63 protein-coding genes and 1 tRNA gene (1 of these 64 cut by a window edge) are annotated in these 55,402 nt (G+C 63.0%); 3 read left to right on the top strand and 61 right to left on the bottom strand.

What is annotated here, in order from left to right; genetic code table 11:
- On the top strand, window positions 1-532 hold the 3' portion of the coding sequence (gene coaA / locus QMA10_RS12860; RefSeq protein WP_290168926.1) for a type I pantothenate kinase. It extends 386 nt beyond the left edge of the window; only the last 532 of its 918 coding nucleotides appear in the window; its start codon lies beyond the left edge, outside the window; the stop codon is at window positions 530-532.
- 25 nt (window positions 533-557) lie between these two features.
- On the opposite strand, the gene glmM is transcribed toward coaA, so the two are convergent.
- From glmM to rpoB, 50 genes are all read right to left on the bottom strand, one after another.
- Entirely contained in the window at window positions 558-1,922 is a 1,365-nt protein-coding gene (gene glmM, locus QMA10_RS12855; RefSeq protein WP_290168908.1) for a phosphoglucosamine mutase, read from the bottom strand.
- 224 nt (window positions 1,923-2,146) lie between these two features.
- Window positions 2,147-2,644, bottom strand: coding sequence for a 30S ribosomal protein S9 (rpsI, locus tag QMA10_RS12850; protein WP_104052710.1), 498 nt, complete (start codon window positions 2,642-2,644; stop codon window positions 2,147-2,149).
- 40 nt (window positions 2,645-2,684) lie between these two features.
- Window positions 2,685-3,128, bottom strand: coding sequence for a 50S ribosomal protein L13 (rplM, locus tag QMA10_RS12845; protein ID WP_104052711.1), 444 nt, complete (start codon window positions 3,126-3,128; stop codon window positions 2,685-2,687).
- A 242-nt stretch (window positions 3,129-3,370) separates the two neighbouring features.
- Window positions 3,371-4,312, bottom strand: a complete 942-nt coding sequence (locus tag QMA10_RS12840) for a tRNA pseudouridine synthase A (RefSeq protein WP_290168905.1) — start codon at window positions 4,310-4,312, stop codon at window positions 3,371-3,373.
- Window positions 4,313-4,349: 37 nt separating this feature from the next.
- Window positions 4,350-4,892: a 50S ribosomal protein L17 gene (gene rplQ, locus QMA10_RS12835; RefSeq protein ID WP_290168902.1), complete on the bottom strand. Its 543-nt coding sequence runs from the start codon at window positions 4,890-4,892 to the stop codon at window positions 4,350-4,352.
- 66 nt (window positions 4,893-4,958) lie between these two features.
- Window positions 4,959-5,969 (bottom strand): DNA-directed RNA polymerase subunit alpha, encoded by a 1,011-nt coding sequence (locus QMA10_RS12830; RefSeq protein ID WP_104052714.1) that lies wholly within the window; start codon window positions 5,967-5,969, stop codon window positions 4,959-4,961.
- A 189-nt stretch (window positions 5,970-6,158) separates the two neighbouring features.
- A complete protein-coding gene (gene rpsK, locus QMA10_RS12825; protein ID WP_104052715.1) occupies window positions 6,159-6,560 on the bottom strand; it encodes a 30S ribosomal protein S11 in 402 nt (133 codons plus the stop codon).
- Window positions 6,561-6,627: 67 nt separating this feature from the next.
- A complete protein-coding gene (rpsM, locus tag QMA10_RS12820; protein ID WP_104101584.1) occupies window positions 6,628-7,005 on the bottom strand; it encodes a 30S ribosomal protein S13 in 378 nt (125 codons plus the stop codon).
- Between the two features lie 158 nt (window positions 7,006-7,163).
- Window positions 7,164-7,277, bottom strand: a complete 114-nt coding sequence (gene rpmJ / locus QMA10_RS12815) for a 50S ribosomal protein L36 (RefSeq protein ID WP_012397712.1) — start codon at window positions 7,275-7,277, stop codon at window positions 7,164-7,166.
- 84 nt (window positions 7,278-7,361) lie between these two features.
- The gene (infA, locus tag QMA10_RS12810; RefSeq protein ID WP_055239372.1) at window positions 7,362-7,583 is read right to left on the bottom strand and encodes a translation initiation factor IF-1; all 222 of its coding nucleotides are present in this window, start codon (window positions 7,581-7,583) and stop codon (window positions 7,362-7,364) included.
- Window positions 7,584-7,832: 249 nt separating this feature from the next.
- Window positions 7,833-8,663, bottom strand: a complete 831-nt coding sequence (gene map, locus QMA10_RS12805) for a type I methionyl aminopeptidase (protein WP_290168896.1) — start codon at window positions 8,661-8,663, stop codon at window positions 7,833-7,835.
- A 15-nt stretch (window positions 8,664-8,678) separates the two neighbouring features.
- Complete coding sequence (locus QMA10_RS12800; RefSeq protein WP_290168894.1) at window positions 8,679-9,251, bottom strand: adenylate kinase; 573 nt, start codon at window positions 9,249-9,251, stop codon at window positions 8,679-8,681.
- Window positions 9,248-10,558: a preprotein translocase subunit SecY gene (secY, locus tag QMA10_RS12795; protein ID WP_290168892.1), complete on the bottom strand. Its 1,311-nt coding sequence runs from the start codon at window positions 10,556-10,558 to the stop codon at window positions 9,248-9,250. Before secY ends, QMA10_RS12800 begins: the two co-directional genes overlap by 4 nt.
- A 254-nt stretch (window positions 10,559-10,812) precedes the next feature.
- A complete protein-coding gene (gene rplO, locus QMA10_RS12790) occupies window positions 10,813-11,277 on the bottom strand; it encodes a 50S ribosomal protein L15 (RefSeq protein ID WP_290168891.1) in 465 nt (154 codons plus the stop codon).
- A 1-nt stretch (window position 11,278) separates the two neighbouring features.
- Window positions 11,279-11,491 carry a 50S ribosomal protein L30 gene (gene rpmD, locus QMA10_RS12785; protein WP_290168889.1) on the bottom strand — a complete coding sequence of 71 codons (213 nt, stop codon included), beginning with the start codon at window positions 11,489-11,491 and terminating at the stop codon, window positions 11,279-11,281.
- The gene (gene rpsE, locus QMA10_RS12780) at window positions 11,491-12,168 is read right to left on the bottom strand and encodes a 30S ribosomal protein S5 (protein WP_290168887.1); all 678 of its coding nucleotides are present in this window, start codon (window positions 12,166-12,168) and stop codon (window positions 11,491-11,493) included. Before rpsE ends, rpmD begins: the two co-directional genes overlap by 1 nt.
- A gap of 29 nt (window positions 12,169-12,197) precedes the next feature.
- Window positions 12,198-12,581, bottom strand: coding sequence for a 50S ribosomal protein L18 (gene rplR / locus QMA10_RS12775; protein WP_227892312.1), 384 nt, complete (start codon window positions 12,579-12,581; stop codon window positions 12,198-12,200).
- A gap of 2 nt (window positions 12,582-12,583) precedes the next feature.
- Complete coding sequence (rplF, locus tag QMA10_RS12770) at window positions 12,584-13,120, bottom strand: 50S ribosomal protein L6 (protein ID WP_290168885.1); 537 nt, start codon at window positions 13,118-13,120, stop codon at window positions 12,584-12,586.
- 18 nt (window positions 13,121-13,138) lie between these two features.
- Window positions 13,139-13,537: a 30S ribosomal protein S8 gene (rpsH, locus tag QMA10_RS12765; protein ID WP_104052725.1), complete on the bottom strand. Its 399-nt coding sequence runs from the start codon at window positions 13,535-13,537 to the stop codon at window positions 13,139-13,141.
- A 90-nt stretch (window positions 13,538-13,627) separates the two neighbouring features.
- The gene (rplE, locus tag QMA10_RS12760) at window positions 13,628-14,197 is read right to left on the bottom strand and encodes a 50S ribosomal protein L5 (protein ID WP_104101591.1); all 570 of its coding nucleotides are present in this window, start codon (window positions 14,195-14,197) and stop codon (window positions 13,628-13,630) included.
- Window positions 14,197-14,556, bottom strand: a complete 360-nt coding sequence (gene rplX / locus QMA10_RS12755; protein ID WP_104052728.1) for a 50S ribosomal protein L24 — start codon at window positions 14,554-14,556, stop codon at window positions 14,197-14,199. Before rplX ends, rplE begins: the two co-directional genes overlap by 1 nt.
- A gap of 3 nt (window positions 14,557-14,559) precedes the next feature.
- Window positions 14,560-14,928, bottom strand: a complete 369-nt coding sequence (rplN, locus tag QMA10_RS12750; protein ID WP_055239356.1) for a 50S ribosomal protein L14 — start codon at window positions 14,926-14,928, stop codon at window positions 14,560-14,562.
- Window positions 14,929-15,283: 355 nt separating this feature from the next.
- Entirely contained in the window at window positions 15,284-15,589 is a 306-nt protein-coding gene (gene rpsQ, locus QMA10_RS12745; protein ID WP_104052729.1) for a 30S ribosomal protein S17, read from the bottom strand.
- Window positions 15,586-15,918 (bottom strand): 50S ribosomal protein L29, encoded by a 333-nt coding sequence (gene rpmC / locus QMA10_RS12740; protein ID WP_290168880.1) that lies wholly within the window; start codon window positions 15,916-15,918, stop codon window positions 15,586-15,588. Before rpmC ends, rpsQ begins: the two co-directional genes overlap by 4 nt.
- A gap of 2 nt (window positions 15,919-15,920) precedes the next feature.
- Entirely contained in the window at window positions 15,921-16,337 is a 417-nt protein-coding gene (gene rplP / locus QMA10_RS12735; RefSeq protein ID WP_290168879.1) for a 50S ribosomal protein L16, read from the bottom strand.
- Window positions 16,338-17,180 (bottom strand): 30S ribosomal protein S3, encoded by an 843-nt coding sequence (gene rpsC, locus QMA10_RS12730; protein WP_104052732.1) that lies wholly within the window; start codon window positions 17,178-17,180, stop codon window positions 16,338-16,340. It abuts the gene before it with no gap.
- Window positions 17,181-17,546 (bottom strand): 50S ribosomal protein L22, encoded by a 366-nt coding sequence (gene rplV, locus QMA10_RS12725; protein WP_104052733.1) that lies wholly within the window; start codon window positions 17,544-17,546, stop codon window positions 17,181-17,183.
- 38 nt (window positions 17,547-17,584) lie between these two features.
- Window positions 17,585-17,866, bottom strand: coding sequence for a 30S ribosomal protein S19 (gene rpsS / locus QMA10_RS12720; RefSeq protein WP_104052734.1), 282 nt, complete (start codon window positions 17,864-17,866; stop codon window positions 17,585-17,587).
- Between the two features lie 12 nt (window positions 17,867-17,878).
- Window positions 17,879-18,718 (bottom strand): 50S ribosomal protein L2, encoded by an 840-nt coding sequence (gene rplB / locus QMA10_RS12715; protein ID WP_104052735.1) that lies wholly within the window; start codon window positions 18,716-18,718, stop codon window positions 17,879-17,881.
- A gap of 30 nt (window positions 18,719-18,748) precedes the next feature.
- Window positions 18,749-19,054 (bottom strand): 50S ribosomal protein L23, encoded by a 306-nt coding sequence (gene rplW / locus QMA10_RS12710; RefSeq protein WP_104052736.1) that lies wholly within the window; start codon window positions 19,052-19,054, stop codon window positions 18,749-18,751.
- A complete protein-coding gene (gene rplD / locus QMA10_RS12705) occupies window positions 19,051-19,665 on the bottom strand; it encodes a 50S ribosomal protein L4 (RefSeq protein ID WP_290168877.1) in 615 nt (204 codons plus the stop codon). Before rplD ends, rplW begins: the two co-directional genes overlap by 4 nt.
- A gap of 4 nt (window positions 19,666-19,669) precedes the next feature.
- A complete protein-coding gene (gene rplC, locus QMA10_RS12700) occupies window positions 19,670-20,326 on the bottom strand; it encodes a 50S ribosomal protein L3 (protein WP_104052738.1) in 657 nt (218 codons plus the stop codon).
- A gap of 17 nt (window positions 20,327-20,343) precedes the next feature.
- Window positions 20,344-20,652, bottom strand: coding sequence for a 30S ribosomal protein S10 (gene rpsJ / locus QMA10_RS12695; protein WP_003803825.1), 309 nt, complete (start codon window positions 20,650-20,652; stop codon window positions 20,344-20,346).
- Between the two features lie 738 nt (window positions 20,653-21,390).
- Complete coding sequence (tuf, locus tag QMA10_RS12690) at window positions 21,391-22,581, bottom strand: elongation factor Tu (protein ID WP_104052739.1); 1,191 nt, start codon at window positions 22,579-22,581, stop codon at window positions 21,391-21,393.
- A gap of 224 nt (window positions 22,582-22,805) precedes the next feature.
- Window positions 22,806-24,920, bottom strand: a complete 2,115-nt coding sequence (gene fusA, locus QMA10_RS12685; protein WP_290168874.1) for an elongation factor G — start codon at window positions 24,918-24,920, stop codon at window positions 22,806-22,808.
- Between the two features lie 117 nt (window positions 24,921-25,037).
- On the bottom strand, window positions 25,038-25,508 hold the full coding sequence (gene rpsG, locus QMA10_RS12680) for a 30S ribosomal protein S7 (RefSeq protein ID WP_104052741.1): 471 nt from the start codon (window positions 25,506-25,508) through the stop codon (window positions 25,038-25,040).
- Window position 25,509: 1 nt separating this feature from the next.
- Window positions 25,510-25,884, bottom strand: coding sequence for a 30S ribosomal protein S12 (gene rpsL / locus QMA10_RS12675; RefSeq protein ID WP_104052742.1), 375 nt, complete (start codon window positions 25,882-25,884; stop codon window positions 25,510-25,512).
- A 310-nt stretch (window positions 25,885-26,194) separates the two neighbouring features.
- Complete coding sequence (locus QMA10_RS12670; protein ID WP_290168873.1) at window positions 26,195-26,986, bottom strand: IclR family transcriptional regulator C-terminal domain-containing protein; 792 nt, start codon at window positions 26,984-26,986, stop codon at window positions 26,195-26,197.
- Window positions 26,987-27,014: 28 nt separating this feature from the next.
- The gene (locus QMA10_RS12665; protein WP_290168872.1) at window positions 27,015-27,704 is read right to left on the bottom strand and encodes a 3-oxoacid CoA-transferase subunit B; all 690 of its coding nucleotides are present in this window, start codon (window positions 27,702-27,704) and stop codon (window positions 27,015-27,017) included.
- A complete protein-coding gene (locus QMA10_RS12660; protein ID WP_290168870.1) occupies window positions 27,701-28,384 on the bottom strand; it encodes a 3-oxoacid CoA-transferase subunit A in 684 nt (227 codons plus the stop codon). Before QMA10_RS12660 ends, QMA10_RS12665 begins: the two co-directional genes overlap by 4 nt.
- A gap of 8 nt (window positions 28,385-28,392) precedes the next feature.
- Window positions 28,393-29,604 (bottom strand): thiolase family protein, encoded by a 1,212-nt coding sequence (locus QMA10_RS12655; RefSeq protein WP_290168869.1) that lies wholly within the window; start codon window positions 29,602-29,604, stop codon window positions 28,393-28,395.
- On the bottom strand, window positions 29,601-30,011 hold the full coding sequence (gene pcaC / locus QMA10_RS12650) for a 4-carboxymuconolactone decarboxylase (RefSeq protein ID WP_290168868.1): 411 nt from the start codon (window positions 30,009-30,011) through the stop codon (window positions 29,601-29,603). Before pcaC ends, QMA10_RS12655 begins: the two co-directional genes overlap by 4 nt.
- A 6-nt stretch (window positions 30,012-30,017) precedes the next feature.
- Window positions 30,018-30,830 (bottom strand): alpha/beta fold hydrolase, encoded by an 813-nt coding sequence (locus QMA10_RS12645; RefSeq protein ID WP_290168867.1) that lies wholly within the window; start codon window positions 30,828-30,830, stop codon window positions 30,018-30,020.
- Entirely contained in the window at window positions 30,827-32,248 is a 1,422-nt protein-coding gene (locus QMA10_RS12640) for a lyase family protein (RefSeq protein WP_290168865.1), read from the bottom strand. Before QMA10_RS12640 ends, QMA10_RS12645 begins: the two co-directional genes overlap by 4 nt.
- 3 nt (window positions 32,249-32,251) lie before the next feature.
- Window positions 32,252-32,815 (bottom strand): protocatechuate 3,4-dioxygenase subunit alpha, encoded by a 564-nt coding sequence (gene pcaG / locus QMA10_RS12635; RefSeq protein ID WP_290168862.1) that lies wholly within the window; start codon window positions 32,813-32,815, stop codon window positions 32,252-32,254.
- Window positions 32,815-33,639, bottom strand: a complete 825-nt coding sequence (gene pcaH / locus QMA10_RS12630; protein ID WP_290168860.1) for a protocatechuate 3,4-dioxygenase subunit beta — start codon at window positions 33,637-33,639, stop codon at window positions 32,815-32,817. The genes pcaG and pcaH overlap by 1 nt, the downstream gene beginning before the upstream one ends.
- A gap of 114 nt (window positions 33,640-33,753) precedes the next feature.
- A complete protein-coding gene (locus QMA10_RS12625) occupies window positions 33,754-34,953 on the bottom strand; it encodes a 4-hydroxybenzoate 3-monooxygenase (RefSeq protein ID WP_290168858.1) in 1,200 nt (399 codons plus the stop codon).
- 78 nt (window positions 34,954-35,031) lie between these two features.
- On the bottom strand, window positions 35,032-35,802 hold the full coding sequence (locus QMA10_RS12620; RefSeq protein ID WP_290168857.1) for an IclR family transcriptional regulator: 771 nt from the start codon (window positions 35,800-35,802) through the stop codon (window positions 35,032-35,034).
- A gap of 98 nt (window positions 35,803-35,900) precedes the next feature.
- Entirely contained in the window at window positions 35,901-39,791 is a 3,891-nt protein-coding gene (locus QMA10_RS12615; RefSeq protein WP_290168856.1) for a DNA-directed RNA polymerase subunit beta', read from the bottom strand.
- Between the two features lie 97 nt (window positions 39,792-39,888).
- Window positions 39,889-43,389, bottom strand: a complete 3,501-nt coding sequence (gene rpoB, locus QMA10_RS12610) for a DNA-directed RNA polymerase subunit beta (RefSeq protein WP_290168854.1) — start codon at window positions 43,387-43,389, stop codon at window positions 39,889-39,891.
- A 489-nt stretch (window positions 43,390-43,878) separates the two neighbouring features.
- On the opposite strand from rpoB, the gene QMA10_RS12605 reads away from it, so the two are divergent.
- A complete protein-coding gene (locus QMA10_RS12605) occupies window positions 43,879-45,099 on the top strand; it encodes an acetyl-CoA C-acetyltransferase (protein WP_290168852.1) in 1,221 nt (406 codons plus the stop codon).
- Between the two features lie 50 nt (window positions 45,100-45,149).
- Here QMA10_RS12605 and QMA10_RS12600 read toward each other — a convergent pair whose 3' ends face one another.
- From QMA10_RS12600 to QMA10_RS12560, 9 genes are all read right to left on the bottom strand, one after another.
- On the bottom strand, window positions 45,150-46,292 hold the full coding sequence (locus tag QMA10_RS12600) for an SLC13 family permease (protein WP_290168851.1): 1,143 nt from the start codon (window positions 46,290-46,292) through the stop codon (window positions 45,150-45,152).
- 161 nt (window positions 46,293-46,453) lie between these two features.
- Entirely contained in the window at window positions 46,454-46,828 is a 375-nt protein-coding gene (gene rplL, locus QMA10_RS12595) for a 50S ribosomal protein L7/L12 (protein ID WP_152219801.1), read from the bottom strand.
- Between the two features lie 78 nt (window positions 46,829-46,906).
- Window positions 46,907-47,467: a 50S ribosomal protein L10 gene (gene rplJ, locus QMA10_RS12590; protein ID WP_290168846.1), complete on the bottom strand. Its 561-nt coding sequence runs from the start codon at window positions 47,465-47,467 to the stop codon at window positions 46,907-46,909.
- Between the two features lie 288 nt (window positions 47,468-47,755).
- Window positions 47,756-48,859 (bottom strand): GNAT family N-acetyltransferase, encoded by a 1,104-nt coding sequence (locus QMA10_RS12585; RefSeq protein ID WP_290168845.1) that lies wholly within the window; start codon window positions 48,857-48,859, stop codon window positions 47,756-47,758.
- A gap of 108 nt (window positions 48,860-48,967) precedes the next feature.
- Window positions 48,968-49,675, bottom strand: coding sequence for a 50S ribosomal protein L1 (gene rplA, locus QMA10_RS12580; protein WP_290168843.1), 708 nt, complete (start codon window positions 49,673-49,675; stop codon window positions 48,968-48,970).
- Window positions 49,676-49,815: 140 nt separating this feature from the next.
- Window positions 49,816-50,247, bottom strand: a complete 432-nt coding sequence (gene rplK, locus QMA10_RS12575; RefSeq protein ID WP_104052758.1) for a 50S ribosomal protein L11 — start codon at window positions 50,245-50,247, stop codon at window positions 49,816-49,818.
- 129 nt (window positions 50,248-50,376) lie between these two features.
- Complete coding sequence (gene nusG, locus QMA10_RS12570) at window positions 50,377-51,159, bottom strand: transcription termination/antitermination protein NusG (RefSeq protein WP_290168840.1); 783 nt, start codon at window positions 51,157-51,159, stop codon at window positions 50,377-50,379.
- A gap of 101 nt (window positions 51,160-51,260) precedes the next feature.
- Complete coding sequence (gene secE, locus QMA10_RS12565; protein WP_290168838.1) at window positions 51,261-51,542, bottom strand: preprotein translocase subunit SecE; 282 nt, start codon at window positions 51,540-51,542, stop codon at window positions 51,261-51,263.
- 82 nt (window positions 51,543-51,624) lie between these two features.
- Window positions 51,625-51,697: transfer RNA gene (locus QMA10_RS12560), tRNA-Trp, on the bottom strand.
- 319 nt (window positions 51,698-52,016) lie between these two features.
- Here QMA10_RS12560 and QMA10_RS12555 point away from each other — a divergent pair.
- On the top strand, window positions 52,017-53,237 hold the full coding sequence (locus QMA10_RS12555; protein ID WP_290168836.1) for a pyridoxal phosphate-dependent aminotransferase: 1,221 nt from the start codon (window positions 52,017-52,019) through the stop codon (window positions 53,235-53,237).
- Window positions 53,238-53,266: 29 nt separating this feature from the next.
- Here QMA10_RS12555 and QMA10_RS12550 read toward each other — a convergent pair whose 3' ends face one another.
- Both QMA10_RS12550 and QMA10_RS12545 read right to left on the bottom strand, forming a co-directional pair.
- Window positions 53,267-53,920, bottom strand: a complete 654-nt coding sequence (locus QMA10_RS12550; protein WP_290168834.1) for a response regulator transcription factor — start codon at window positions 53,918-53,920, stop codon at window positions 53,267-53,269.
- Window positions 53,917-55,263, bottom strand: coding sequence for a PspC domain-containing protein (locus QMA10_RS12545; RefSeq protein WP_356834917.1), 1,347 nt, complete (start codon window positions 55,261-55,263; stop codon window positions 53,917-53,919). The genes QMA10_RS12550 and QMA10_RS12545 overlap by 4 nt, the downstream gene beginning before the upstream one ends.
- Window positions 55,264-55,402: the final 139 nt, after the last annotated feature.

The following is a 55,402-nucleotide window of genomic DNA, read 5'->3' as shown; positions in this document are numbered from 1 at the left end:
GATGCAGCGCAAAGGCTTCCCGGAGTCCTACGACCGGCGTGCACTGCTGCGGTTCGTCAGCGCCATCAAGAGCGGTGCCGAAGAAGTGCGGGCTCCCCGGTACTCACATCTGACCTACGACATCGTCCCCGGAGAAGAGATTGTTGTCCGGCGCCCGGATGTGCTGATTGTTGAGGGGCTCAATGTCCTGGCGCCGGCCCGTACCCGCGCCGACGGCCGGGCCGGCCTTGCCTTGAGTGACTTTTTTGATTTCTCGATCTACGTCGATGCCCGGACCTCGTACATAGAGGAGTGGTACGTCCAGCGTTTCCAGTCCCTGCGCACCGGAGCTTTTGCGGACCCGGAATCCTATTTCCACCGGTACGCAGGGCTGACGGATGAGCAGGCCCGAGCCACTGCCCTGGACATCTGGAAGCGCATCAACGAGCCCAACCTCATCACCAATGTGCTGCCCACGCGCGGGCGCGCCCAACTGGTTCTCACCAAGGATGCGGACCACTCGGTGAGCCGCATGCTCCTGCGCAAAACCTAGGACCGCGCCCGCGGGTACTGCGGGGTCATGCCCTTGCGAAGGGCTCCAGCGCGAGATTGTTCTCGACAGTCTCGGCAAGCTTGGCCGCAATCGACGCTGCTGTGTCCATGTCCGCCGCTTCGACCATGACGCGGACCAGGGGCTCGGTTCCGGAGGGGCGCAGCAGGACCCGGCCCGTTTCCCCGAGAACTGTCTGGGCATCCGCCACGGCCTGCCGGACAGCCTCATTGCTGTCCACGGCAGCCTTGTCTACGCCCTTGACGTTGATCAGGACCTGCGGAAGCTTGGTCATGATGCCGGCAAGTTCCTTGAGCGTGCGGCCGGTCCGCTTGACCTGAGCGGCAAGCTGCAGGCCGGTCAGGACGCCGTCTCCCGTGGTTGCGTACTCGGAGAAGATAACGTGCCCGGACTGCTCGCCGCCCAGGCTGTAGCCGCCTTCGCGCATGCCTTCCAGCACGTACCGGTCCCCCACTCCCGTTTCCCGCACGCTGATGCCCGCCTCCCGGAGTGCAAGCTTCAGGCCGAGGTTGCTCATGACGGTCGCCACCAGGGCATCGTCCTTGAGCTTGCCGGCTGCTTTCAGGGAAACCGCCATGATGGCCATGATCTGGTCGCCGTCAACCACGGTGCCCTCATGGTCCACGGCGAGGCAGCGGTCGGCGTCGCCGTCGTGGGCCACGCCCAGGTCCGCCCCGTGTTCCAGGACAGCCGCCTGCAGTTTCTCCAAGTGCGTTGAGCCGCAGCCGTCATTGATATTGATTCCGTCCGGATCCGCGCCAATGACCACCACCTCGGCGCCGGCGTCCGCGAAGACCTGGGGAGAGCAGCCGCTGGCGGCGCCGTTGGCGCAGTCCAGAACCACTTTGAGTCCCTCAAGCCGGTTCGGCAGCGTCTGCAGCAGGTGAATGACGTATCGGTCTTCAGCATCCGCAAAGCGGTGGATCCGGCCCACCTCGGCTCCGGTGGGCCGCAGGTTCGGCTTGGACATCTCCAGTTCAATGTCATCTTCAGCGGCGTCGTCGAGCTTTTGCCCGCCGCGTGCCAGGAACTTGATGCCGTTGTCCGGAGCTGCATTGTGCGAGGCGGAAATCATCACACCAAAGTCCGCGTCCAGGTCCGCAACCAGGAACGCCGCCGCCGGGGTGGGGAGCACACCGGCATCGTAGACATCCACGCCGGAGCTGGCCAGCCCCGCTTCCACGGCCGCCGAGATGAAATCTCCGCTGATCCGGGGGTCACGGGCCACAACCGCAACCGGCCTGCGGCCGTCCTCCACACGCCGGTGCCCCAAAACGACGGCGGCCGCCTGTGCCAGGCCCAGGGCCACTTCGGCGGTGATCAGGCCATTGGCCAGGCCACGGACGCCGTCGGTTCCAAACAATCTAGTCATTGCACATAATCCTCAAACAGGGGGCAGGGCATGAGGCCGCCGAACGGGGCGGCCCACTGGGCTATTGTGCCACTCCAACGGCTCGGCCTACTAAGCGGCCCGGGGAAACCGGGCGCAGGAACGTGCTTACCGCGGTGAAAGCCACCCCGGAAAACACCAAAGGCCGCCCGCTGATGCGGACGGCCTTTGACCCAAACGCCGAGGCGTTGGGAGAAGCGCTGAATTTAGCGCTTGGAGTACTGCGGTGCCTTGCGGGCCTTCTTGAGACCGGCCTTCTTGCGCTCGATGACGCGGGCGTCACGAGTCAGGTAGCCGGCCTTCTTCAGGGTCGGGCGGTTGTTCTCGCGGTCGATTTCATTCAGCGAGCGGGCAACACCCAGGCGCAGCGCGCCGGCCTGGCCGGAGGGGCCGCCACCGTGGATGCGGGCGATGACGTCGTAGGCGCCGTCGAGGTCCAGGACCTTGAAGGGCTCGTTGACGTCCTGCTGGTGCAGCTTGTTCGGGAAGTAAGCAGCCAGCTCGCGGCCGTTTACCAGCCACTTGCCGGTGCCCGGAACAACGCGCACGCGGGCAATTGCCTGCTTGCGGCGGCCAACGGCAGAGCCGGAGACGGTCAGGGCCGGGCGTTCCTTGACAGCAGCCTCGGCTGCGTCAGGGGTTTCCGAGGTGTAGCTGGAAAGCTCCTCGGTTGATTCATTCAGCTCTTCAGTGTTCTGAGCCACGATTCTCCTTGAATTAATTCTTTAGTTGGCGGGGCCAGAACTACTGGGCGACCTGGGTGATTTCGAAGGTCTTGGGCTGCTGGGCTCCATGCGGGTGCTCTGCACCGCGGTAGACCTTGAGCTTGCTGATCTGCTGTGCAGCCAGGGAATTCTTGGGCAGCATGCCGCGGATGGCCTTCTCAACTGCACGTACCGGATTCGACTCCAGCAGTTCTGCGTAGTTGACGGAGGACAGACCGCCCGGGTAACCCGAGTGGCGGTAGGCACGCTTCTGTTCGAGCTTGGCGCCGGTCAGGGCAACCTTCTCAGCGTTGATGATGATGACGAAATCGCCCATGTCCATGTGGGGAGCGAAGGTCGGCTTGTGCTTTCCGCGCAGCAGTGTTGCGGTCTGGCTGGCAAGACGGCCTAGGACAACGTCGGTGGCGTCAATGACGTGCCACTGGCGGTTGATGTCGCCGGGCTTCGGGGTGTACGTACGCACGGTGTTTGCCTTCGTTTCTTCTTCTTAGGTGGCGCGGACCATATGGATGCCACATGTTCCGCAGCTTCTCTATGCGTTTACCGGATGGTCAGGTGAGGACTGATGTAACCAGTGGTCCTGATGTACTCGGCTATTTCCCCGGGGCCAGGTGGCTCTGCAACTGAGCCGCTCCCGTGGGCATAGACCTATCGAGGTAGGACACGCACAACGACTATAAACAATAGCCTGCTTCCCGGGTCAGGTCAAAAACCGGGGCTGGCTCGCTTGGCTCGCGTATTGTCCGCCCTCAGCTGCATTTCATCCTCGGGCGGGTACCGGACCTCTTCCAGGATAAGGGGATGCGGCGCAGCAAGCAGCGACTTGGAATCCCGGACCCGTGCCTGGAGCCTCGTCTGCAGCCATTCCGGGGTCCGCTCCCCTGCCCCGACGAGGATGGCACCGCCCACGAGGGACCGCACCATGTTGTGACAGAACGCGTCGGCGCGCAGATGCGCTTCCAAAACGCCGTCGGGCCGCCGAAGGAAGGAAAACTCCTGCAGCTCCCGGATGGTGGTGGCACCGGTGCGCGGTTTGCAGTAGGAAAGGAAATCACGGACGCCCAGAACTCCCTCGGCCGCGGCGTTCATACGGTGCTCGTCGAGGGAGAAATCGTGCCACAGGGTCACTGTCCGGGTCAGCGGGTCGCGGCTGGCTTCCCGGTCTGCGATCCGGTAGCTGTAGCGTCGCCAGAGCGCCGAAAAACGCGCGTCAAAGCCCTCCGGCGCCAAAGAGGCAGAATGGACCGTAATGGCGCCTTCCATCGCATGGATGGCCCGCTTGGGGGCTTTTGCCTTGCGCAGGGGCATGGTGAGGTCCTTGTTCAGGATGCCGCGCAGGCGGCGGATCAGTGCCTCTTCCGGGGTCAATGCGGCGCCGCGGGTCAATCCCTGCCATTCAGGGCCGGTGAGGTCGAAGTGGACCACCTGTCCGCGGGCATGGACACCGGAATCCGTGCGGCCGGCAACCGTTAGCCGGACCGGCCGCCTGACCAATACTTCCAGGGCGGCTTCCAGGCTTCCCTGAACCGTTGGCAGTCCATCCTGGCGGGCCCAGCCGTAAAACGGCGCTCCGTCGTAGGACAGGTTCATCCGGACACGAAAAAGCCCGCCGTCCCGGGAAGGTACGGCGGGCCTCTCGTTACTCATGCCCTCAATATTAAGGGACTGAGTGCTGAAGCGAAAATTACTTCTTCTCTTCGGTTTCCACTGCTTCGTCAGCGGAATCTGCGGAGTCGGCAGACTCAGCGGAATCTGCGGACTCAGCGGAGTCGGCCGATTCGGCTGACTCTGCAGATTCAGCGGACTCAGCCGGAGCGGAAACGGCAGCAGCAGTTTCGGCTTCGGCCACTACGGCCTGCTTGGCCGAGAGGGGTTCGAGAACCAGTTCGATGACAGCCATGGGAGCGTTGTCGCCCTTGCGGTTGCCGATCTTGGTGATGCGGGTGTAGCCGCCGTCGCGCTTCTCGACTGCCGGAGCAATGTCGGTGAAGAGCTCGTGGACAATACCCTTGTCCGAGATCAGGCCCAGGACGCGGCGGCGGGAAGACAGGTCTCCGCGCTTTGCGAACGTGATCAGACGCTCGGCGTAGGGACGCAGGCGCTTGGCCTTCGTCACCGTGGTGGTGATCTGCTTGTGCTCGAACAGCTGGGCTGCCAGGTTCGCCAGCATCAGGCGCTGGTGGGCCGGGCTGCCTCCGAGGCGCTTACCCTTGGTGGGTGTAGGCATTACTTTTTCTCCTCAAACGGTGCCGAACGGAGCTCTTGTGGTCCGGACGGCAATATTTTGCGTGTGTTAGAGCTCGTCGTCCGAGTATTCGGACTCGTCCTCTTCAATAGCTGCGGCACGGGCGGCCAGATCAAATCCGGGAGGGGAATCCTTCAGGGACAGACCCAGCTCGACCAGCTTTGCCTTTACCTCATCAATGGACTTTGCACCGAAGTTGCGAATGTCCATCAGGTCAGCCTCGGAGCGGGCAACGAGTTCACCCACAGTGTGGATGCCTTCACGCTTGAGGCAGTTGTAGGAACGCACCGTGAGCTCAAGGTCTTCGATCGGCAGAGCCATGTCGGCTGCCAGAGCGGCATCCGTGGGGCTCGGACCGATTTCGATACCTTCAGCAGCACTGTTCAGTTCACGGGCCAGGCCGAACAGTTCCACCAGGGTGGTACCCGCAGAGGCGACGGCGTCGCGCGGTGCAATGGCATCCTTGGTCTCAACGTCAACGATCAGGCGATCGAAGTCGGTGCGCTGTTCAACACGGGTGGCTTCCACGCGGAAGGTCACCTTCAGGACCGGCGAGTAGATGGAGTCGACCGGGATACGGCCGATCTCCTGGTCACCGGACTTGTTCTGGCTGGCGGAAACATAGCCGCGTCCGCGTTCGATGGTCAGTTCGAGCTCGAACTTGCCCTTCGAATTCAGGGTGGCGATGTGCAGATCCGGGTTGTGGAACTCCACGCCGGCCGGCGGAGCAATGTCCGCAGCCGTGACGACGCCGGGACCCTGCTTGCGCAGGTAGGCGACAACGGGCTCGTCATGCTCGGAGGAGACCGACAGGTTCTTGACGTTCAGGATGATCTCAGTGACATCTTCCTTCACGCCCGGAACCGTGGTGAACTCGTGCAGCACGCCGTCGATCCGAATGCTGGTTACTGCAGCACCGGGGATCGAGGACAGGAGCGTACGGCGGAGGGAGTTGCCGAGGGTGTAGCCGAAACCAGGTTCCAGCGGTTCGATGATGAACCGTGAACGGTTGTCCGCTACGACTTCTTCAGTGAGGGTGGGGCGCTGTGCAATGAGCACTTGCATTTCCTTTCAGCGAGCGTCCGCTATATGACGCAACACAAATGGTGGAAACGACGACGACGGGTCTTCCGCGGGCGTCTTGGACGGCTGGCAGCCACGTGCCCGGAGCCGGAGGCGTCCGATGGGCGGCCCGCCCCAAAAAGGGTGGACCGCCCGCCGGACAATTACCGGTACCGCAAGTGCTGCTTAGACGCGGCGGCGCTTCGGGGGACGGCAGCCGTTGTGCGCGCTCGGGGTGACATCCGAGATGGAGCCAACCTCCAGGCCGGTGGCCTGGAGCGAACGGATAGCGGTTTCGCGGCCGGATCCCGGACCCTTCACGAAGACGTCGACCTTGCGGACGCCGTGCTCCTGGGCACGCTTGGCAGCGGCTTCAGCAGCCATCTGCGCAGCGAACGGGGTGGACTTGCGAGAGCCCTTGAAGCCAACCTCACCGGCGGAAGCCCATGAGATAACAGCACCGGACGGGTCCGTGATGGACACGATGGTGTTGTTGAACGTGCTCTTGATATGCGCCTGGCCCAGCGCGATATTCTTCTTATCCTTGCGACGCGGTTTGCGGACCGCTCCACGAGTCTTGGGGGGCATTACTTCTCCTACAAAGAGTTTGGTTTAGGTGGCCCGCTGAAGGGGCCGTGGCCTCACACCGCTAGGTTTAGCGGGTGGCCTTCTTCTTACCGGCAACCGTACGCTTCGGGCCCTTGCGGGTACGAGCGTTGGTCTTCGTGCGCTGGCCGTGAACGGGCATGCCACGACGGTGGCGGATACCCTGGTAGCTGCCGATTTCAACCTTGCGGCGAATGTCAGCGGCTACCTCGCGGCGGAGGTCACCCTCAACCTTGAAGTTGCCCTCGATGTAGTCACGCAGCTGAACAAGTTCAGCATCCGTGAGGTCCTTGACGCGAGTGTCCGGGCTGATGCCGGTCTCTGCCAGGGTCTGGTCTGCACGGGTCTTGCCCACGCCGTAGATATAGGTAAGCGCAATCACTACCCGCTTTTCGCGGGGAATGTCAACGCCAGCGAGACGTGCCATATCGGCGGTTCTCCTCTTGTTTCTCCGGAGGTCTGAAGCAGTGCGTCCCTGTTGCCAGGTCCCCGGCCTCCGTGCCGGGGGTATGCGTTACGCGTATCAACGCTGCACTGCCATATTCAAATTACTACTACGCGTGGGCCGTCCCTGGAAGCAGGAAATTAGCCCTGGCGCTGCTTGTGGCGCGGGTTCTCGCAGATCACCATGACTCGACCGTTACGGCGAATCACCTTGCACTTATCGCAGATCTGCTTGACGCTCGGCTGGACCTTCATGGTTATCCTTTGCGTGGTTGCAGGGTTGGGCCGCAGGCGGCAGGTATTCCAACTGTCCGGAATGCCGGCTGTTTGCGGCGGTTTTTACTTGTAGCGGTAGACGATACGGCCCCGGGTGAGGTCGTACGGGCTAAGTTCCACCACAACGCGGTCTCCGGGGAGGATGCGAATGTAGTGTTGACGCATCTTTCCCGAGATGTGTGCGAGCACAATGTGGCCGTTGGCCAGCTCAACGCGGAACATCGCGTTGGGCAGGGCTTCGTTGACCGAGCCCTCAATCTCAATGACGCCGTCTTTCTTGGCCATATCCTCCGCTAACGTCTGTGTCCTGCGCATGCACGCAGGACGGTTTATGTCTTTGGTTCTCTCGGCAGCTTCCTGCCCCTGCCAGGAGCGGAATCCGCACGGCGGACCGTTTTGACACGGCCCACTCTCTCGTAAAAGGGCACGAAGGTAGAGACAACCAACAGATAACTCTACTCGACGAGGGGGATTAAGTTAAATCCCCCCGCCGCTGCCGTGCCCCGGCCCCTCTGCGGGGGCCGGGGCACGCGGTCAGTTTTCGGGAATCGGCACCGGGGTTACGCCCAGCGGAGCCAGCTTGGAGGCTCCCCCGTCAGGTGAGGTCAGGACCCAGATTCCCTTGTCATGCACCGCTACCGAGTGCTCCCACTGCGAGGCACGGGATTTGTCCGTGGTGACCACCGTCCAGTCATCCTCGAGAGTGACGGTCTCGATCTTGCCGCGGACCAGCATGGGCTCGATGGCCAGGCACAGTCCGGGCCTCAGCTTCGGACCGTTATGCGAGGTCCGGTAGTTGAGCACGTCGGGTGCCTGATGCATCTCGGTGCCGATGCCGTGGCCCACGTAGTCCTCCAGGATGCCGAGCGGCTTGCCCGGAACAGAAGAAACGTAATCGTCGATGGCAGCACCGATATCTCCGACGAACCGGCCCTTGGCTGCGGCAGCGATACCGTGCCACATGGCCTGCTCCGTGACGTCGGACAGCCGCTGGTCCTCGGGATCGGCGGTGCCCACAATGACGGTGCGCGCCGAGTCCGAGTGCCATCCGTTGACCACGGCCCCGCCGTCGATGGACAGAATGTCCCCGTCGGCAAGGACGCGCTCCCCCGGAATGCCGTGGACCACTTCCTCGTTCACCGACACGCAGACCGTTGCCGGGTAGCCGTGATAGCCCAGGAAGTTGGAGGTTGCCCCTGCTTCCTTGAGCACCGCGGCAAACGCAGCATCGATGTCGGCCGTGGTGACACCTGCCACCGCGGCCTCGACGGCAGCGTCAAGCGCCCGGATCAGCACGAGGCCTGCCTCGCGCATGATGCGCATCTGCGCATTGGTCTTGTATTGGATTCGAGGCTGGCCGAACATATCTCTTCTAACTCTCTAGCGAATATCTTTGAGGGCTTCCATGACGCGCTCGGTGACATCGTCAATGCCGCCCAGTCCGTCCACGCGGGCCACGATGCCGCGCTTGTCATAGCTGGCGACGACGTCGGCGGTCTGTTCCTTGTACAGGTCCAGGCGGTGCCGGATGACGTCCTCGTTGTCGTCGGCGCGGCCTTCGACTTCGGCCCGCTTGAGCAGTCGCTGGACGAGCTCCTCGTCATCGGCCGTCAGCTGCAGGACGACGTCGAGCTTTTCGCCCTTGCCGGCCAGGATGTCATCCAGTTCTTCCACCTGCGCAGCGGTGCGCGGGTAGCCGTCCAGGAGGAAACCGTCGGTGACGTCGTCTTCCTGCAGCCGTGCCCGGACCATCTCGTTGGTGACGGAGTCGGGAACAAAGTTTCCGGCGTCGATGTACTTCTTGGCCTCGATGCCGAGGGGGGTCTCATTCTTGACGTTGGCACGGAAGATGTCCCCGGTGGAGATTGCAGTGACACCAAGCCGCTCCGAGATCCGGGCCGCCTGGGTGCCTTTGCCGGCTCCGGGAGGTCCGATAATGAGCATTCTTGTCATCGCAATAACCCTTCGTAGTGACGCTGCTGGAGCTGTGCGTCAATTTGTTTGACTGTTTCGAGTCCCACACCAACCATGATGAGGATCGAGGTTCCGCCGAACGGGAAGTTCGCGTTTGCTCCGACCAGCACCAGAGCAATCAGCGGAATCAGGGCAACAAACCCCAAGTAGAGGGCGCCGGGCAGGGTGATGCGTGACAGCACGTACTGCAGGTATTCGGCGGTGGGACGGCCGGCCCGGATGCCGGGAATGAAGCCGCCGTATTTCTTCATGTTTTCCGATACTTCCTCCGGGTTGAAGGTGATCGACACGTAGAAGTAGGTGAAGAACACAATCAGCAGGAAGTAGACGGCCATGTAGAACGGGTGGTCCCCGCTCGTCAGGTAGTTGTTGATCCAGACAACCCATTCCGGCGGTGCACCCGTTGCAGGAGTGTTGAACTGGGCGATCAGCGACGGCAGGTAGAGCATGGAGGACGCGAAGATCACGGGGATCACGCCGGCCATGTTGACCTTGATGGGGATGTAGGTGTTCGTCCCGCCCACGGTGCGGCGGCCAACCATGCGCTTGGCGTACTGCACCGGAATGCGGCGCTGGGACTGCTCAACGAAGATCACGAGGGCAACCACCACAACGCCGATGGCGAGAACGGCAAGGAAGACCGTCCAGCCCTGGGCACTGAGGATGGCACCCAACGAGCTCGGGAAGCCTGCTGCGATCGAGGTGAAGATCAGGAGGGACATGCCGTTGCCGACACCCTTTTCGGTGACCAGTTCGCCCATCCACATGATGAGGCCGGTGCCGGCTGTCAGCGTGATGATGAGCAGCAGGATGGTAATGATGTTGTCATCCGGGATGATCGGCACGGAGCAGGCGTTGTTGAACAGCGCCCCCGTGCGGGCCAGGGAGACAACGGTGGTGGCGTTAAGCAGGCCAAGGGCGATGGTCAGGTAACGCGTGTACTGCGTCAGCTTGGACTGTCCCTGTGCCCCTTCCTCATAGAGGGCCTGGAAGTGGGGAATCACGACGCGCAGCAGCTGAACAATGATGCTGGCGGTGATGTACGGCATGATGCCCAGGGCAAAGATGGAGACCTGCAGCAGGGCGCCGCCGCTAAAGAGGTTAACGAATTCGTAGAGGCCACCTGAGGTGGCACCCAGAGCCAAGCACTGCTGCACATTGCCGTAGTCAACACCCGGGGCCGGGATAAAAGCACCCATGCGGAAGATAGTGATGATTCCCAGCGTAAACAACAGCTTGCGTCGCAGGTCTGGCGTCCGGAAAGCCCGGCCAATAGCGCTAAGCAAGCGTCCTCCTGAATGAGATCTGAAGTAGGTGAAGTCCAAATGGACTGGTAACAAAAACAGAGTCTATCCGCTCCTGCCCCGTAGAACGTTAACGAGGCCCGCGGCGTAGTAGTGCCTTAAACAAAACTAAACTCCCGGCGGGCCGCAGGGCGGCCCGCCAAGAGTTTAGTCGTAGTCCTGCTCGCCGTACAGACGACTGCCGGGGGCCGGTTTCCCGGCCGCCCGCAGTCGTTTGCACGAATCAGACACAGTGCTTAGAGCGCCGTGATCGATCCGCCTGCAGCGGCAATCTTCTCTGCCGCACTGGCGGAGAAGGCATCAGCCGTGACGTTCACCTTGACGGTGATGTCGCCGGAGCCCAGGACCTTGACGGGCTGGTTCTTGCGAACGGCGCCCTTGGCCACCAGATCGGCAACGGTGACGTCGCCGCCTTCGGGGAACAGCTCCGAGATCTTGTCCAGGTTTACAACCTGGAACTCGACCCGGAACGGGTTCTTGAAGCCGCGCAGCTTCGGCAGGCGCATGTGCAGCGGCAGCTGCCCGCCTGCGAAACCGGCCTTGACCTGGTAACGGGCCTTGGTGCCCTTCATACCGCGGCCTGCGGTCTTACCCTTGGAACCTTCACCGCGGCCAACACGGGTCTTGGCCGTCTTGGCACCGGGTGCCGGACGCAGGTGGTGAACCTTGAGCGCGTGCTCGTTGTTGTTTTCTTCGGCCATGTTAATTCGCCTCCTCAACCTTCACGAGGTGCGGAACCGTGTTGATCATGCCAACAGTCACGGCGTCTGCAGTACGAACGGTGGTAGCACCGATGTGCCGCAGGCCCAATGAGCGCAGCGTGTCCTTCTGATTCTGCTTACCACCGATGGTGGACTTGATCTGAGTAATCTTCAGTGATGCCGTGCTGACGGCAACGTTCTTCGGAGTAGTCATCAGGCACCTGCCTTCTGCATGTTGCGGAGCATCGCAGCAGGCACAACCTCGTCCAGCGGCAGGCCGCGGCGGGCTGCCACTGCCTGAGGCTCTTCGAGGCGCTTCAGCGCATCAACCGTGGCGTGCACGATGTTGATGGCGTTGGAGGACCCGAGCGACTTGGACAGTACGTCATGGATACCGGCGCATTCGAGAATGGCGCGGACCGGACCACCGGCGATAACACCGGTACCCGGGGAAGCCGGACGCAGCAGGACAACGCCTGCAGCAGCTTCACCCTGGACCAGGTGCGGGACGGTTCCACCGATGCGCGGGACGCGGAAGAAAGTCTTCTTGGCTTCTTCAACGGCCTTCGCGATAGCGGAGGGAACTTCCTTGGCCTTGCCGTAGCCGACACCAACCATGCCGTTGCCGTCTCCGACAACAACCAGGGCGGTGAAGCTGAAGCGACGACCACCCTTGACAACCTTGGCGACGCGGTTGATGGTCACGACGCGTTCAATGAACTTGTCCTTCTCATCGTTGCGTCCGCCGTCGCGGCCGCCGCGGCCACCGCGTTCGCCGCGGCCTCCACGGTCGGAGCGCTGCTCGCCCTTGCGTCCGCCGCGGCGGTCGTCAGTGGCGGGAGCGGCGGCGTCCTTGGTCTCAGTTGCCTCAGCAGCTGTAGCTTCAGTCACCTGATTTTCCTTTTCCTTGTTAGCCTCGGTCACAGTGACAGCCCACCTTCGCGTGCGCCGTCTGCAACGGCCGCGATACGGCCGTGGTAGCGGTTGCCACCGCGGTCGAAGACAACGGCTTCAACGCCGGCAGCCTTGGCACGCTCGGCAACGAGCTCGCCGACGCGCTTGGACTTGGCAGTCTTGTCGCCTTCCAGTGCGCGCAGGTCAGCTTCCATGGTGGAAGCCGACGCAACGGTTACGCCGCGGGTGTCATCGACAACCTGGACGAATACGTGGCGGGCCGAACGGTTGACCACCAGGCGCGGACGAGCCGCGGTACCGGAGATCCGCTTGCGGATGCGCAGCTGGCGGCGGTTACGCGCAGCCGACTTGCTCTTGGAATTGCGCTTCTTGTTAATGCTGATGGCCATGGTTACTTACCAGCCTTTCCGACCTTGCGGCGGACAATCTCGCCGGCATAACGAATACCCTTGCCCTTGTAGGGATCGGGCTTGCGCAGCTTGCGGATGTTGGCCGAAACCTCGCCGACCTGCTGCTTGTCGATGCCGGACACAGTGACCTTCGTGGGGCCCACGACGGTAAGCGTGATGCCCTCGGGTGCGGTGACCGGAACCGGGTGGCTGTAGCCCAGGGCGAACTCGAGGTCCGAGCCCTTGGCCACTACGCGGTAACCGGTACCAACAATTTCCAGGTCCTTCTTGTAGCCTTCGGTCACACCGGTGATCATGTTGCTGATCAGGGTGCGGGTCAGGCCGTGGAGGGAACGGGATTCGCGCTCGTCGTTCGGGCGGGCAACGGTGATGGTGTTGTCTTCCAGCGTGACAGTGATCGGGCTGGGCACAGTGTGGCTCAGCTCGCCCTTGGCACCCTTGACGGAGACAAGGTTGCCGTCAACGGAAATATCAACTCCGGCAGGAACCGAGATGGGCAGACGTCCAATACGTGACATTTTTCTTTCCCTTCCCTGCTACCAGACGTAGGCGAGGACTTCCCCACCTACACCCTTCTTGGCGGCCTGGCGGTCGGTCAGGAGACCTGACGACGTCGACAGGATTGCGATTCCCAGACCACCGAGAACACGCGGCAGGTTGGTGGACTTTGCGTATACGCGCAGACCGGGCTTGGAGATACGACGCACGCCGGCGATGGAACGCTCGCGGTTCGGACCGAATTTGAGATCAAGGGTCAGCTTCTTGCCGACGACGGCCTCTTCTTCCTTCCAGCCGGCAATGTAGCCCTCGGCCTTCAGGATGTCAGCAACGCGTGCCTTGAGCTTGCTGTAAGGCATGGACACGGAATCGTGATATGCCGAGTTTGCATTGCGCAGACGCGTGAGCATGTCTGCGACAGGATCTGTCATTGTCATTGGGCTCTTGCCCTCCCTCGTAACGGTTTCCTGCGGAGTTCCGGCTCAGGCGCACCCGGCCGGTGGTCCGTCGGACCTGTTACGTAGTAATTAATCTTCGGATTTGAACGGGAAGCCGAGCGCCTTCAGCAGCGCGCGTCCCTCGTCATCGGTCTTTGCGGTGGTAACCACGGTGATGTCCATGCCGCGTACGCGGTCGATCTTGTCCTGATCGATTTCGTGGAACATCGACTGCTCGGTCAGACCGAACGTGTAGTTGCCGTTGCCGTCGAACTGCTTGCCGTTCAGACCGCGGAAGTCACGGATACGCGGCAGCGCCAGGGTAACCAGGCGGTCCACGAATTCCCACATGCGGTCTCCGCGCAGAGTTGCGTGGCAGCCGATGGGCATGCCTTCACGCAGCTTGAACTGAGCGATGGACTTGCGGGCCTTGGTGACCTGCGGCTTCTGACCCGTGATCTGGGTCAGGTCCTTGACTGCGCCGTCGATGAGCTTGGAGTCCTTGGCGGCATCTCCAACACCCATGTTCACAACCACCTTGACGAGGCGGGGAACCTGGTTGACGTTTGCGTAGTTGAACTCGTCCTGCAGGGTCTGCTTGATCTCCGCTGCGTAGCGGGTCTTCAGACGGGGGACGGTCTTGGTGACAGTCTCAGTCATTAGAGGTCCTTCCCAGAGCCCTTGGCGACGCGGATACGCACAGTGCGCTCACGGCCGTCTTTTTCGACGATTTCCTGACGGTAGCCAACGCGGGTCGGCTTCTTCGTTTCCGGGTCAACGACTGCGACGTTGGAAACGTGGATGGGAGCCTCAACGGTTTCGATGCCACCGGTCTTGGAGCCCTTGGAGGACTGTCCAACCTTGGTGTGCTTCTTGACAGTGTTGATTCCTTCAACCAGAACGCGGTTGGTGTCGGTGTAAACCTTCAGAACCTTGCCCTGCTTGCCGCGGTCGCCGCCGCGGTCAGCCTTTGCACCGGTGATGACCTGAACCAGGTCACCCTTTTTGATTTTTGCCATGGACTACAGCACCTCCGGAGCCAGCGAAATGATCTTCATGAACTTCTTGTCGCGAAGTTCGCGGCCGACCGGGCCGAAGATACGGGTACCGCGGGGGTCACCGTCATTCTTCAAGATCACTGCAGCGTTCTCATCGAACTTGATGTAGGAACCGTCCTGGCGGCGGCGTTCCTTCTTGGTACGAACGATGACGGCCTTGACCACATCGCCCTTCTTGACGTTGCCGCCGGGAATTGCATCCTTGACGGTGGCAACAATGGTGTCGCCAATGCCTGCGTAGCGACGGCCGGATCCACCGAGAACGCGGATGGTCAAGATTTCCTTGGCACCCGTGTTGTCGGCGACCTTCAGTCGCGACTCCTGCTGAATCACTTATTACTCCTGTCGTCGCGCCGGTTCTCAGAACTGAGCCTTGCGGAACGGATATGGGTGGACCCCGTAATACTGGTACTCAGCACTTCCCCGCCAGGGGTGCACCGCGGCTGGCCGCGGCAAAGTGCCGAACAAGATTATCGGGCTTTTGTCTCATACGGCGGTGAGGGAGCTCCGTGCCAAAACTGGACACACTTCCGCACCGCACAGACAAGATTTCAAGTTTACCGCGAAAGGGCCCCGGATGCGAAATCGATTGATAACGCGGCCGGGGCCCTGTCGCCGGATGGCGGATGCCGGCGAACTCATCCCGAGGGGAGCAGCTCACCGGCGGCCGGCCGGATGTACTTCTTTGTTACTTGGCCTTTTCGAGGATCTCGACCAGGCGCCACCGCTTGGTAGCGGAGAGCGGCCGGGTTTCCGAGACCAGCACGAGGTCTCCAACGCCGGCAGCATTCTGCTCGTCGTGGGCCTTGAGCTTCGAAGTGCGGCGAAGCACCTTGCCGTACAGTGCGTGCTTCACGCGGTCTTCAACCTGGACAACGATGGTCTTATCCATCTTGTCCGAAACCACGTAGCCGCGTGCGGTCTTCCGGTACCCGCGGGCATCGGCTCCGTTTGCGTCAGTTGTCACTGCTGCCTCATTCTTGTTTTCACTCATTTGGCATCATCCTCAGCGACCTTGGTTTCAGCTTCAGACTCGGTAGCCTTCTTCTTGGACTTCTTCGCTGCCTTCTCAGGAGCTGCTTCCTCAACGGGAGCAACAACCTCGGGACGAATCCCCAGCTCGCGCTCACGCAGCACGGTGTAGATGCGTGCAATGTCGCGCTTCACTACGCGCAGACGGCCGTGGCTTTCCAGCTGGCCGGTTGCGGACTGGAAGCGGAGGTTGAACAGCTCTTCCTTGGCCTTGCGAAGTTCCTCGACGAGACGGTCCTTATCGAAGCCGTCAAGCTGCTTCGATGCCAGTTCCTTTGAACCAATTGCCATTTCTATTCACCACCCTCGCGACGCACAATGCGTGCCTTCAACGGCAGCTTATGGATCGCCAGGCGCAGGGCCTCACGAGCTACCTCTTCATTAACACCGGAGATCTCAAAGAGAATCCGTCCCGGCTTCACGTTTGCAACCCACCACTCCGGAGAACCCTTACCGGAACCCATGCGGGTTTCGGCCGGCTTCTTCGTCAGCGGACGGTCCGGATAGATGTTGATCCAGACCTTACCGCCGCGCTTGATGTGGCGCGTCATGGCAATACGTGCAGCTTCGATCTGGCGGTTGGTGACGTATGCAGGCGTCAGGGCCTGGATACCGTACTCGCCAAAGCTGACTGCGGTGCCGCCGGTAGCAGCGCCGGAACGACCCGGGTGGTGCTGCTTGCGGAACTTGACTCGACGTGGGATAAGCATTTAAGCCTGTCCTCCTTCTGCTGCGGGAGCGGCTGCCTCAGCGGCCGGAGCCTCTGCAGCAGCAGGCGCGGCGGCCTTGTCGGCACGCTCGGGACGACGACGGCGGTCGCCGCCACGGTCTCCGCGGTCGGCCGGGCCGCGGCCCGGACGGTCGCTGGAACGTCCGCGGGACGGTGCAGCAGCCTGCTGTGCAGCCAGTTCCTTGGCGGTAACGTCACCCTTGTAGATCCAAACCTTCACGCCGATGCGGCCGAAGGTGGTCTTGGCTTCGAAGAAGCCGTAGTCGATCTGCGCGCGGAGGGTGTGCAGGGGCACACGGCCTTCGCGGTAGAACTCCGAACGGCTCATTTCAGCGCCGCCCAGACGGCCGGAGCACTGGATACGGATACCCTTTGCACCTGCACGCTGTGCGGACTGGATGGCCTTCTTCATTGCACGGCGGAATGCCACGCGGGAAGAGAGCTGCTCAGCAACGCCCTGGGCAACAAGCTGTGCTTCCATCTCGGGGTTCTTGACCTCGAGGATGTTCAGCTGAACCTGCTTGCCCGTGAGCTTCTCCAGCTCGCCGCGGATGCGGTCTGCTTCGGCGCCGCGGCGACCGATGACGATGCCCGGACGAGCCGTGTGGATATCCACGCGGACACGGTCGCGGGTGCGCTCGATCTCAACCTTGGCGATGCCGGCCCGGTCCATGCCGGTGGACATCAGCTGACGGATCTTGATGTCCTCGCGGACAAAGTCCTTGTAGCGCTGGCCCGGCTTGTTGCTGTCAGCAAACCAGTGCGACACATGGTCAGTGGTGATGCCGAGTCGGAACCCGTGCGGGTTAACCTTCTGTCCCACTTAGCGTTCCTCCTCGATTTTGGGGGTTGCGACAACCACAGTGACGTGGCTGGTCCGCTTGTTGATGCGGTACGCGCGGCCCTGTGCACGGGGCTGGAACCGCTTCATGGTGGGCCCTTCGTCAACGAATGCTTCGCTGATGAAGAGGTCACCCTCGTCGAAGGCCACACCGTCACGGTCCGCGAGGACACGTGCGTTGGCCATGGCCGACTGAACTACCTTGAATACCGGCTCCGAAGCTGCCTGGGGGGCAAACTTCAGAATTGCCAGAGCCTCATTCGCTTGCTTGCCACGAACAAGGTTGACGACGCGCCGGGCCTTCATAGGCGTTACGCGGATATGACGCGCAATTGCCTTGGCTTCCATTGCTTTCCTTCTCTCGTCTTCTGCCGAAAGAGCAGCGCCTAGCGGCGCTTGCCCTTGCGGTCGTCCTTCACATGGCCGCGGAATGTCCGCGTCAGAGCGAATTCGCCGAGCTTGTGCCCGACCATCGACTCGGTGACAAACACCGGAATGTGCTTACGTCCGTCGTGTACGGCGATCGTGTGCCCGAGCATGTCGGGGATGATCATCGAACGACGGGACCACGTCTTGATGACGTTCTTGGTGCCCTTTTCGTTTTCGGCCGCTACCTTAAGGAACAGGTGCTGGTCGACGAAGGGGCCTTTCTTCAGGCTGCGTGGCATGTTTCCAGGCTCCTATCGCTTGTTCTTGCCGGAACGACGGCGACGCACAATGAGGTTGTCGCTCTCTTTATTGGGGCGGCGTGTGCGGCCTTCGCGCTTACCGTTCGGGTTGACCGGGTGGCGTCCACCGGAGGTCTTACCTTCACCACCACCGTGCGGGTGGTCGACCGGGTTCATGGCGACACCGCGGACGGTCGGGCGAACGCCCTTCCAGCGCATACGGCCGGCCTTACCCCAGTTGATGTTGGACTGCTCGGCGTTGCCGACCTCGCCGACCGTTGCGCGGCAACGGGCGTCGACGTTACGGATTTCGCCGGAAGGCAGACGCAGCTGGGCGAAGCGGCCTTCCTTGGCAACAAGCTGAACCGATGCACCGGCGGAGCGGGCCATCTTGGCACCGCCGCCCGGGCGCAGTTCAACTGCGTGGATGGTGGTACCCACGGGGATGTTGCGCAGGGGCAGGTTGTTGCCGGGCTTGATATCAGCGCCGGCGCCGGCCTCTACGTGGTCGCCCTGCTTGAGCTTGTTCGGAGCAATGATGTAACGCTTGGTGCCATCAACGTAGTGCAGCAGCGCAATGCGGGCGGTACGGTTCGGATCGTATTCGATCTCGGCAACGCGAGCGTCGACGCCGTCCTTGTCGTGGCGGCGGAAGTCGATCAGACGGTACTGACGCTTGTGCCCACCACCCTTGTGCCTGGTCGTGATCTTACCGGTGTTGTTACGGCCGCCCTTTTTGGGCAGCGGGCGTACCAACGACTTTTCCGGCGTCGACCGCGTGATTTCGGTGAAGTCGGCTACGCTCGAGCCGCGACGGCCCGGTGTAGTCGGCTTGTATTTACGGATTCCCATTATTTATTCCTCGTTAAAGTGGTCTCCGCCCTAGCTGAGCGGACCGCCGAAGATGTCGATTGTGCCGTCCTTCAGGGTGACAATGGCGCGCTTGGTGTTCTTGCGCTGTCCCCATCCGAACTTGGTCCGCTTACGCTTACCGGCACGGTTGATGGTGTTGATCGAGTCGACCTTGACGGAGAAGATTTTCTCCACGGCCAGCTTGATCTCGGTCTTGTTGGAGCGGGGGTCAACCAGGAAGGTGTACTTACCTTCGTCGATCAGGCCGTAGCTCTTTTCCGAAACGACGGGTGCAAGCACTACGTCGCGAGGGTCCTTAGCGGTGGTCGCGCTCATTTGGCGTCCTCCTTGACAGTGTTCTTGCCGACGAACTCGTCGTAGGCAGCCTTGGTGAAGACCACGTCGTCGGCAACCAGCACGTCGTACGTGTTCAGCTGATCTACATAGATCACGTGAACATCGGTGAGGTTGCGCACGGACAGTGCAGCAACGTCGTTGGCGCGCTCGATAACAACGAGCATGTTCTTGCGTTCGGTCAGCGAACGCAGGGACTGACGCGCAGCCTTGGTGGACGGCGTTTCGCCGGCTACCAGGGTTTCCAGCACGTGGATGCGGCCGTTGCGTGCCCGGTCGGAGAGTGCACCGCGGAGTGCGGCAGCAATCATCTTCTTGGGGGTGCGCTGGCTGTAGTCGCGGGGCGTCGGTCCGTGGACAACGCCGCCACCGGTCATGTGAGGAGCACGGATGGAACCCTGACGGGCGCGGCCGGTACCCTTCTGCTTGAACGGCTTGCGGCCTGCACCGGAGACCTCTGCGCGGGTCTTCGTCTTGTGCGTACCCTGGCGGGCAGCTGCAAGCTGAGCAACTACAACCTGGTGCAGAAGCGGAACGTTCGTCTGAACGTCGAAGAGTGCTGCGGGGAATTCAACAGTGGTTTCGTTAGCCATCAGACTAAGCTCCCTTCACGGCGGTGCGTACGAGGACGACCTGGCCGCGGGCGCCGGGAATGGCACCCTTGATCAGCAGGAGCGACTTCTCGGCGTCCACACCGTGAACCGTGAGGTTCATCGTGGTGTGGCGGACAGCGCCCATGCGGCCTGCCATCCGAACGCCCTTGAAGACGCGGCCCGGGGTGGATGCGCCACCGATGGAACCGGGCTTACGGTGGTTCTTGTGTGCACCGTGGGAGGCACCGACGCCGTGGAAGCCGTGACGCTTCATGACACCGGCAAAGCCCTTGCCCTTGGAGGTTCCGGTGACGTCGACCTTCTGGCCGGCTTCGAAAATCTCAACGGAGAGTTCCTGGCCCAGCTCGTAGGTGTCGGCGTCTGCGGTGCGCAGTTCAACAACGTGGCGGCGAGGCGTAACGCCTGCCTTTTCAAAGTGGCCGGCCAGCGGCTTGGTCACCTTGCGCGGGTCGATCTGGCCGTAGCCGATCTGAACGGCGGTGTAGCCGTCCTTGTCCGCGTTGCGCAGCTGCGTAACAACGTTTGAGTCAGCCTGGACAACGGTCACGGGGATGAGCTTGTTGTTCTCGTCCCAGACCTGGGTCATGCCCAGCTTGGTGCCCAGAAGGCCCTTGACCTGGCGTGTAAGTGAAGTAGACATAAGTATCCGCTCCCCCCCTACAGCTTGATTTCGATGTTCACGTCTGCAGGCAGGTCAAGACGCATCAGCGAGTCAACGGCCTTAGGCGTGGGGTCAATGATGTCGATCAGACGCTTGTGCGTGCGCATTTCAAAGTGCTCGCGGCTGTCCTTGTACTTGTGCGGCGAACGGATAACGCAGTACACGTTCTTCTCCGTGGGCAGCGGCACGGGGCCTACTACCGTTGCGCCTGCACGCGTGACCGTCTCAACGATCTTCCGTGCTGATACGTCGATGACCTCGTGGTCATACGACTTCAGCCGGATGCGGATTTTTTGTCCCGCCATGGCGTCGTGCCTCTTTCTTCGAGTATTGCTCTCTGTACAGTTTTTGTACCTAGCTGCCTTTACGGCCTGGCACTCCTCCAACAGACTGAATCCGGATAAATCCGGGTTCCTCACCCTGCCGAGGCTCCGACCCCCGCGCTCGGGCGTGTCGCGGATGTTGCATCTGCGACGCCCAGGCAAGAATGGGGGCGGGTTATATATGGGCTTTTCCCCTGAAGGATCCGACCCTGCATCAGGCATTATCCTGACCGGGACGCAATCTCATCACACGCTTAGGGCCGATCCCTTCGGACCGGACGGGCGCATGCGGGCACAAAAGCGCTTGAACAACTTCTCTAGTTTGCCAGAACGGCAGAGAAACCGCCAATCGGCGTTCTGCTGCCAGGCAACTTGCCGCGGTGATCCGCAGCCTATAACAAGTCAACGTGTTCCAGTCTAGCGCAGGCCGGGCCGTGCGGAAAATCGGCCTTAGGGTTTGCGGCGGGAACGGCGTATGCGCCTGCCTCTGTCGATCTCATGGCGAAACGTGCGCCGGACCCACACCGCGGCGCCGGCGACGCCCAAAACAAGGCCAAGAATTATCAGCAGTTCCATGTCTCGATCCTAAACCAGTTCGGCGGCCCGCCTGCCCCGGTTAAAAGCAAGATGTCCCCGCTGCCGAAGCAGCGGGGACATCTTTTCAGTTCGTATCCGTACCCGGAGGCAGGATCCTCACCGAAGACTCAGCAAGTAAGGAAATTACTTGATGATCTTGGTGACACGGCCTGAACCAACGGTGCGGCCACCTTCGCGGATAGCGAAGCCGAGGCCTTCTTCCATGGCGATGGGCTGGATGAGCTCAACGGTCATCTCAGTGTTGTCGCCGGGCATAACCATTTCCGTGCCCTCGGGCAGGGTGATAACGCCGGTTACGTCCGTGGTGCGGAAGTAGAACTGCGGGCGGTAGTTCGAGTAGAACGGGTTGTGGCGTCCGCCTTCATCCTTGGACAGGATGTAGACGTTGGCCTCGAAGTCGGTGTGCGGGGTGATGGAACCCGGCTTGACGACAACCTGGCCGCGCTCTACGTCTTCGCGCTTGATGCCGCGGAGCAGGAGACCACAGTTCTCGCCTGCCCATGCTTCGTCAAGCTGCTTGTGGAACATCTCGATACCGGTAACCGTGGTCTTCTGGACCGGACGGATGCCGACAATCTCGACCTCGGAGTTGATGGCAAGGGTACCGCGCTCGGCGCGGCCCGTGACAACGGTTCCACGACCGGTGATCGTGAAGACGTCCTCGATCGGCATCAGGAACGGCTTGTCCTTGTCGCGGATCGGGTCCGGCACGTTGTTGTCAACGGCTTCCATGAGCTCTTCGACGGAAGCAACCCACTTGGGGTCGCCTTCCAGAGCCTTGAGGCCGGAGACGCGCACGACGGGAGCGTTGTCGCCGTCGAATTCCTGGGAGCTCAGCAGTTCGCGAACTTCCATTTCAACGAGGTCCAGCAGTTCCTCATCGTCGACCATGTCGGACTTGTTCAGTGCGACCAGCAGGTAGGGAACGCCAACCTGGCGGGCGAGCAGAACGTGCTCGCGGGTCTGGGCCATCGGACCGTCGGTAGCGGCAACCACGAGGATTGCGCCGTCCATCTGAGCTGCACCGGTGATCATGTTCTTGATGTAGTCAGCGTGACCGGGGGCGTCTACGTGTGCGTAGTGGCGCTTCTCGGTCTGGTACTCGATGTGCGAGATGTTGATGGTGATACCGCGCTGGCGCTCTTCAGGTGCAGAGTCGATAGCAGCGAAATCGCGCTTTTCATTCAGATCAGGGTACTTGTCAGCAAGCACCTTCGAAATGGCAGCGGTCAACGTCGTCTTTCCATGGTCAACGTGACCAATGGTGCCGATGTTGACGTGCGGCTTAGTCCGCTCGAACTTTGCCTTCGCCACGGGTTCCTCCTAGAAAGGTTGAAGACTCAATCTCCAACAGCGCTTCTCGCTGCTGAAACTGATGTAAGTCTACTGGGGGCTGTTTATTTGATGAAATTGCCGTCTATCCGCAGCAGCCTGGCGAGGCCGCTCAGTCTGGCTATGCAGCGGGCTTCCGGTGTTGGCCTTGGCCCGCTGCACACGGTTGGTGTTCCGAAGTTGCCCCCGGAACACCAACCAGGGTTTTATTCGCCGCGCGTCTTCTGGATGATCTCGTCGGCTACTGCCTTCGGGACCTCCGCGTAGCTGTTGAACGACATGGAGTACACTGCGCGGCCCTGCGTCTTGGAACGCAGGTCGCCGATGTAACCGAACATGCCGGACAGCGGTACGTGAGCACGGATGACCTTTACGCCTGCGGCGTCTTCCATGGACTGCATCTGGCCGCGGCGGGAGTTGATGTCACCGATAACTTCACCCATGTATTCCTCAGGGGTGCGGACTTCAACATCCATCAGCGGTTCGAGCAGGACAGGGTTCGCCATGCGGGCGGCTTCCTTGAAAGCCTGTCGCCCGGCGATCTTGAACGCCATTTCCGAGGAGTCAACGTCGTGGTAGGCGCCGTCAAGCAGGATTGCCTTGATGCCAACCACGGGGTAGCCGGCGAGCACACCGTCAGTAAGCGCGCTCTGGATACCCTGGTCAACGCTGGGGATGTATTCACGGGGAATACGGCCACCGGTGACCTTATTGTCGAACTCGTAGAACGTGCCGTCGGAAGTATCCAGCGGCTCGATGGCGATCTGGACCTTTGCGAACTGGCCCGAACCACCGGTCTGCTTCTTGTGCGTGTAGTCGTGCTTGGCCACTGCGCGCTTGATGGTTTCGCGGTAGGCAACCTGGGGCTTGCCCACGTTTGCCTCGACGCGGAATTCACGGCGCATGCGGTCAACCAGGATGTCCAGGTGCAGCTCGCCCATACCGGCGATGATGGTCTGGCCTGTATCTTCGTCGAGGGAGACCTGGAAGGTCGGGTCCTCTTCGGAGAGCTTCTGAATGGCCGTGGAGAGCTTCTCCTGGTCACCCTTGGTCTTCGGCTCGATGGCCACGGAAATCACGGGCTCCGGGAAGCTCATGGATTCCAGCACGATCGGGTTCTGAAGGTCGCACAGGGTGTCGCCCGTGGTGGTGTCCTTCAGGCCGATCGCAGCGTAGATGTGACCGGTGGTGATCTCTTCGACCGGGTTTTCCTTGTTGGCGTGCATCTGGAAGAGCTTTCCGATGCGCTCCTTCTTCTGCTTGGTCGCATTCATGACCTGGGCGCCGGAAGCAGCGTGACCGGAGTACACGCGGATGTACGTCAGGCGGCCGAAGAACGGGTGCGTGACAACCTTGAACGCCAGGGCCGAGAACGGAGCGTTGGCATCAGCGGCACGTTCGAGGATGACCTCTTCGTCGCGGATGTCGTGGCCCTTGATGTTCGGGACGTCCAGCGGGTTCGGCAGGTAGGCGACGACGGCGTCAAGCATCGGCTGTACGCCGCGGTTCTTGAACGCGGAACCGCAGAGCACCGGGTAAACCAGCGAGTTGATCGTCAGGTGGCGGATGCCGGCCTTGATTTCCTCGGTGGTGAATTCTTCACCTTCGAGGTACTTGTTCATCAGTTCGTCGCTGGCTTCAGCAACGGTCTCGATGAGCGCGGCACGGTACTCTTCAGCCTTTTCGGCCAGATCGGCCGGGATGGGCTCGACTTCGTACTTGGCACCCATGGTGACGTCACCCTTGGAGTCGCCGCGCCATGTCAGCGCACGCATCTCGACCAGGTCAACAACACCTTCAAATTCGCTCTCGGCGCCGATGGGCAGCTGGATAACCAGCGGCTTCGCGCCGAGGCGGTTAATGATGGTGTCCACGGTGAAGTAGAAGTCAGCGCCGAGCTTGTCCATCTTGTTGACGAAGCAGATGCGCGGGACGTTGTACTTGTCAGCCTGGCGCCAAACAGTCTCGGACTGCGGCTCCACGCCTTCCTTGCCGTCGAAAACGGCTACAGCGCCGTCGAGCACGCGCAGGGACCGCTCAACCTCGACCGTAAAGTCAACGTGACCCGGGGTGTCGATGATGTTGATCTGGTTGTTGTCCCAGTAGCACGTGGTAGCTGCGGAGGTAATGGTGATACCCCGCTCCTGCTCCTGTGCCATCCAGTCCATGGTGGACGCACCGTCGTGGGTCTCGCCAATCTTGTGGTTGACACCCGTGTAGAACAGGATGCGCTCGGTTGTGGTGGTCTTGCCGGCATCAATGTGGGCCATGATGCCGATGTTGCGGACCTTGTTCAGGTCGGTAAGCACGTCAAGTGCCACGGTTTCTCCCTTAGTTGGTTTTTGCCGGTTCGACTGCGTTTATCTGCTTCGGGCCCCGCACCCCGCAGGAAGCGGAATGCAGGGCCTTGAAGGAGTGGCCGCCGTCGGCCTGGCTTATTACCAGCGGTAGTGTGCGAAGGCCTTGTTGGATTCAGCCATCTTGTGGGTGTCTTCGCGGCGCTTGACTGCTGCACCAAGACCGTTGGAAGCATCCAGGATCTCGTTGCGCAGACGCTCGGTCATGGTCTTTTCGCGGCGGGCCTTGGAGTAGCCAACCAGCCAGCGCAGGGCCAGTGCAGTTGCACGGCCCGGCTTGACCTCAACCGGAACCTGGTAGGTGGCGCCGCCGACGCGGCGGGACTTGACCTCAAGGCTGGGCTTGATGTTGTCCATGGCCTTCTTCAGGGCTGCAACGGGGTCTCCCCCGGTCTTTTCCTGAGCGCCTGCGAGTGCACCGTAAACAATGCGCTCGGCGGTGGACTTCTTGCCGTCAACGAGAACCTTGTTGATCAGCTGAGTGACCAGCGGGGAGCCGTAAACGGGATCCAGTACGAGCGGCCGCTTGGGGGCCGGACCCTTGCGGGGCATATTACTTCTTCTCCATCTTCGCGCCGTAACGGCTGCGAGCCTGCTTGCGGTTCTTGACACCCTGGGTGTCAAGTGCGCCGCGAACGATCTTGTAACGAACACCGGGCAGGTCCTTCACACGACCACCGCGAACGAGCACGATGGAGTGTTCCTGCAGGTTGTGACCCACACCGGGGATGTAGGCGGTCACTTCAATGCCACCGTTCAGGCGCACGCGGGCAACCTTACGCAGTGCAGAGTTCGGCTTCTTCGGGGTGGTGGTGTAAACGCGGGTGCAGACACCACGGCGCATCGGGCTGCCCTGGAGGGCAGGAGCCTTGGTCTTGGAGACCTTGGGTGACCGGCCCTTGCGGACCAGCTGCTGAATCGTAGGCACTTTCGTGTTCTCCGTTTTTTCTCGAGATAAGTTCTCTTGGTTGCTCCGCCCCGCTGTCAGCTGTTGGAACAGCCGAGGCGACGCGCTTTAAGTCGTCGTTTCCGCAATGCCTCGAGAAGCTCCGATACTCTCGCCGAAAGCGACCGTAGGCGTGCAAAAGTGTGGCATTCGTTGCACAGGAACCCTGCAACCCGGAAACAGGTCCGCTACGATGAGCGTCCTTCATCCACTGCCACACAAACAATTGATTATTAGTCTAACAGACTTAAGCTTCCCCGCCTGACGATGCGGCGAGAATCACATCCCGGAGCTAGCTCCCGGCGACCAGTCCGGCGGTAATCTTTGCCGCAGTCTGCCGCAGATGCGGCAAAACCTCCGCAACGGCTTCTTCCAGCGTACTCCCGCCGGCTCCCAGCGATGCCTGCATGGAGGTATTGATGGCTGCAATCACATCCCCGCCGGGTCCGCGGACCGGGACCGCAACCGAGCGCAGTCCCGCTTCCAGCTCCTGGTCCACGACGGCCCGGCCCGCCTCGCGGACCCGTTCAATCTCGTCCCGGAGTTCCGGAACAGAGGTCAGGGTCCGCTCCGTCAGCGGCTGCAGCCGGACCCCGGCCAGGTACTGCTCCAGCTCCGCGGCCGGCAGGCCGGCCAGCAGGACCCGCCCCATGGAGGTGGCATAGGCGGGGAACCGGGTGCCGACGGCAATGCCAACGCGCATCAGGCGCCGGGTGTGGATGCGGGCAACGTAGACGATGTCCTGACCGTCAAGGATGGACGCGGAAGTTGACTCCGAGATGGCGCGCGAGAGATCTTCCAGCAGGGGCTGAGCCAGCTGCGGCAGCGTCTGGCCCGAGAGATACGAATACCCCAGGGCAAGCACTTGGGCGGTCAGCTCAAAGTTGCGGCCGTCCGTGCGCATATATCCCAAATCCACAAGCGTCCACAGGAACCGCCGGGCAGTGGCGCGGGTCAGCCCGGTCCGGCGGGAGACGTCGCTGAGTGTCATGCTGACGTGGTCTGCGTCAAAGGACCGGATCACGCTGAGGCCGCGTGCCAGCGACTGGATGTGCTGGCCGCCGGCGGCGGGGGTCTCGCTCATGTCTCCCTCGTGGATTACGGGGCCGGCTTTAACCGCCGGCGGGATCGCGGATCAGCGGGACGTCCACCGCGGCGGCCAGCTCTTCGAAGCTGATGCCGTGGGTCTCACGCACGTGCACGCCGTCCTCCTTCAGCAGGAAGACCGCTTCATTAGTGTAGACGCGGGTTACGCAGCCCACGCCCGTCAGGGGGTAGGTGCACTCCCGGACGAGTTTGCTCAGGCCGTCGCGCGTGAACAGGGACATCATGACGTAGACGTCCTTGGCACCGGTTGCCAGGTCCATGGCTCCGCCAACGGCCGGAACCGCGTCAGCGGCGCCGGTGTGCCAGTTGGCCAGGTCTCCTGAGGCCGAGACCTGGAACGCGCCAAGCACGCAGACGTCCAGATGACCGCCCCGCATAATGGCGAAGGAATCGGCGTGGTGGAAGTACGCTGCTCCCGGCAGCTCGGTGACCGGGATCTTTCCGGCGTTGATCAGGTCACCGTCGATCTCGGCACCCTGTGCCTGGGGCCCCATTCCCAGCATCCCGTTTTCCGTGTGCAGGGTGATCTGCTGTTCCGGCATCAGGTAATTGGATACCAGGGTGGGCTGGCCGATCCCGAGGTTGACGTAGGAGCCGGGGGCAATGTCCCGCGCCACCAGTTCGGCGAGCTGGAACTTGTCCAGGCGGGCACCGGTTTCCGTCCCGCCTGCCGTGTCTGCTGCTGAAGTGTTCATGCTGCTGCCGGTTCCTTTTCCTCTGCCACACGCACCAGCGTGTTCACGTAAATACCCGGTGTGACGACGTGCTCCGGGTCCAGCCCGCCCGGCTCCACGACGTCGCGGACCTGGACGATGGCGTTCTTCGCCGCAGCGGCCATGACCGGACCGAAGTTGCGGGCTGTCTTGCGGTAGACCAGATTCCCCGCCCGGTCCGCGCGCAGCGCCTTGATGAGGGCAAAGTCAGCGGAGAGCGGCGTTTCGAAAACATAGCCGCGGCCGTCGATCATCCGGGTTTCCTTGCCTTCGGCCAGCATGGTTCCGTACCCGGTGGGCGTGAAGAAGCCGCCGATGCCGGCCCCGGCAGCACGGATCCGCTCGGCAAGGTTGCCCTGCGGTACCAGCTCCAGCTCTATCTCCCCGGCCCGGTACTTCGCGTCGAACAGCTGGGAGTCGGACTGCCGCGGGAAAGAGCAGATGATCTTCCGCACCCTTCCGGCGCCGATGAGGGCAGCCAGGCCGTTTTCACCGTTGCCGGCATTATTGTTTACCACCGTCAGGTCCGAGGCCCCCTGGCGGAGCAGCGCCTCGATGAGTTCCACGGGCTGGCCGGCTTTGCCGAAACCGCCGATCATGACGGTTGCCCCGTCGGTGATGGACGCAACTGCTTCGTCGACGTCCTGCGCAATGTTGAGCACAGTTTCTCCTAGCTAGCCGTGGTAGTTGAGTTTTCGAGCACTACGGCCAGTCCCTGGCCGACGCCGATGCAGATCGCGGCAACACCCCACCGCTCACCGGTGGCCTGCAGCCGCCGTGCCAGCGTTCCCAGGATCCGGGTCCCGGAGGCGCCGAGCGGATGGCCGATGGCCACCGCGCCTCCCCACGCGTTGACGATGTCCGGGTCAATGTCCCAGGCGTCGAGGCATGCCAGGGACTGGGCGGCGAAGGCTTCATTGAGCTCGACGGCACCCACGTCAGCCCAGCTGATCCCGGCTCGCTTGAGGGCGAGACGGGCGGCTTCAACCGGCGCATAGCCGAAGTACTGCGGTTCGTTTGCGGCGGCGCCGCGCCCGGCAATGCGGGCCAGCGGCGGCAGCCCCAGAAGGCGCTCGGCTGCCTCGCTTCCCAGCCAGGCAGCGGAGGCGCCGTCGTTCAGCGGGGAAGCGTTGCCGGCGGTGACAGTGCCGCCGGAGGCATCGTTGCCGGCAGGCCGGAACACGGTGGAAAGCGCGGACAGTTTCTCAGCCGTGGAACCGGGGCGGATGGATTCGTCCCGTTCCAGGGACGCGCCGTCCACCGCGACGGTCAGGTTGGCGTAGTTTCCCTCGTCCCAGGCCCTGGCTGCGAGCACGTGGGACTTCGCGGCAAACTCGTCCTGGCGTTCCCGCGTGATGTTGTATTTCTCACGCAGCTGTTCCGTCGCTTCGCCCAGCGATACGGTCCATTCCGGCGGCATGGCCGGATTGACGAGCCGCCAGCCCAGCGTGGTGGAGGCCAGCGTCTGGTTCCCGGCGGGGTACGCCTTGTCGTTTTTGGGAAGCACCCATGGTGCCCGGCTCATGGACTCCACACCGCCGACAAGAACAAGATCAGCTTCTGCCGTGTTGATTTGCCGGGAGGCAATGACGGCGGCGTCCAGGGAAGAGCCGCACAGCCGGTTCACCGTGGTTCCCGGGACCGACGTGGGCAGCGATGCCAGCAGTGAAGACATCCTGGCAACGTTGCGGTTCTCCTCGCCGGCACCGTTGGCGTTGCCGAAAACCACTTCGTCCACGGTCGCGGGATCCAGGTCCGGCGCGCGGTCCACCGCGGCGCGGATGACCTGCGCTCCCAGGTCATCAGGCCGCACTCCGGCCAGCGCACCGCCGAACTTGCCGAACGGCGTGCGGACCGCGTCGTAGATGTACGCCTGATTCATCGTGTCTCCAAGGTGTCGAGCTCCGCGAAAACCTGCTGTGCCGTCTTGAACGCCGAGTTGGCGTCCGGAACACCGCAGTAGATCGCCGACTGCAGGATGATCTCCTTGATCTCGTCCCGGGTCAGCCCGTTGGTCAGCGCGGAGCGGACGTGCATGGCGAACTCCTCCGAGTGTCCGCGGGCGATCAGTGCGGTGAGCGTGATCGCGCTGCGCATGGTCCGGGGCAGACCCGGGCGGGTCCAAATGCTCCCCCACGCGTACTTGGTGATCAGCTCCTGGAAGTCCTCGGTAAATCCGTCCCTGACGGCGTTCGCACGGTCCACGTGGGCGGCGCCGAGCACTTCGCGGCGAACAGCCATCCCTTCGTCGTAGACGTCCTGCTGGGTCTTGCCTGCGTCCTTGATCACGGAACCCTACAGTCCTTCCTGATATGCGGCACCAAAGAAAGTGCGCAGCAGTTGAGCGGTTTCCGCCGGTTTTTCGGCGGGAAGCAGATGGGCGGCGCCCTCGACGGCGGCACTGGTGCCGTTGGGTGCGTGCCCGGCAATATAGTCGGCGAACGACGGCGGGGTGACTGGGTCCTGCTCCCCCGCCAGCGCGAGCAGCGGCAGCGTGATGTCGCCGAGCCTGCCGCGGACGTCGAACCCGGCCAGTGCCTCACAGCACCACGCGTAAGAGAACCGTTCAGCGTCCTGGAGCGAGTGCAGGAGGGCAGCGGAGGCGGCAGGTTCGCGGTCAATGAAGCCGGGGGCAAACCAGCGTTCAGCGGAACCGGCCAGGACGGCGGGAGTGCCCTGGTTCCGGACTGTTTCGGCGCGCTCCGCCCAGCCTGCCGGTTCCCCGATTTTGGCGCCGGAACACAGGATGGCCAGACCCTCGAAGTCCCGGGCATGGTCCAATCCCAGCTGCAGCCCGACCGCCCCGCCGAGGGAGACACCGGCGTAATACACGCTTTGCTCCCCGCTGATGTCGCCGCCGGCACGAGCTGCGGCAACCAGGGCGGCAACGCCGTCGGACAGGTCCGCCACGCTGAACGGCTCGGTGGCCGCCGGGCTGAGGCCGTGTCCGGGAAGGTCCCAGGCGATCACGGTGAAGGATGGGAGCGCCGCTGCTGTCGAGGCCCACAGCGCCGCGGCGGAGGTTCCCAGCGAAGGGCCGGCGATGAGGACGGGAGCCTGCGGACCGGCGGTGCTGAGCAGGCTGGCCTTGAGGACGGGTTGGCTCATCGGGAGCTCCTTGCGGGATAGGCGGAAAGAATACGGTCAATCAGGGCGGAAGCCTCGCCCGCATAGTTGGCGGGATCCAGCTGGGCGGCTAGCTCGTCATCGCTCAGCACATCGGCGGATACTGCCTGGCGCAGCAGCTCAGCGAGGGACTTCCCGGTTGTCTGGGAGGCGGTGACCAGGTCCTGCAGGCGCGCCTTTCCGCTGCCGTGACCGCCGCCGTCGTCCAGCAGCGGAGCAACTGTGGCCATCAACCGTTCGCTGACCACCAGCGGACCGGCAGCGGACAGGTTGTCCCGCAGCGCGGACGTGTTGACCGTGAGCCCTTCAGTGAGTTCGGCAAGTTTGCCGGCAGCCCCCGAGGCCAGCCGCAGCAGGGCACGCAGTGCCTGCCACTCGGTGTGCCAGGAACCGCCGGGACGCTCGTCGTCCGCAGCGCCGGCCGCAGTCTGGAGCTGGACCCCGTAACCCGGTCCGGCCAGCGCGGCGCTGCGGATGAGCACAGACAGCACCGGGTTCCGCTTCTGCGGCATGGCCGAGGATCCGCCGCGGCCCGCCGCCCGCGGTTCGGAAACCTCTGCCACTTCGGGCCGGCTCATCAGCAGGACATCATTGGCGATCTTGCCGGCGGCGGACAACAGGTCCTGCAGGGCGGCACCGACTGCCGTGACGGGCAGCCGGTTTCCCTGCCAAGGTGCGGCCGGCGCTGCCAGCCCCAGCCTGGCGGCCAGCTCGTCGGCGAGCTCCAGCGGCGCCGCCGCTGACCCGGCCGTGTCCACAGCAGTGCGCAGGGCAGCGAGCGTGCCCGACCCGCCGCCCCACTGCAGGGGCAGGTGCGCTGCTGCTGTTTCGAGGGCATCCGCCGCCTGCCCGATCCCGTGCAGCCACTGCGCGGCGCGGAGACCGAAGGTTGAGGGCAGTGAATGCTGGGTAAGCGTCCGGGCCACGCAGAGGCTGTTCCGGTGCTCGACGGCGAGTCCGGCCAGGGCGGCAATGGTCCGCCTTGCGTCGGCAAGAATGCCGGACAGGGTGTCGGCGGTGACCAGCATCAGCGCCGTGTCCAGGATGTCCTGGCTGGTGGCAGCGGTGTGCACGGCTTCGGCCGCAGCCGGCGAATGTTCACGCACCTTGGCGCGCAGATCCGCCAGGAGGGGGATCACCGGGTTCCCTCCCCCGGCGGAGCGGGCGGCCAATGACGCCGGATCGTAGAGCTCGGCGCGGAAGGCGGGGGCGGCGTCGCCGGGCAGCTCCCGGGCGATGAGGCCTGAGCCGGCGAGCACACACAGCCATTGATATTCGACGTCCAGCAGTTTCTGGATTATCCGGCGGTCGCCGGTCCGGTCCGCACCGGCCGTGCCTGCCCACACCGGGGACAGCAGTCCGTAGTCCGCGGCGTCTGAGGCGCTTCCTGACCCGGCCACCGGTCAGGCTCCGGGGAAGGACAGGAAGACGGTTTCATCCGCGCCCTGCAGCCTGATGTTCCAGCGCAGGCCGCCGTCGGCCTCGCGTGTGGCGATCAGGGTGCGGCGGCGGTCCCGGGGCAGCGAGGAAAGCAGCGGATCCCTGGCGAGTGCGTCCTGGTCCTCCGGCAGGTACATCCGGGTGTGCAGCTTATTCAGCAGGCCGCGGGCGAAGATCACTACGGAAATAAACGGTGCGGAGCCTTCCTCCGCCGGTCCCGGATTGACCGTGGTGAAGGTGTAATTACCGGAGTTGTCCACCGCGGTGCGGCCCCATCCGGTGAACGTGTAGCCGTCCCGGACCAGGGAACCTGCACGCTGCGGGATGTTTCCATCGGCGTCAGCCTGCCAGATTTCCAGCAGCGCGTCGGGAATTGGATCTCCCGCACCGTCGGTCACGGTGCCCTGAAGCCGCACGGCGCCGGGCAGGCCGGGCGCGATCAGCTCCCCGCCCTTTTCATAGGGAAGCGCGTAGCCGTAGAAGGGGCCGATGGTCTGGCCGGGAGTGGCTGTGAGTTTTTCGCTCATTACTCTGCGTCCTCTTCTTCCATCCAGGTGCGGTTGCTGCCGCTCAGCACGATGTCCCAGTTGTAGCCGGTGGCCCACTCATGCGAGGTGATGCTGTGGTCGTAGGCGGCGACCAGACGGTCACGGGCCAACGGGTCCGTGATGGACTGGTAGATCGGGTCCAGCGCGAACAGCGGATCACCCGGAAAGTACATCTGTGTGATCATGCGCTGGGTGAAGTCCGTCCCGAAGAGGGAGAAGTGGATGTGCGCCGGCCGCCAGGCGTTGAAGTGGTTCTTCCACGGGTAGGGTCCGGGTTTGATGGTAAGGAACTCGTAGGAGCCGTCATCACCGGTGATGGCCCGGCCGACGCCGGTGAAGTTCGGGTCAATGGGCGCCGGGTGCTGGTCCCGCTTGTGGATGTAGCGGCCCGCCGAGTTTGCCTGCCAGACCTCAATCAGCTGGTTGCGGACCGGACGTCCATCGCCGTCGAGCACCCGTCCGCGCACGATGATGCGCTCGCCCAGGGGTTCGCCGTTGTGCTGGATGGTGAGGTTCGACTCCAGCGGATGCACATCCTGGTGGCCAAAGGCCGGGGACCAGAGTTCAATCGTCTCGGGGTCCGTATGGTGGAGGTTCTTTGTCGGATGGCGCAGCAGGGAGCTGCGGTAGGGAGAGAAGTCGAGGCGGGGCTGGGTTTCCTCCGCACCGCCGTCGTCCACCGATGTGCGGTACGCCGCGTGAATCGACTCAATCTCCGCGGAAATGTGGTCCTGCGAGGCTTCCGCAGCGTCCAGCCGTTCGATCACCAGGCTGTCCTGGATCACGCCTTCTTCGGTTTCCATGATTCTCCCTTGTCAATGTTTCCGGTCCGCCCGTACCGCTCCCCCGGCATCGAGTGGACGGGATCACACTACCCTTTTGTTCATCATGTGTACAAGTGTTCACAATGCGAACACCTAATGCGTAACGGGCCACCCCGTATAGGCCTCGGCGAGGTAGGCGCTGCCGTGGCGCGAACCGACGACGCCGGCCAGCTCCCCCAGCGCGCGCCTGCGTTCAAAGGGGCTGGCATCGGCCCGCGTATGCAGCATGGAGGTCATCCAATATGAGAAGTTCTGGGCCCGCCACACCCGCGCCAGGGCGCGGTCGCTGTACCCGTCCAACATTTCTGTTCGCCCGGTGGAACAGAACGATTCGATAGCCTCAAACAGAACCCGGACATCAGCCAGCGCGAGGTTGAGCCCTTTGGCTCCCGTGGGCGGCACGGTATGTCCAGCGTCGCCGGCCAGGAACATCTTCCCGAAGCGCAGCGGTTCGCAAACGTAGCTGCGGAACTTCAAAAGCGTCTTTTCGAAGACCGGGCCGCGCTGGAGTTGGAAGCCGTCGGGACCGTCCACCCGCAGCTGAAGCTCGTCCCAAATGCGTTCTTCGGACCAATCATCAGGGTTTGTATCCGGGTCAGCCTGGAAGTACATCCGCTGAACAGTCCGGCTGCGCTGGCTGATCAGGGCGAAGCCCCGGTCCGAAGCTGCGTAAATCAGCTCAGGTGCACTCGGCGGTGCCTCCGTGAGGATCCCGAACCAGGCGAAGGGGTACTCAATGAAGTTCTCCCTGCGCTGTTCGGCGGGGATTGCCCGCCGGCAAATGCCCTGCGAGCCGTCCGCACCCACCAGGATGTCGCAGTGGATCTCGAACGCGGCACCCTCGGCATCGGTGAACCGTATTTTGGGGGTATCGGTGGAAAGGTCGAGGACCTCCGTGCCGGAGACCGCCCACCGCACATCCCCGCCGTCGCGCTCCCTGGCCGCAGCCAGGTCCACGAACACTTCATTCTGCGGATACAGCCAGACGGACTCCCCCACCAGATCCTGGAAATCTATCCGGTGGCTGGCCCCGCCGAAGCGAAGGTCAATGCCGTCGTGGCGGTGCCCGTCAGTGAGGACCCTGTTGCTGACACCGTCCTCGGTGAGCATCCGCACCGACCCGTGCTCCAGGATTCCGGCACGGTGCGTGGCGCGGATGGTTTCATAGTCCCGCTTCTCCACCACGATGCTCCCGATGCCGGCTTGGGCGAGCAGATGCGAAAGCATCAGCCCTGCCGGCCCTCCGCCCACAATGCCGACCCTGGTCCTGAGAACCGTGTGTGCTGCGCCCATGCAGTACTCCTTGAAAAGCTGTTGCTGCGAACGTGCCTCAAGTGTGTGCCGGGTCACGCAGTGGCGGCCAAGCGATTCTCATTGAATGGGAAAGGTGGCGCCGAGTTGCACCAGGCCGCGGGAGATTCCACGGGCCGCGGTCATCAGTGCCGGGACGGTGGCGGACGGGTTTTCCGTCCCGGAGGGAACAACCACCCCCAGGGCTGCAGCGGCGTAACCTGTGGCGTCCGGAACCGGAACTGCGATGCCCGTGGTCTCTGCGACCACGGTTCCGGGCAGGCTCGCGTATCCGGTCTGCCGCATGTGGGCCCACTGCCGCCTCAGTTCCGCTGCCGGGGGCATCCCGGTGCCTGCCGTTTCCGCTGCGCGGGCCAGAAAGGCTGCCTGCACGTGCCGGGGCGAGTGCGCCATCAGGACCATCCCGGAGGAGGAAATATGCAGCGGAAGCCTGCCTGCCACTCTGGCGTGGTTCAGGACGGACCCTCGGCTGGAAAGCCGTTCGATAAAAAGCACTTCGTCGCCCCGGAGTACGGACAGCTGGGTATGCTGGCGGACCACCGCCTGCAGATCCTCCATGAACGGCATCGCCACCGCTTTGAGGTCCAGGGCAGCTGAGCTCCGGCTGGCCAGTTCCCAGAGCCTGAGTCCAAGCCGGATCTCGCCGGAGGGTTCACGCTGCAGCAGCCCGTGCCCCGCAAGTTCCGCCACGAGGCGGTGGGCGGTGGACAGCGGCAGGTCGGCACGCCGCGCCACCGCTGCAACGGGCAGTGAAGAATGGGTCTCATCGAAGGCACTGATGATCCGCACGATCCGGGTGGTCATTGTGTCTCCCGAGCGGGAATTGGCCATTCCCAGAGTTTGGCACAAACGCGAAAGGTCCCGCACCAAAACGGTGCGGGACCTTTCCTTACTGCGGCGGGCACGGAGGCCTGCCGCAGCGTTGCAGGTTAGCGGAAGTCGCTGCCCATGTCGTAGTCATCCAGCGGGATGGCGTGGAACTCGGGGCTCAGGCCGCCGTCAACTCCGGCGTAGTCGAAGTCGCTGAAGGCGCTCGGGCCGGTGAAGAGGTTGGCCTTTGCTTCTTCGGTCGGTTCGACGGTGACCTCGGTGTAACGGGGCAGACCCGTTCCGGCCGGGATCAGCTTACCGATGATGACGTTCTCCTTGAGGCCGAGCAGCGGATCACTCTTGCCTTCCATGGCCGCCTGCGTCAGGACGCGGGTGGTTTCCTGGAAGGAAGCAGCGGACAGCCAGGACTCGGTTGCCAGCGACGCCTTGGTGATACCCATGAGCTCGGGACGGCCGGAGGCCGGCTTCTTGCCCTCGGATACCACGCGGCGGTTCTCGGACTCGAAGCGGCGGCGCTCGGCCAGCTCACCCGGGAGCAGGTCCGAATCGCCGGACTCGATCACGGTCACGCGGCGCAGCATCTGGCGGACGATGACTTCCACGTGCTTGTCGTGGATGCCTACACCCTGGCTGCGGTACACGCGCTGGACTTCGTCCACCAGGAATTCCTGTGCCTTGCGCGGGCCAAGGATACGGAGGATCTGCTTGGGATCCACCGCACCGAAGACCAGCTGCTGGCCAACCTCAACGTGGTCGCCGTCGGCAACCAGCAGGCGGGCACGGCGCAGGACCGGGTACGCGATTTCTTCCGAACCGTCATCGGGAGTAACAACCAGACGCATCTGGCGGTCGCTCTCTTCAATGGTGACCCGGCCCGCGGTCTCGGAGATCGGAGCAACACCCTTGGGGGTACGTGCTTCGAAGAGCTCCTGGATACGGGGCAGACCCTGGGTGATGTCCTCAGCGGAAGCAACACCACCGGTGTGGAAGGTACGCATGGTCAGCTGGGTACCCGGCTCACCAATGGACTGTGCGGCGATGATGCCGACGGCCTCGCCGATGTCCACGGTCTTACCCGTGGCCAGGGAGCGGCCGTAGCACAGTGCACAGGTACCGACGGCGGACTCACAGGTGAGTACGGAGCGGACCTTGATGTCGGTAACACCGGCTTCGAACAGCTTCGCGATGAGGACGTCGCCCACATCGTCGCCGCCCTTGGCCAGGACGTTGCCCTGCGGGTCGGTGACGTCGGTGGCCAGCGTACGGGCGTACGCCGAGTTCTCGACCTCTTCGTGCAGCTGCAGCTCGCCGTTGGAATCCGGCACCGCAATGGTGACGTTCAGGCCGCGCTCGGTGCCGCAGTCTTCCTCGCGGACAATGACGTCCTGGGAAACGTCCACCAGACGACGGGTCAGGTAACCCGAGTTGGCGGTACGCAGAGCGGTATCGGCAAGACCCTTACGGGCACCGTGGGTGGCGATGAAGTACTCCAGCACCGACAGACCCTCGCGGTACGAGGACTTAATCGGGCGGGGGATGATCTCACCCTTAGGGTTGGCCACCAGGCCACGGATACCGGCAATCTGGCGAACCTGCAGCCAGTTACCACGGGCACCGGAAGACACCATGCGGTTGATGTTGTTTTCCTTGGGCATGTTCGCACGCATGGCCGCAGCAACTTCGTTCGTTGCCTTGTTCCAAATGTCGATGAGCTCCTGGCGGCGCTCGTCTTCGGCGATCAGGCCCTTGCCGTACTGGCTTTCAACCTTGGCAGCCTGTGCTTCGTAAACCTCCATGATGGCCGGCTTATCGATCGGCGCGGAGATGTCCGAGATGGCAACGGTGACGCCTGAGCGGGTGGCCCAGTAGAAACCGGCGTCCTTCAGGTTATCCAGCGTTGCCGCCGTCATGACCTTCGGGTACCGCTCTGCCAGGTCGTTCACAATGGCGGACAGCTGGCCCTTGTCTGCAACCTTCTCGACCCACGGGTAATCCGCAGGCAGGGTCTGGTTGAAGATGACCTGGCCGAGGGAGGTCTGGATGAGGGCGGGAGTGCCTTCTTCCCAGCCTTCCGGGGCCGGACGGTCGGCGGAGGGCACGAAGCCTTCCAGACGCATGCTGATCTGGGCGTTCAGGTCCAGCTCACCGAGGTCGTACGCCATCAGGGCTTCAGCCGGTGTCGTGAAGAACCGGCCTTCGCCTGCTGCGCCTTCCTTCTTGGTGGTGAGGTGGTGCAGGCCGATGATCATATCCTGCGAAGGCAGGGTGACCGGGCGGCCGTCGGACGGCTTCAGGATGTTGTTCGAGGACAGCATCAGGATGCGTGCTTCCGCCTGCGCTTCGGGGCTCAGCGGCAGGTGCACTGCCATCTGGTCACCGTCGAAGTCAGCGTTGAAGGCGCCGCAGACCAGCGGGTGCAGCTGAAGGGCCTTGCCTTCAACGAGCTGCGGTTCGAAGGCCTGGATGCCGAGGCGGTGCAGGGTGGGTGCACGGTTGAGCAGCACCGGGTGTTCGGTGATGATCTCTTCCAGTACGTCCCAGACCTGCGGGCGGAAACGCTCGACCATGCGCTTGGCGCTCTTGATGTTCTGTGCGTGGTTGAGGTCAACCAGGCGCTTCATCACGAACGGCTTGAAGAGCTCCAGGGCCATCTGCTTGGGCAGACCGCACTGGTGCAGCTTCAGCTGCGGGCCAACAACAATGACGGAACGGCCGGAGTAGTCAACGCGCTTACCCAGAAGGTTCTGGCGGAAACGTCCCTGCTTGCCCTTGAGCATGTCGGAGAGCGACTTCAGCGGGCGGTTGCCCGGTCCGGTGACCGGGCGGCCGCGGCGGCCGTTGTCGAACAGGGAGTCAACAGCTTCCTGGAGCATGCGCTTTTCGTTGTTCACGATGATCTCGGGGGCACCGAGATCCAGCAGGCGCTTCAGGCGGTTGTTGCGGTTGATCACGCGGCGGTACAGGTCGTTGAGGTCGGACGTCGCGAAACGGCCGCCGTCGAGCTGAACCATCGGGCGCAGTTCCGGCGGGATGACCGGGACGGCGTCCAGGACCATGCCCAGCGGGCTGTTGGTGGTGGTGAGGAAGGCGTTGACAACCTTCAGGCGCTTCAGGGCACGCGTCTTGCGCTGGCCCTTGCCGTTCTGGATGATGTCGCGCAGCAGCTCGGACTCAGCCTGCATGTCGAAGTCCTCAAGGCGCTGCTTGATGGCTTCGGCGCCCATGGAGCCTTCGAAGTACAGACCGTAGCGGTCGCGCAGTTCGCGGTACAGGCCTTCGTCACCCTCGAGGTCGCCGACCTTAAGGTTCTTGAAGCGTTCCCAGACCTGCTCGAGGCGCTCGATGTTGTTGTCGGCGTCGCGGCGGACCTTGGCCATCTGGCGGTCGGCGGAGTCGCGTGCCTTCTTCTTGTCGGCTGCCTTGGCGCCTTCTCCCTCAAGGCGTGCAATTTCGCCCTCAAGGTCCTTGGCGATGGCGGCGATGTCGGAGTCGCGCTGGTCGACGAGGTGCTTGCGCTCCAGGTCGTGCTCAGCCTGCAGGTTCGGAAGTTCCGCGTGGCGGTTCTCTTCGTCCACCGAGGTGATCATGTAGGCGGCAAAGTAAATGACCTTTTCGAGGTCCTTCGGAGCCAGGTCCAGCAGGTAGCCCAGACGGGACGGGACACCCTTGAAGTACCAGATGTGGGTCACGGGAGCGGCGAGCTCAATGTGGCCCATGCGCTCGCGGCGCACCTTGGCACGGGTAACCTCGACACCGCAGCGCTCACAGATGATGCCCTTGAAGCGCACGCGCTTGTACTTACCGCAGTAGCATTCCCAGTCGCGGGAAGGACCGAAGATCTTTTCGCAGAAAAGACCGTCCTTCTCCGGCTTCAGGGTTCGGTAGTTGATGGTTTCCGGCTTCTTGACCTCGCCGTAAGACCAACCGCGGATTTCATCCGCGGTGGCAAGGCCGATTCGCATAAGGCCGAACGTGGAATCGTTGGACATGGGTCCCTGTTCTCTCTTGTTCTCTAAATCTGAATGTCTCGGGTACGGGAAGCGGCTGCCGGAGGCCGGCCCGCGTCAAGCGGGCCGGCCGGCTCGACTAAACCTCTTCTACGGAGCTGGGCTCTGCGCGGGACAGATCAATACCCAGTTCTTCCGCGGCCCGGAAGACTTCTTCATCCGAGTCACGCATTTCAATCGTGTTGCCCTCGGTGGAGAGTACTTCCACATTCAGGCAGAGCGACTGCATTTCCTTGATGAGCACCTTGAAGGACTCCGGAACGCCCGGTTCCGGGATGTTCTCGCCCTTGACGATGGCTTCGTAGACCTTCACGCGGCCATGGATGTCATCGGACTTGATCGTGAGCAGTTCCTGCAGCGTGTAGGCGGCGCCGTACGCTTCCAGGGCCCAAACTTCCATTTCACCGAAGCGCTGGCCACCGAACTGTGCCTTACCACCCAGCGGCTGCTGCGTGATCATGGAGTACGGGCCGGTGGAGCGTGCGTGGATCTTGTCGTCAACAAGGTGGTGCAGCTTCAGGATGTACATGTAGCCCACGGAGATGGGCTCCGGGAACGGCTGGCCGGAGCGGCCGTCGAACATCCTCGCCTTGCCGGAAGCACCGATCAGGCGGTTGCCGTCACGGGTCACGTTGGTGGAATCGAGCAGGCCGGTGATTTCATCTTCACTGGCGCCGTCGAACACCGGGGTGGCAACCGTCGTCGGACCGGTTTCACGCGGCAGAGCCGGCAGGTTCTGGACCCACTCCGGATTGCCGTCGATCTTCCAGCCCTGCTTGGCAGCCCAGCCCAGGTGGATTTCCAGAACCTGACCCACGTTCATTCGGCCCGGAACACCCAGCGGGTTCAGGACGATGTCAACGGGGGTTCCGTCTTCCATGAACGGCATGTCTTCGATCGGGAGGATCTTGGAGATGACGCCCTTGTTGCCGTGGCGGCCGGCCAGCTTGTCGCCGTCCGTGATCTTGCGCTTGTGCGCCACGTAGACGCGCACCAGCTGGTTCACGCCCGGGGGCAGCTCGTCGTCGTTGTCGCGGTCGAAGATGCGGACACCAATGACGGTGCCGGACTCGCCGTGGGGCACCTTCAGGGAGGTGTCGCGGACTTCGCGGCTCTTCTCGCCGAAGATGGCGCGCAGCAGGCGCTCTTCCGGGGTCAGTTCCGTTTCACCCTTGGGGGTGACGCGGCCAACCAGGATGTCGCCGGCTTCAACCTCGGCACCGATGTGGATGATGCCGCGCTCGTCCAGCTGGGAGAGCACTTCCTCGGAGACATTGGGGATGTCACGGGTAATTTCCTCGGCACCAAGCTTGGTGTCGCGGGCATCAACTTCGTGCTCCTCGATGTGGATGGAGGTCAGCACATCGTCGGAGACCATGCGCTGCGAGAGGATGATGGCATCTTCGTAGTTGTGGCCTTCCCATGACATGAATGCCACGAGCAGGTTCTTACCCAGAGCAAGTTCACCCTGGTCCGTGGAGGGACCGTCGGCGATGATGCTGTTGACCTCGACGCGTGCGCCTTCGGATACCAGTACCCGCTGGTTGTAGGCGTTGCCCTGGTTGGAGCGCGCAAACTTCATGATCGGGTAGCTGGTCTCGGTGCCGTCGTCGTTCATGACGGTAACAAGCTCAGCGGAGACCTCGGTGACAACACCGGGCTTGACGGCGGTAACGGAGTCCCCTGCGTCAACGGCGGCGTACTTCTCCATGCCGGTACCCACAACGGGGCGCTCGGAACGGAGCAGCGGCACAGCCTGGCGCTGCATGTTCGCACCCATGAGGGCGCGGTTGGCGTCATCGTGTTCCAGGAACGGAATCAGGGCAGTTGCCACCGACACCATCTGGCGCGGGGAAACGTCCATGTACTCCACGCCTTCGGGCTCAACGAGCACGGGCTCGCCGGAACCGCCGCGGGCACGGACGAGGACCAGGTCCTCGGCGAAGTGCATGTCTTCGCGCAGCGGAGCGTTTGCCTGGGCAATGGTGCGCTCAACTTCGTCGTCAGCGGTCAGGTAATCAACCTGATCGGTGACAACGCCGTCGACAACCTTGCGGTACGGGGTTTCGATGAAACCGAACGCGTTGATGCGGGCGTAGGACGCCAGCGAACCGATCAGACCAATGTTCGGGCCTTCAGGGGTTTCGATGGGGCACATACGGCCGTAGTGCGAGGGGTGGACGTCTCGGACTTCCATGCCTGCGCGGTCGCGGGACAGACCACCCGGGCCCAGCGCGGACAGGCGGCGCTTGTGCGTCAGTCCGGCGAGCGGGTTGTTCTGGTCCATGAACTGCGAGAGCTGGGAGGTTCCGAAGAACTCCTTGATCGCGGCCACGACGGGACGGATGTTGATGAGCGTCTGCGGCGTGATGGCCTCGACGTCCTGGGTCGTCATGCGCTCACGGACAACACGCTCCATGCGGGACAGGCCCGTACGGATCTGGTTCTCGATGAGTTCGCCGACGGCGCGGATGCGGCGGTTGCCGAAGTGGTCGATGTCATCGACCTCGACGCGGATGTCCACGTCCTCGCCGTCGCGCTTGCCCGGAACGGTCTTCTCGCCGGCGTGCAGGGCAACGAGGAACTTGATCATGGCAACGATGTCATCGTTGTTCAGGACCGAAGCGTCGGAGTCCGTCAGCGGCTTGTCGATGCCCAGCTTGCGGTTGATCTTGTAGCGGCCAACCTTGGCCAGATCGTAGCGCTTGGGGTTGAAGTACAGGTTGTCCAGCAGGGTCTGGGCAGCCTCGACCGTGGGCGGCTCGCCCGGACGGAGCTTGCGGTAGATGTCCAGCAGGGCATCTTCGCGGGTTTCCGTGGGGTCCTTCTCCAGGGTGGCACGGATGGAGTCGTACTCGCCGAAGGTTTCCAGGATCTGGCCTTCGGTCCAGCCCAGTGCCTTGAGCAGCACGGTGACGGACTGCTTGCGCTTGCGGTCCAGGCGGACGCCCACCTGGTCGCGCTTGTCGATTTCCAGTTCGAACCATGCACCGCGGGAAGGAATGATCTTCGCGGTGTAGATGTCCTTGTCACTGGTCTTGTCAGCGGTGCGCTCGAAGTAGGCACCCGGTGAACGGACCAGCTGGGAAACGACGACACGCTCGGTGCCGTTGATGACGAACGTTCCCTTGTCTGTCATGAGGGGGAAGTCGCCCATGAACACGGTCTGCTGCTTGATTTCGCCCGTGTTGTTGTTCATGAATTCGGCTTTAACGTACAACGGAGCCGAGTACGTAGCGTCCCGGTCCTTGCACTCAGCCATGGTGTACTTCGGGTCGGCAAACTCCGGTTCGGAGAAGCTCAGGGACATGGTGCCCTGGAAATCCTCGATCGGGGAGATTTCCTCGAAGATGTCTGCGAGGCCGGAGGTAGTTGCGAAACCTGCGTCGCCCTCTTCCTGGGCCTTGCGCAGGCGTTCCTTCCAGCGCTCGTTGCCGACTAGCCAGTCAAAGCTGTCAGTCTGCAGGGCAAGAAGATTGGGAACGTCAAGCGGTTCGTGAATCTTTGCGAATGAAATCCGGGGAGCGATGCTCTCCGGGATGTTAGCGGTTGCATTATTAGAGGTGCTCGAGGCGACCAAGAGGGATCCTTCCACAGACCTTCAGGCGTGTTTCGCGCCTCCTTCTCTGCACAGAACGGACCTGGTCCGCGTGCGTCCTTACATCCGGCCGGGCGCGCAAAACGCTGCCTGGCACAGGACGGAGCCCACCGCTATATGAAGGCTGAAGGTTAAGAGAGGGAAGCAAATATCTACTATAGGGCATTATGGGCAGACAAGTCTACCCGGTCCCTGCAACCCTGCGTGGCTCAACCCGCGGGGCGAGACTGAAAATCATGTTTCAGCCGGCCGTACTACGGGGAGCTACAGGCAACACCGGCGCACCGCTGACGCATCGGATACAGATACCTTACCGCACGCGGCCCCCAATGTGCGCGCCGGGGCCCGGCCGCCCTCCGCAGCCAGTGTGACTCTTCTCTCTCCGTACCTGTGTCTTGACGTACCCTTGTTCAAGCGTGGTCCCCAGCACCCGGCGCACCGCAGATTCGACGACGAAAGTGACACCCAGCCATGAGCAACCGTCCAGACCAAGATGCAGCAGCCATGACCGAAGTGGTCATCGTCGGTGGTGCACGCACCCCGCAGGGACGATTGAACGGCCAGCTTGCCTCTTTTAGCGCCGTGGAACTCGGCGCCTTCGCCATTGCAGGTGCCTTGGAGCAGGCCCGGGTACCGGCTGCCGATGTTTCCGCCGTCATCATGGGCCACGTGGTCCAGGCCGGCTGCGGACAGAACCCGGCCCGCCAGTCCTCCATCAAAGCCGGCATTGGCTGGGATGTCCCTACGGTGACCATCAACAAGGTTTGCCTGTCCGGCCTTGCCTCCGTGGCCGACGCCGCCCGCCTGATCCGCGGCGGTGAAGCCACGGTGGTGGTGGCCGGCGGCCAGGAATCCATGACCAACGGACCGCATCTGCTGCCCGGGTCCCGCCAGGGCTGGAACTACGGCAACATCAGCGCCTTGGATTCCGTGGCCCACGACGGGCTGACCGATGCCTTTGACCATGACTCAATGGGCATCTCCACCGAACGCGGCAACACCAAACTGGCGATCAAGCGCCTGGAACAGGACGAAGTGGCCGCAGCTTCGCACCGCCGGGCTGCCGCTGCCATGGCGTCCGGAGTCTTTGAAGCCGAGATTGTGCCCGTCACTGTTCCGCAGCGCCGGGGTGAACCGCTGATCCTCACCTCCGACGAGGGTGTGCGTCCGGCTACAACCACCGAAACCCTTGCCGGTCTGCGTCCTGCCTTTGATTCCGAAGGCACCATCACCGCAGGCAACTCCTCGCCGCTCTCAGACGGCGCAGCCGCCCTCATCCTCACCACGCGCGCCTACGCTGAGCACAACGGCCTGGACGTGCTGGCCGTGGTGGGTGCACCGGGACAGGTGGCCGGCCCTGACAACAGCCTGCACTCACAGCCCTCCAACGCCATTTTCGCCGCACTGGACCGGGCGGGCTGGACCGTCTCGGACTTGGATTTCATCGAGATCAATGAAGCTTTCGGTGCAGTGGCCGTCCAGTCCCTGAACGAACTCGGAATGGATTTGGAGCAGTGCAACCTGTATGGCGGCGCCATTGCCCTCGGCCACCCCATTGGAGCCTCGGGTGCCCGTCTGGCCCTGACCGCAGCCTTCGAACTGCAGCGCCGCGGAACCGGCAAAGCTGCCGTCGCCCTGTGCGGCGGCGGCGGTCAGGGTGAAGCACTGCTGCTGTTCCGCGACGAGGCCTAACCAGTCCTTTTCCGCCGGCCGGGCGCCGCACGGTGTCCGGCCGGCGGCCGCTAGCGAAGGAATGCCAGCGCCGCCGTTGCGGCAGCCGTGGTTCCGGTCGCGGCCACCAGGCCCGCCAGCATGAACCGGCCCCACCTCACCCGCAGCCCCTGCGTTCGCATGCGGTCATACCACAGCAGGGTGGCCAGGGAGCCCCAGGGGGTAACGACCGCGCCCAGGTTCACCCCGATCAACAGTGCCCCCAGCCGGACCGGGGTTTCGGCTGCAGGCTCCAGCGCCAGATAGGCGGGCAGGTTGTTCACGGCATTGGAGGCGGCTGCTCCTGCACCGGCCAGCCGCAGCAGATCCCTGAAGCCCTCCCCGGACCCTGCGGCCTGCCCCAGCAGGGCGCCCAGCCCGTGGCTGTGCGCCGTCTGAACCACAATAAAAAGACTCACGGCGAGGATTACCGGCAGGACCGGGAGCATGTCTGTCTTGAAGGCCCGCGGCATCCGCAGCAGGAAAGCCGCCGCCAGCACCAGGGCGGCAGCCGTGGCCGGTACGGCAACCTGAATGCCGCTCACCAGCGCCGGGAGAAGCAGCCCCATCACAGCCATGCTCAGCCGCAGGAGACCCCGGTCTGGTACATCATCAGAATTAATGCCGGCCGGAGCCGCGTATCGGCCGCTCAGCTCATGCCGGAAGACCAGCCACAGCAGCAGGACCGGGACGAGGATTCCGGCCAGCGACGGAAGCCAGAGAAGGGCAGCATATTCCAGCGGATGGATCCCTGACTTCTGCTGCGCCAGCAGGTTTGTCAGGTTGGATACCGGCAGCAGAAGGGAAGCGGTGTTCGCCAGCCACACGGTGCTCAGCGCAAAAACAATAGGCCGGATTCCCGCGGAACCTGCCAGGGAAATCACCAACGGGGTGACCAGTACGACGGCGGTGTCCAGCGACAGGAACACGCTGGCACCTGTGGTCAGCGCCAGCACGAGGAACCAAAGCCACAGGGTCCGTCCGCAACCCAGCTTTGCCGCGAAGGCCGTAACGACCCGGAACAGCCCTGCCGCGTCAGCGAGGTAGCTGACCACCGTCATAGCCGTGACAAAGACCATGAGCGGCCCGATGCGGTTCATCAGCGCAGCGAATTCCGGCCCCGGGAGGGCACCGGTCAGCACGCAGGCTGCGGCGCCCACGGCCAGCAATCCCACCAGCAGCGTCTGTTGCTTCGCCGTCGGGCCATCCTCCCCGTCTGTTTTCGGCCAACAGTAGCGCATGCGGGGATACGGGTACCGCAGCTGAACAAAAAGACCCCGTCCAAAGGACGGGGTCTTTTTGTCTGCGCGGCGTCAAGCCGCGGCGGGAAAAACTACTACTTGACGGTAACCGTTGCGCCGGCAGCCTCGAGGGCTTCCTTTGCCTTGTCTGCGGCTTCCTTCGTAGCACCTTCCAGGACAGCCTTCGGGGCGCTGTCGACAACGTCCTTGGCTTCCTTCAGGCCCAGGGAAGTCAGGGCACGAACTTCCTTGATGACTGCAATCTTCTTGTCACCGGCAGATTCGAGGATGACGTCGAATTCGGTCTTCTCGTCCTCGGCCTCGGCAGCACCGGCGGCGGGACCGGCAACTGCAACAGCAGCAGCGGTAACGTCGAAGGTCTCTTCGAAGAGCTTCACGAAGTCGGAGAGCTCGATGATGGACAGTTCCTTGAAGGCTTCAATGAGCTCTTCGTTGGTCAGCTTCGCCATGGTGTGGCGTCCTTCCTATAAGTGGTGCGCGGGCACCATAGTGGTGCGTCGGCACCGGAGTGTGGGGTGGAAGAGTGATTACTCTTCGGTGGCTGCTTCTGCGGCCGGAGCTTCTTCAGCGGCCGGAGCCTCTTCAGCGGCGGGAGCGGAATCGCTTCCGTCTTCGAGCTTCACGCGCAGTGCATCGACAGAGCGTGCCAGCATGGACATCGGCGCCTTGAGGACACCGGCGACTCGTGCAAGCTGGAGCTCACGGGATTCAAGAGCAGCCAGAGCAGCAACACCGGAAGCGTCCAGGGCGTTGCCCTCGAAAACACCGGTCTTGATGATCAGCTGCGGGTTGGTCTTCGCAAAATCCGTCAGGCTCTTTGCAGCTGCAACTGCGTCACCCTTGATGAAGGCGATTGCAGTAGGTCCGGCAAGCTGGCCGTCGAACGCGTCGATGCCGGCTTCCTTGGCTGCAATGCCAGTCAGGGTGTTCTTGACGACCGAGTACTTGGTGTCCTGGCCGAGCGAACGACGCAGCTCCTTGAGCTGTGCAACGGTGAGCCCGCGGTATTCGGTTAGGACGGCAGCAGTTGAGTCCTTGAAATCGGTAACGATTTCCTCAACTGCCGATACCTTTGTCGGGGTTGCCATCTAACCCTCCTTCCGGGGAAATAGTGCCGGTGGATCGGGTCCCGAACATAAAAAACGCCCCGGGCAGATGCACGGGGCTTAGCAGCAGGCACGCTTTGACGCGTACCATTTGGCTGAGTTCGTTCACCTGCGCAGGCCGCCCTCTGAGGGGACTTTCGGATGTCCGATCAACCGGAGTCCACCCGCATTCCCGGAGATCCAGGATGAGAGTGGGATTGAAAGCACATCGACCGACGGTCTTTGGTATATCCAGCCTACGGGAGAATTGCTGCCGGACCAAATCGACGCTCACAGCAGCTTCTGCCACTCCCCCGAATAGCCCACGGCCCCAAACCCCAGCGCGTCATTGATGGCCAGCATGTGAACGTTCTCGGCGGCGTTCCAAGTCCAAACACGTGATGCCGCTGCCAGCTCCTGCCTCAGCCGCACCAGGTTGGCCGTCTTGAGGAGCATGCCGAGTCCGTGGCCCCGGTGCTCCGCCAGGACCAGAGTGTCATCCTGAAAGGCCACAGCCGGGTTGCTGCGAAAGACCATCAGGACCGAATGCCCCACAAGCTGCCCGGTAGGAACGTGCCGGACGGCGCTCACCAGCTCTTCGGCATCCATGTGCCGGACTTTCGCTTCGCCCTCACGGACTCTTTCGGCGTCCCACCGTTCCTCCTGCACGTCCAAGCCGGCCAGGGGCGCATCCGTGCTCATCCTTTGCCGCAGCAGCGCATAGGAATCCACCAGCCGCTCCGGGCAGGCACCCTGCCAGAATTCAAGGGCATAATCCGCTCCGGCATGCCCGGCTGCAGCATCCAGCCTTCCCTGCCAGCCGGTGCTGGGCGTCAAATCCAGGACGCTGACCCGCTCCACCTGCTCCAGCTCAAAATCCCTGCCTGCGGCAAAACGTGCGGCACGGTCTGCAGGAATGGCTCCGGTCCCGCTTTTCGGCGCCATCACAGGATCTGCATCCACGGCCGAACCTGCGACGGGCCGCACGGGATGGTCGGTTTCGGCCAGGAGGGTCCGGCGCCCGTCTGCCGCTGCAGCCTGTTCGGCGGCGGCATACAGGCGTCGCCCCAGGCCGGCTCCGCGGGACCCCGGCGCCACCGCCACCTGGACCCATGCCGTATGGATGTTGTCCAGCAGCGGCAGCTTCAGCGTGGCCACTCCCACGAGCTCCCTGCCAACCCGCGCACCCAGCAGGATCCGCCGCCGCATGGATGAGGGCCGAAAACCCGCCAGCTGGGTCAGGGGTGAATCCCGGAAGTCATCGTTGCCCCACGTCTCGCGCAGTGCCTCGTTCAGAAGGTCAACCGCGGCAATAAAGTCCGCCGCGGCAGGATCCGTTGCGTCCAGGCTCCCGGGGATGGACAGCGGAGCAATAACCGCGGCGGCAGGTGTCATGGCTCACATCCTGCCGCAACCTGCAGCAAGGCACAAAAAAAGCGGCCGCAGCGAAACGCTGCGGCCGCCTCTCAGACGGAATCGGAACGCCGGCGCCCCGGACCCGAATTATGCGTCGGCGAGAACCTTCGTGACGTTGGGGTCAACGGAGATGCCCGGGCCGAACGTGGTGGAAACGGTTGCCTTCTGGATGTAGCGTCCCTTGGCCGCGGACGGCTTCAGGCGCAGGACTTCCTCCAGGGCTGCGGCGTAGTTCTCGGCCAGCTTCTGCTGATCGAAGGACACCTTGCCGATGATGAAGTGCAGGTTGGAGTGCTTGTCGACGCGGAAGTCGATCTTGCCGCCCTTGATGTCGGTGACAGCCTTGGCGACGTTCGGGGTAACCGTGCCGGTCTTCGGGTTCGGCATCAGGTTACGCGGGCCGAGGACGCGGCCGAGGCGGCCAACCTTGCCCATCATGTCCGGGGTGGCAACGGCGGCGTCGAAGTCGGTCCAGCCGGCTGCAACCTTTTCGATCATGTCATCGGAACCAACGAAGTCGGCGCCGGCTGCAATAGCCTGCTCTGCCTTCTCACCCGTTGCGAAAACCAGGACGCGGGCAGTCTTACCCGTACCGTGGGGCAGGTTAACCGTGCCGCGGACCATCTGGTCGGCCTTGCGGGGGTCAACGCCCAGTCGGAATGCAACCTCAACGGTGGCATCGAACTTGGAGGGGTTGGTTTCCTTTGCCAGCTCTACAGCCTCAACCGGTGCGTACAGCTTGTCCGCATCGATCTTGGCTACAGCTGCTTCATATGCTTTGCTGCGCTTTGCCATCTGCTTTTTCTCCTTGTGCAGTTGTGGTCTGTCGGACCGCGCTCGGCCCTGCCACACGCCGTCGTACCCAGTGGGACGAGCAGCTAAATGAGTGTAAATGTTTGTTCCGCGGGCGGACCCGCGTCACGGAAAAGGCGATATTAGCCTTCTACGGTGATACCCATGGAGCGGGCGGTGCCGGCGATGATCTTGGCAGCAGCCTTGACGTCGTTGGCGTTGAGGTCTTCCATCTTCATGGTGGCGATCTCTTCGACCTGAGCCTGGGTCAGGTTGGCAACCTTGGCGGTGTGCGGGGTTGCGGAACCCTTGGCAACGCCGGCAGCCTTCTTGATCAGCTGTGCAGCCGGAGGGGTCTTCGTGATGAAGGTGAACGAACGGTCTTCGTAAACGGTGATTTCAACCGGAATAACGTTGCCGCGCTGGGATTCCGTTGCAGCGTTGTACGCCTTGCAGAATTCCATGATGTTGACACCGTGCTGGCCAAGTGCCGGACCAATCGGAGGAGCCGGGTTGGCGGCACCTGCGTTGATCTGCAGCTTGATGAGGCCGGTGACCTTTTTCTTGGGGGCCATGAAAGGGTCCTTCTCTAAATTATGTTCCCGGGGAACAGGAGCGTCCGTCCGGGTTGGTGGCCGCCATGGCGTGGCGGCCGGACGCTGCCGGCAGGGTAAAGCCGCCCTGCAGGCAACGAAGTCTTTGTGTTACTGCAGCTTGGTGACCTGGCCGAAGCCAAGGGTCACCGGAGTCTCGCGCTCGAAGATGGTCACGAGGACCACCAGCTGCTGGGACTCGGGCTTGATCTCGGAGATCGTGGCCTGAAGCGTCTCGAACGGTCCTTCGTTGACCGTGACGGGCTCGCCGACCTCGAAGTCCACTGCGTAATTCGAAGATTCCTGTGCAGGCTTGCCGGGCTCAATCTTCGGGGCAACCACGGTGTGCTCCAGCATGGAGTAAACCTCTTTGAGGCTCAGCGGCACCGGGTTGTGGGCGTTGCCCACAAAGCCTGTGACACCGGGGGTATGCCGCACAACACCCCAGGAGGCGTCGGTCAGTTCCATGCGGACCAGTACATAACCGGGAATGCGGACCCGGTTGACGATCTTGCGCGTGGTGTTCTTGATCTCGACGACTTCCTCCATCGGGACCTGGATTTCGAAGATGTTATCTTCCATTTCCATGGTCTGGATGCGGGTCTCAAGATTGGCCTTAACGCGGTTTTCGTAACCTGCGTAGGAGTGGATGACGTACCAGTCACCCTCCTGGCGCCGCAGCTTGGCCTTGAAGGCTTCTGCGGGATCTTCCTCGGGCTCTTCTTCGGATTCTGCGGAATCAGAGTTCACGGCCTCATCGGCGGCGTCGGCATCCTCTGCCGGAACGTCGGCCTCAGCGGGCGTCTCAGTGACGTCTGCTGCGGTCGTTTCATCCTCGGCATCCAGATCAGCGGCATTGTCATTGATCTGTGATTCGAGTTCTTGCTCGGACACGTAGATTCCTGCTTTCTTCTTCAGAGCTCTATAGGGTTTGTCACTAGCTCCAGCTCAAAGGCCTGAGGTTCCTGCCCTTGGGGCGGGGCTCAAGTAAGGCGCTAGCTCTCGCCGCCGCCCTCACCGAAGATCCACAGTGCTCCCGCACCAAAGACAAAATCCAGAACTGTCACGATAATTATCATCACGACCACGAAGGCCAGGACCACAAGGGTGTATCTCAGCAGTTCCTTGCGGGTGGGAGTGACCACCTTTTTCAGTTCTGCAATGACCTGACGCAGGAAGAGCGCGATGGCCGCGAAGAAGCCGCGCTTCTTGGGCCCGCTGGAGGGGTGTCCCTTGGAGCTGCCGGCAGCTGTCTCGGTCACCATCGCCTCACTCATCTGTTCGGTTTCACAGCCGCAGCAAGTGCTGGGACTGCTGCTTCATGAAGGACTGCTGAGCTGCCGTGATGACAGCCGTGCGCAGGGCAGACAGGACTCGAACCTGCAACCTGCGGTTTTGGAGACCGCTGCGCTACCAATTGCGCCACTACCCTATGGAGGAAACCACTCTACCGGTAATAACCGTCGTCAGCGAACCGGCGACAGGCACAGACCAGTGTTGGGACTTCAACACGAAGATCCAGTCTACTCAATGTTTGCTGTTCCGTCGAACCGGCATGCCGGGAGGCAGTTTCACCGGGGTTTCCCGCCCCGGCGCGCGGGTCTGCTTCCCTGCCTTTTGGCGGCGGCACCGTAAGAAAGGGCATGCGCCCGTCCCTGCACCTAAACTGGAAAGGGCGGCCGGGAATCCGGCGGCCGCGCACGTTACAGGTCCCTTTCGGGAACTCCACCGCAACCACAGACGGGAACGCCATGCCTTCCACCGGCCGAATTTCAGAGCGCATCGCATCGATCGCGGAGTCCGCGACACTTGCCGTAGACGCCAAGGCGAAGGCGCTCAAGGCAGCAGGGCGGCCGGTGATTGGCTTCGGTGCCGGCGAACCGGATTTTCCGACCCCGGAGTACATTGTCGATGCCGCCGTTGAGGCCGCACACAACCCGCGCTTCCACCGCTACTCCCCCGCCGGCGGGCTGCCTGAACTGAAGAAAGCCATTGCGGAGAAGACGCTGCGTGATTCCGGCTACGCCGTGGACCCGAGCCGGGTCCTGGTGACCAACGGCGGCAAGCAGGCTGTTTACGAGGCTTTCGCCACCCTGCTGAACCCCGGAGACGAAGTTCTGCTCCCCGCTCCCTACTGGACGACCTATCCCGAAGCCATCCGGCTGGCCGGCGGCGTTCCCGTGGAGGTATTTGCCGGGCCTGAGCAGGGTTACATGGTGACCGTGGAGCAGCTCGAGGCAGCCTGCACCGACAAGACCAAGCTGCTGCTGTTCTGCTCGCCGTCCAATCCCACCGGCGCCGTCTATCCCGCCGGGCAGGTTGCCGAGATTGGCCGGTGGGCTGCAGCACGCGGCCTGTGGGTGGTCACCGATGAAATCTATGAGCACCTGACGTATGACGGCGTGGAGTTCACTTCCATCGCGACCGCGGCGCCTGAGCTCGGCGACAAGGTGGTAGTGCTCAACGGTGTGGCCAAGACCTACGCCATGACCGGCTGGCGCGTGGGCTGGATGATTGCCGCCGCCGACGTGATCAAGGCTGCCACCAACCTCCAGTCCCATCTGTCCTCCAACGTGGCCAACGTGTCCCAGATGGCAGCGCTTGCCGCCGTCTCCGGGCCGCTGACCGCCGTCGACGAGATGAAGACCGCGTTTGACCGCCGCCGCAAGGCCATGGTCACGGCACTGAATTCAGTGGAGGGCGTCGAGTGCCCCATGCCCAAGGGGGCCTTCTACGCCTATGCCGATGTCCGGGGGCTGCTCGGCAAGGAGTTCCCCGGCGCCGACGGTCCGGTCCGCCCGCAGACCTCGGCCGAGCTGGCGGCACTGATCCTGGAGACAGTGGAAGTGGCCGTGGTACCGGGTGAGGCGTTTGGCCCCTCCGGCTATCTTCGCCTCTCCTACGCCCTGGGCGATGAAGATCTGGCCGAAGGCATGTCCCGCCTGACGGAATTCCTGGGCCGGGCGCGCTAACCAGCGCCGGGACCCGGCGGGCGGACCGGTCAGAGGAGCCGGCGGGCCGCCGCCCAGCGGGTGAGTTCATGCCGGTTGGAGAGCTGGAGTTTCCGCAGGACGGCCGAAACGTGTGTTTCGACCGTCTTGACGGAGATGAACAGCTCCCTGGCCACCTCCTTGTAGCTGTAGCCGCGGGCGATCAGCCGCATGACTTCCAGTTCACGGGCGGACAGGCGGTCCAGTTCGTCATCGACCGCCGCCACCGCGGCCGTTCCAAAGGCGTCCAGGACAAAACCTGCCAGCCGGGGCGAAAACACTGCGTCTCCGCCTGCCACGCGCACCACGGCGTCGGAAATCTCGGCTCCGGAGATGGTCTTGGTGACATAGCCGCGGGCACCGGCTCGGATCACGGTCACCACGTCCTCCGCCGCATCCGAGACGCTGAGCGCCAGGAACCGGGTGCTGCCCAGCAAATCCCGGCAGCCGGCAATGACTTCAGCCCCGCCGCCGCCCACCCCGCCGGGAAGGTGGACGTCCAGGAGCACGACGGCGGGGCGATGCTCCCGGATCGCGGCGATGGCCGTTTCCACGGTGTCCGCTTCGGCAGTAACCCGGAGCCGTTCATCGAGGTCCGCTTTCAGGCCCGAACGGAAGATTGCGTGGTCATCAACCACCACAACGTTGATGGTGCCGGGAATCATTTGTGCTCCGATGTCGGATGGATATTGTCTGGTGTTTCCTCCGGCGGCGCGGTGTCCGCTGCCGGCCGGGTCAGCGGGAGCGCCAGCCGCACTTCGGTTCCTTCCGGACCGCTGCGGATGACGGCGGTACCGCCGTGGCGTTTCATCCGGCCCACGATGGACTCCCTTACGCCGAGGCGGTCTTCCGGAATGTCCCGGGGATCGAAACCGTTTCCCCGGTCGCGGATAAAGACCTCGGCCCGGTCTGCGGTGCACTCAAGGTAGACCGACACCGGCCCGGGTGCATGCCGGGCCGCGTTGGTGAGGGCGGCGCGCGCAGCCTGGACCAGGGCGTCCGAGGCGGCATCCAGCGGTGCGTCCCCTACTGCCACCACTTCCACGGGGTATCCGTATTCGTCCTCAACCGCAGCAGCCGCCGCAGCGAGGTGTGCTGACAGTTGCCCGGCACCCGGCGGATCATCCGCGTAAAGCCACCGCCGCAGCTCGCGCTCCTGCGCCCGGGCCAGGCGAAGGACATCCTGCTCGGAGCCGGCGCGGTTTTGGATGAGGGCCAGAGTCTGCAGGACCGAGTCATGCAGGTGGGCGGCAATTTCCGCACGTTCGCGTTCACGGATCCGGCCGGTCCGCTCCGTTTCCAGGTCCCGCCAATATTTCACGGCCCACGGTGCGAACACCAGCGCCACCCCGGCCAGGACTGCTGCGGAAGCGACCAGGCCTGCCAGCAGGACATCCCAGCTAAAAGCGCCGGACACCATCAGGATCACACCCGCAACCACCAGCACGAGTCCGGCCGCCAGCCGCAGTGCGCCGGCCCTGCGGTCAGCACCGGCCCGTTTGAGCAGACCCGCCCTGCGGGCCTCATCGAGCTGGGACCAGGCCAGAACCGCTCCGGCAACGACGGCGCCGGCAGGGAACAGAAGCTGCCAGTTAACATCAGCGCCGAACCGCTGGGCAATGACTGCCCCGGCAACGGCAAGCAGTGCCAGCCCGGCGAGGACTTCCCGGTTGAGGGCTGCCGACACCCATCGGGAGGAAGCCGGTGACGTGCCCTGCGGGGCGGGTTCTTCAGGATGCTGGTTGCTGAGATGGGCAGCAAAATTCCGGGCCACGCTCCGCGGGTTCCGGCTGGACTCGGCTTTGTCTGCCGCTTCATCCACCGTGGGAACAAGCACCCACAGCCAGGCATACAGCACCAGCCCGGCACCCCCGGCCAGGGCCAGCAGCACCATCAGCGCCCGGACCAGGCTCACCGACCAGCCCAGGTGTACTGCCAACCCGGAACAGACCCCTGCCACCACACGGTCATCTGTTCTCAGCAGCGGATCCACCATGTTCCAATCCAAGCACGTTCGGCATCCCCCGGAGGTGCCCCGGCGCCGTCCCCCTCCTCTTTTCAGGGCTCGCTCAGGGTTTCCTCAGGGCAGTCCCCGATTCATTACGCGCTGCAGGCGGCCAGAATGGAAACATGACCCAGCACCCATC

Source organism: Arthrobacter sp. APC 3897 (assembly GCF_030407495.1).
GTDB lineage: Bacteria > Actinomycetota > Actinomycetes > Actinomycetales > Micrococcaceae > Arthrobacter_B.
The sequence above is the reverse complement of the archived record's forward strand: the minus strand, read 5'-3'. Positions and strand labels throughout refer to the sequence as shown.

What these genes read in the sequence shown, in the direction of transcription:
- rplE (WP_104101591.1), bottom strand. Translation starts at nt 14,197, where the DNA reads ATGACTGAGACTGTCACCAAGACCGTCCCCCGTCTGAAGACCCGCTAC.
- rpmD (WP_290168889.1), bottom strand. Translation starts at nt 11,491, where the DNA reads ATGACTACTCCGAAGAACGTTGCCGTCAGCACGGCATCACTGAAGATT.
- pcaH (WP_290168860.1), bottom strand. Translation starts at nt 33,639, where the DNA reads ATGGAAACCGAAGAAGGCGTGATCCAGGACAGCCTGGTGATCGAACGG.
- rpmJ (WP_012397712.1), bottom strand. Translation starts at nt 7,277, where the DNA reads ATGAAGGTCCAGCCGAGCGTCAAGCAGATCTGCGATAAGTGCAAGGTG.
- rplQ (WP_290168902.1), bottom strand. Translation starts at nt 4,892, where the DNA reads ATGCCTACACCCACCAAGGGTAAGCGCCTCGGAGGCAGCCCGGCCCAC.
- QMA10_RS12550 (WP_290168834.1), bottom strand. Translation starts at nt 53,920, where the DNA reads ATGATTCCCGGCACCATCAACGTTGTGGTGGTTGATGACCACGCAATC.
- rplP (WP_290168879.1), bottom strand. Translation starts at nt 16,337, where the DNA reads ATGCTTATCCCACGTCGAGTCAAGTTCCGCAAGCAGCACCACCCGGGT.
- rplF (WP_290168885.1), bottom strand. Translation starts at nt 13,120, where the DNA reads ATGTCACGTATTGGACGTCTGCCCATCTCGGTTCCTGCCGGAGTTGAT.
- infA (WP_055239372.1), bottom strand. Translation starts at nt 7,583, where the DNA reads ATGGCCAAGAAAGACGGCGTCATTGAGATTGAGGGCTCGGTCAACGAA.
- QMA10_RS12670 (WP_290168873.1), bottom strand. Translation starts at nt 26,986, where the DNA reads ATGAGCGAGACCCCCGCCGCCGGCGGCCAGCACATCCAGTCGCTGGCA.
- rplV (WP_104052733.1), bottom strand. Translation starts at nt 17,546, where the DNA reads ATGGAAGCCAAGGCAATTGCGCGTCATATCCGCGTAACGCCTATGAAG.
- QMA10_RS12840 (WP_290168905.1), bottom strand. Translation starts at nt 4,312, where the DNA reads ATGAGTAACGAGAGGCCCGCCGTACCTTCCCGGGACGGCGGGCTTTTT.
- rplA (WP_290168843.1), bottom strand. Translation starts at nt 49,675, where the DNA reads ATGGCAAAGCGCAGCAAAGCATATGAAGCAGCTGTAGCCAAGATCGAT.
- glmM (WP_290168908.1), bottom strand. Translation starts at nt 1,922, where the DNA reads ATGACTAGATTGTTTGGAACCGACGGCGTCCGTGGCCTGGCCAATGGC.
- QMA10_RS12645 (WP_290168867.1), bottom strand. Translation starts at nt 30,830, where the DNA reads ATGAGCCAACCCGTCCTCAAGGCCAGCCTGCTCAGCACCGCCGGTCCG.
- QMA10_RS12655 (WP_290168869.1), bottom strand. Translation starts at nt 29,604, where the DNA reads ATGAATCAGGCGTACATCTACGACGCGGTCCGCACGCCGTTCGGCAAG.
- QMA10_RS12615 (WP_290168856.1), bottom strand. Translation starts at nt 39,791, where the DNA reads ATGTCCAACGATTCCACGTTCGGCCTTATGCGAATCGGCCTTGCCACC.
- rpsS (WP_104052734.1), bottom strand. Translation starts at nt 17,866, where the DNA reads ATGCCACGCAGCCTGAAGAAAGGCCCCTTCGTCGACCAGCACCTGTTC.
- rpsM (WP_104101584.1), bottom strand. Translation starts at nt 7,005, where the DNA reads ATGGCACGTCTCGCTGGCGTTGACATTCCCCGCGAAAAGCGGGTAGTG.
- QMA10_RS12605 (WP_290168852.1), top strand. Translation starts at nt 43,879, where the DNA reads ATGAGCAACCGTCCAGACCAAGATGCAGCAGCCATGACCGAAGTGGTC.
- rpsJ (WP_003803825.1), bottom strand. Translation starts at nt 20,652, where the DNA reads ATGGCGGGACAAAAAATCCGCATCCGGCTGAAGTCGTATGACCACGAG.
- rplX (WP_104052728.1), bottom strand. Translation starts at nt 14,556, where the DNA reads ATGGCAAAAATCAAAAAGGGTGACCTGGTTCAGGTCATCACCGGTGCA.
- QMA10_RS12625 (WP_290168858.1), bottom strand. Translation starts at nt 34,953, where the DNA reads ATGGGCGCAGCACACACGGTTCTCAGGACCAGGGTCGGCATTGTGGGC.
- rplB (WP_104052735.1), bottom strand. Translation starts at nt 18,718, where the DNA reads ATGGGAATCCGTAAATACAAGCCGACTACACCGGGCCGTCGCGGCTCG.
- rpmC (WP_290168880.1), bottom strand. Translation starts at nt 15,918, where the DNA reads ATGGCAATTGGTTCAAAGGAACTGGCATCGAAGCAGCTTGACGGCTTC.
- pcaG (WP_290168862.1), bottom strand. Translation starts at nt 32,815, where the DNA reads ATGAGCGAAAAACTCACAGCCACTCCCGGCCAGACCATCGGCCCCTTC.
- QMA10_RS12555 (WP_290168836.1), top strand. Translation starts at nt 52,017, where the DNA reads ATGCCTTCCACCGGCCGAATTTCAGAGCGCATCGCATCGATCGCGGAG.
- rpsQ (WP_104052729.1), bottom strand. Translation starts at nt 15,589, where the DNA reads ATGAGTGAAAACAAGAATGAGGCAGCAGTGACAACTGACGCAAACGGA.
- QMA10_RS12665 (WP_290168872.1), bottom strand. Translation starts at nt 27,704, where the DNA reads ATGAACACTTCAGCAGCAGACACGGCAGGCGGGACGGAAACCGGTGCC.
- rplL (WP_152219801.1), bottom strand. Translation starts at nt 46,828, where the DNA reads ATGGCGAAGCTGACCAACGAAGAGCTCATTGAAGCCTTCAAGGAACTG.
- rpsK (WP_104052715.1), bottom strand. Translation starts at nt 6,560, where the DNA reads ATGCCCCCCAAGACTCGTGGAGCGGTCCGCAAACCGCGTCGCAAGGAT.
- rplO (WP_290168891.1), bottom strand. Translation starts at nt 11,277, where the DNA reads ATGGCCGAAGAAAACAACAACGAGCACGCGCTCAAGGTTCACCACCTG.
- rpsG (WP_104052741.1), bottom strand. Translation starts at nt 25,508, where the DNA reads ATGCCCCGCAAGGGTCCGGCCCCCAAGCGGCCGCTCGTACTGGATCCC.
- rpsH (WP_104052725.1), bottom strand. Translation starts at nt 13,537, where the DNA reads ATGACAATGACAGATCCTGTCGCAGACATGCTCACGCGTCTGCGCAAT.
- rplD (WP_290168877.1), bottom strand. Translation starts at nt 19,665, where the DNA reads ATGGCTAACGAAACCACTGTTGAATTCCCCGCAGCACTCTTCGACGTT.
- rplK (WP_104052758.1), bottom strand. Translation starts at nt 50,247, where the DNA reads ATGGCCCCCAAGAAAAAGGTCACCGGCCTCATCAAGCTGCAGATCAAC.
- QMA10_RS12800 (WP_290168894.1), bottom strand. Translation starts at nt 9,251, where the DNA reads ATGACAAGAATGCTCATTATCGGACCTCCCGGAGCCGGCAAAGGCACC.
- rplC (WP_104052738.1), bottom strand. Translation starts at nt 20,326, where the DNA reads ATGTCTACTTCACTTACACGCCAGGTCAAGGGCCTTCTGGGCACCAAG.
- secE (WP_290168838.1), bottom strand. Translation starts at nt 51,542, where the DNA reads ATGAGTGAGGCGATGGTGACCGAGACAGCTGCCGGCAGCTCCAAGGGA.
- rplW (WP_104052736.1), bottom strand. Translation starts at nt 19,054, where the DNA reads ATGAGCGCGACCACCGCTAAGGACCCTCGCGACGTAGTGCTTGCACCC.
- rplR (WP_227892312.1), bottom strand. Translation starts at nt 12,581, where the DNA reads ATGGCCATCAGCATTAACAAGAAGCGCAATTCCAAGAGCAAGTCGGCT.
- QMA10_RS12620 (WP_290168857.1), bottom strand. Translation starts at nt 35,802, where the DNA reads ATGGCCAATTCCCGCTCGGGAGACACAATGACCACCCGGATCGTGCGG.
- map (WP_290168896.1), bottom strand. Translation starts at nt 8,663, where the DNA reads ATGTTCGGCCAGCCTCGAATCCAATACAAGACCAATGCGCAGATGCGC.
- rplJ (WP_290168846.1), bottom strand. Translation starts at nt 47,467, where the DNA reads ATGGCAACCCCGACAAAGGTATCGGCAGTTGAGGAAATCGTTACCGAT.
- QMA10_RS12585 (WP_290168845.1), bottom strand. Translation starts at nt 48,859, where the DNA reads ATGACACCTGCCGCCGCGGTTATTGCTCCGCTGTCCATCCCCGGGAGC.